Here is a 56,878-nt window from a genome sequence, read left to right on the forward strand (position 1 = left end):
CAGTATGGATTGAGTCGTGAGCAGTTGGATCAGTTCGCCCTCGATAGCCATCAAAAAGCAGCGCGGGCGATATCAGAAGGGCGTTTTGATACTCAAATCGTGCCAGTTGAGGTGACGAAAGGTAAGCAAACGCTGGCCTTTGCCCGTGATGAGCATGTCCGAGAGGGTGTTGAACTCGGTGATTTAGCACGTCTAAAACCTGCGTTCAAACGCGGCGGCGTGGTCACGGCTGGCAACGCCTCGGGTATTAATGATGGCGCGGCAACGCTGGTCTTGGCTCATGCCGAAGAGGCGCAGACTCGGGGGCTCACTGTGCGTGCGCGGCTTCGAGTCGCCACCACCGCGGGTGTGGAGCCATCGCTGATGGGGTTAGGGCCGATTCCTGCGGTCAAGCGCTGCCTAACGCAGGCAGGGCTAACGATCAACGATATCGATGTGATTGAATCCAATGAAGCGTTCGCGGCCCAAGCGATGGCAGTGGCCGCGACGCTCGGCTTTCCGCTCGAAAAGCTCAATCCCAATGGTGGAGCGGTGGCGCTTGGCCACCCCGTGGGGGCGACGGGCGCCATCTTAATCTTGAAGGCGCTGCATGAGTTGGAGCGTATTCAGGGGCGCTTTGGATTGATTACGCTCTGCATTGGCGGTGGGCAAGGCATCGCGCTGTTGATCGAGCGCTAAGCCGCCCCGGTATCCAATAACAATCAAAGGTAGGTCTTATGTCGACGATAACGCCAAAACTGCTTCCTTCGACGTCCTCTGCCACCAACCCTCCCATGCTGATCAAGGATCTGCTGGAGTCCGGTGTGCGCATGGCGGGCAACAATCAGATTGTGTATCGTGATCAAACCCGTCACGACTACCGTCGGTTTCAAGAGCGTGTTCATCAGTTGGCCCACCTTTTAACCTCACAAGGCGTTCAGGCCGGTGACGTGGTGGCCGTGCTCGATTGGGACAGCCACCGCTATCTAGAGTGTTTTTTCGCCATTCCCATGATCGGTGCGGTGCTACACACAGTGAATGTCCGCTTAGCGCCTGAGCAGATCCTATACACCATGGAACACGCGGAAGATGTCTTTGTGCTGGTGCATGAAGACTTTGTGCCCCTGTTGGAACCGCTGGCCCATCAGTTGCCCAATATTCGCGGTTATCTACTCTGCCAGGAAACCACCCAGGAAGTGACCACTCCGCTCCCCCTGGTGGGAGAGTTTGAAACGCTGCTGGCTGAGCAACCCAGCCACTATGAGTTTCCCACGTTCGATGAAAATGGCGTGGCCACCCTGTTCTACACCACCGGTACCACGGGCAATCCGAAAGGGGTGTTTTTCACCCACCGTCAGCTTGTGTTGCACACGCTAGGTGAAGCCAGCACGTTCCAAGCGCCCGGCTTCGAGCTGCTGAACCGAGATAAGGTGTATATGCCGATTACGCCGATGTTTCACGTGCATGCCTGGGGCGTCCCTTACACCGCCACGCTGTTAGGGGCGACACAGGTGTATCCGGGCAAATACGAGCCCGAGATGCTGGTGAAGCTGCTGGTCAGTGAAAAGGTCGATTTTTCGCACTGTGTACCGACGCTGCTCAACATGGTGGTCAGTGCCGAGGCGATTGCGTCGAAGAAGGTCGATCTAACTGGCTGGAAGGTTCTGGTAGGCGGCAGCGCACTGACTCAGGCATTGGCAAGTCGTGCCTGGGCGTTGGGGATCGATACCCGTAGCGCCTACGGGATGTCGGAAACCTGCCCGCTGCTCACGGCCGATATATTACCGAAAGAAGTCACTGAGGCTGACTTCGAGCATCAGCTTCCGTGGCGCTGCAAAGCGGGGCTTCCGGTGCCGTTTGTCAGGCTGCAGGTGGTCGATCTCGACGGCCAACCGCTCCCCCACGATGGTAAAAGCGTGGGCGAAGTGCGTGTTCAAGCGCCTTGGCTCACCCAGGCTTACTATAAAGAAGAGCAGCGCAGTGAAGAGCTGTGGCAGGATGGCTGGCTGCATACCGGGGATGTGGGATCGCTGGACGAGCACGGCTTCCTATCGATTAGCGACCGCATTAAAGACGTCATCAAAACGGGCGGCGAATGGCTGTCATCGTTGGAGTTGGAAAGCTATATCAGCCAGTGCCCCGGGGTTGCTGAAGTAGCAGTGATTGGCGTGGCAGATGATAAATGGGGGGAGCGACCGGCTGCGCTGGTGGTGCCCAGTGATATCGAGCAACCGCCTACCGTTGAAGCGATTCAGGGCTTTATGGAGCAGTTTGTTGCGCAAGGAAAGCTGAACCGTTGGGGCGTTCCCTCGCTGATCCGTATCGTCGATGAAATCCCCAAAACCAGCGTCGGCAAGCTAGATAAAAAGCGCATCCGCACGGAGATATAAACGCCAACGTTTCACCCTGTCGCCTGCGCCTTACGGTAGGCGGCAGGGGAGTTTCCCGTCCACTGCTTGAAGGCGCGGCTGAAGCAGGCTAAGTCCTCGAAGCCCAGCGTTTCTGCGATGGAAGCGAGCGTCCGATGGCTTCGGGTGAGCGCTTGAATCGCATAGTCACGGCGGTACTCATCTTTCACGGCTTGGAAGTGCGTCCCCTCCAGTCGTAAATGCCTCGATAGTGTTCGAACGGAGACATGCAGTGCCTCGGCGACCTCTTGCACGGTACACGCATCCGGCAGGTGACGGCTGAGATGCTCTCTCACCCGGTGAGTCGCTAAACGATCTTCAAACGAGACATAGAACCAATCCGCGGGGGCGCGCTGTAAAAAAGCCCCCAGGTGCCGCTTCGTTTGCCGGATAGGCTGCTCCAATAGCGACTTATCGAAGTAAACGGCCGTTTGTGGCTGATCGAATTTTACTTTGCCAGGGTAGAAGTAGAGGTAGTCGGCACTGTGTGTGGGTTGCGGATAGCTGCACTCCATCAACACGGGCGGTATCTTGCGAGCGATCAACCATGAAGCGATGCCATGAAAAAGCTTGAGCATTAATTCGTGCACGAAAATACGGCTGCCCGGCAGCGGCGCATGCTCCTCGAGCGCCATCCTCGCTAGGTCGTTGTCGATGGTAAAGGTGTAGCCAAAGTCATCCAGCATGATGCGAAAAAACTGGGTGTAGCGATGGAGGGCTACCTGGAGCGTTGGCGCGTCCAACATACTCAAGCAAAGCAGCTTGAGCGTTCCGCAGCGTAACGGGCGGGAGAAAAAGCGCGGCGTTTCATCGTCTAACTCGACGGCCAGCCGACGATATAACTCCGCGAACTGCTCGACGGTAACACGCCCGTGAGGGGCGCTGAGTAAAAAGGGGGAAATGCCCGCCTGTACTAGATAATGCGTGGGGGGCTGCCCCGCAAATGTAAGGCCACGAAAGAGTTCGTTGACGAAATGCATGGAGACCGTAACTGTCACGGTGATTTCACCTTGCCCGCATCTTTAAACACCGCTTTATAGTCGTGATCCTTCCGTGACGTTAGCACGTTGTCTCGCTTGGCTCTACAAGGGTGCATCGTAATTCGGAAGCATGCGTTACACTGTGCGCCTCACGATGAAGGAGGACACTGCGTGACCCTGTTACGACTCGAACAGCTGCAACTCGCTTACGGCACCCAAGTACTGCTCGATCGCGCCGACCTGACGGTTGAAAGAGGCGAGCGGCTGGCGCTGGTCGGACGCAACGGCACCGGTAAATCCACGCTACTCAAGCTCGTAGCGGGCGATATTCAGCCAGATGATGGCACCATTTGGCGCGCCCCCGGTTTGAAAATCGGCGTGCTGGCTCAGGAGCTTCCCGAATCCTCGGGGATGACCATCTTCGATATGGTGGCCCAAGGCCTGCCCGAAGCAGGTGAGCTGCTGTCGGAATATCAACACCTGATCAACGATCCTGACCCGGACATGAATCGCATGGCGACGCTTCAGACGCGGCTCGAGGCCATTGACGGCTGGTCGTTTCATCAGCGTATCGATGTCGTGCTCACACGACTGGGTTTGCCACCCGAAGCGGAGATGAGCGCACTTTCCGGCGGCTGGCGTCGTCGGGTGGCGCTGGCCCGTGCGCTGGTTTCCGAGCCGGACCTACTGCTGCTGGATGAGCCGACCAACCATTTGGACCTCGATACCATCGCGTGGCTGGAAGAGCAGCTGCTCGCTTTCAACGGCGCTGTGCTGCTGATCACCCACGACCGTGCGTTTCTGTCGAAACTCGCCACGAATATTTTAGAACTGGATCGCGGGAAGCTCGGGCGTTATCCCGGTGTCTACAGCGAGTATCAAGAGCGCAAACAGCACGAGCTGGAGGTCGAATCGCGCGAAAATGCATTGTTCGATAAAAAGCTCGCTCAGGAAGAGGCCTGGATTCGCCAGGGGATCAAAGCGCGCCGTACCCGTAACGAAGGGCGCGTCCGCGCGCTAGAAGCCATGCGCAATGAGCGCAGCCAACGCCGCGAGCGTCAAGGCACCGCCAATCTCACGGTGGATAGTGGCGAACGCACCGGTAAGCGGGTGGTCGAGCTCAAAGGCGTTACTCAGCGCTTTGGTGATGAGGTGATCCTGCGCAACGTGAACCTGGAAGTGATGCGTGGCGACCGCATCGGCTTCTTGGGGCGTAACGGTGCCGGTAAAACCACGCTGTTGAAAATATTGCTTGGCGAGCTGGCCCCTACCGAAGGCAGCGTACAGTTGGGCACTAATCTCAAAGTGGCCTATTTTGATCAGCTACGGGCCGGCCTCGAGTTGGAAAAAACGGTGTATGACAACGTAGCCCAGGGGAGTGATCGCGTTAGCGTGGGCGGTAAAGACCGCCATGTCATGAGCTACCTGCAAGATTTTCTGTTCACCCCAGACCGCGTTCGTCAGCCAGTGAAAGCGCTTTCCGGTGGTGAGTCCAATCGCCTGCTCTTAGCCAAGTTGTTCACGCAGCCTGCTAACGTGTTGGTGCTGGATGAGCCCACCAACGACCTGGACATGGAAACCCTGGAGCTACTCGAAGAGCTACTGCTCGATTTTGATGGCACGCTGCTTCTGGTTTCCCACGACCGAACCTTCATGGATAACGTGGTGACCAGCATGCTGGCCTTCGAAGGTGAAGGGCGTGTGCGCGAATACGTGGGGGGCTACACCGACTGGATTCGTCAAGGAGGGCAGCTGCCGCCCGCTCCCTGGGAGGGGGCAGCGCGTCAACAAACGGAGCCTACTCGCGCAGCGGAAGAAAAAACGCCACCGGCAATGGCGGCGGAGCCTGCGAAAAAAACCGTCAAGCTCTCTTACAAGCTTCAACGTGAATTGGATGCGCTGCCTGCTGATATCGAACGGCTAGAGAGTGACGTGGAAGCACTTGAGAAAGAGATTGGCGACCCCGCTTTTTATCAGCAGGAAGCCACGGCGGTCACTGCCAAGCTACAGTCACTCGAGAAGGCCCAGCAAGCGTTGGATAGTGCCATGGAGCGCTGGATGGAGTTAGAAGCCATGGCGAACGGAGAATAGAACGCGTAGTGAAATGCCAAAGGCCCCGTGAGGGGCCTTTGAGATTGACAAGTCACTCGTCGCTTTTTTCACCTTTTTTACCCACACGCACGGCGAGCACATCGCACTGTGCGCCGTGAAGAACACCGGTCGACGTAGAGCCCAGTAACAGCGCGAAACCGTGGCGACCATGGGAGCCGACCACGATCAAGTCGACGTTATGCTCATCGGCGAAACGGTGGATCTCGGTGTCAGGCATACCCACGACTACGTGTTGATCGGCGGCGTCGACGTGGGGAGCAGCAATGTCAGCCAAGCGTTTTTTGGCATGATCATCGAGCTGGTCTTGTATGCTGGTGAGGTCCATGGGTATGTCGCCGCCGTAGGCGAATCCCAAGGGTTCCAGAGTGTGCATGATCGAAATTTTCGCGCCGTTGTTGCGCTCGGCAATCGCCACCGCACGCTCAAGGATTTTGTGAGAGTCTTTGGTTAAGTCGACGGCGACCAGGATATGGCGATAGCTCATGGCGTATCTCCTTGGTGATGTGCCACACAGAAAGGCTCTGTTCGATACCTTTACTTTAGGTCTGAAAATGAATCTTAACAACGACCTAGGTCATGGTTTTTAAATATTGCGAGTTGAGTTTGACGAAAAGAGGGTAAGCGTTGCAATGGAATGGTTGATCATCGTTTTTATTCTGATGTTTGTGATTGCGCCAGTCATGTGGTTAAAACCAAGCCCGCGCCAAAAGCGCCAGATGGCGCTGCGCTCCTGCGCAGCGCGTCAGGGGGTGACGGTCAAAATGGCCAAACCGCCGCTCCATCACTTTAGAGGCACCATGCCGGCTTATCGCTGGCACTACGCGCAGTCCGCGCCTGGGCCAGATTTTTTATTGGTGAGAAACTCCAATGCCAGTGAGGCATTAGAGCCCTTTCATGCAGGCTGGCGCTGGCGCATTGCGCCGCTGCGTCCCTTGCCCGATGTGGCCAGCACACACTTACGAACTCTGTTAGAGCGTCTGCCTCAGGATGCGTTGGTATTGGAATCTAACGCCCATTCGCTGACGTTATGGTGGTGGGAATCACAAACCGCCGAGCGGTTTACGCGCTATTTGGCGGATATCGAACCTCTCAAGAAGGCGTTAAGCGGCCTTTCAGACCACCCACCCGCCAAACCGCTAGCGCCAGATGGCGTGGAACAAGGAAACGTCTAATGACTAGGCTGTGGGGCTATCTTGGTCCCTTGCCTGAATCGCCAGACCGTTGGATTCGATCAGCGCAAGCCACTTATCCAACTGGTCCAGGTCCTGTTCGCTCAAGCCCGCTAGCATCTCCTGACGCGCAGCCAGTACCACACTATCGATCTGCTCCAGGAGCGGCATGGCGGCTGGGGTAAGATAGAGCCGTTTGCTGCGTCGATCGTTATCGCAGGCGCGACGCTCGACCAGACCTTGCGCCTCCAACTGTCCTAAAGTACGCACCAGCGACGGCGCCTCGACACCGATCGCGCGCGCCAAATCACACTGAGGATTGCCTTCCCCCAGTTTCCAAAGATGGTACAGCGTCACCCACCGGGTTTGGGTCAGCCCTAATGGTGCCAGCCTGCGATCGAGGATCGAGCGCCACAGATGGGGCAAACGAGCAATACGAAAACCAATTGTTGATGCCATAGGTAACTAACTGCCGAAAAGTGTAAGTGAACGAATTGTCATAAGCTGCGCCGCTGAATGCAAGGCGTTCTGTCACTCGGGCTGATTAGCGTCATTTTGGGTGGAGCCATTGCCCGGAATGAAACGACGTAAATTCAGAGCGCTCAAACCGCTCGCACGGACCGTGCCATCGGCCACGGTAGCGGCGTTAACATCTTCCGAGACAGTAAACCGAATCAATCCTAGCCGCTGGCCACCGTCGGTCATGATATCGACACGCCACTCGCCAGAGGGGTCTTGAGGGAAATTCTGTTTATGGCTCCAGGCGCGGTATCCCTGTTCGCGGCCGCCGTTGATCGCCAGTGCAACGGTATCCAGCGCTTTTCCATTATGATGCCACGCATGGTAAATCGTTTCGCTCAGCCCTCGCGGGGCGCGAATGGCCGTATAGACGTACAGGCCGCTGCTGCGAATGGCCTCGGGCGTCAGGGTCAGCGACCCTTGCGGGGCGCGCTGCTGCGTATCGAAAGCGGGGGAGAGCGCCGTGCTGGTCATCCACAGGCTGGCGGGCGGTACCCAAACGCGGCCAAGCCATGCCCCGTAGGCCAGTACCACGGTAAGCGCAAAAAATCCCAACCAGCGCGCGGGAGAGCGTTTTTTGAGTAGATGCCAGAAGCTGGGCAGCGCCACGAGTACCGTCAAGACTAAGGCAAGTAGCATGCTCTGGCCGGTGGTCAGGTGAACCATGATGGGGAGTATCACCAGCAGAACAAGAAAGACGCACTGAGCATGAAACATGAAATAGAGGCTGCGCCAGCGGCCAGCGAGTTTGTAGTAGAGCGGGTCAATGATCGACCACACGGCCATGCCTATGACCAAGAGCGCGAAGAGCGCTTGTCCACTGTTCCACACCGTAGTGACTAGAATAAAGGGCAGGGTGAAAAACAGCGTCTCTTGGTGGATCATTTGCGCAATAAAGGCCGTTACGCCTCTCGGCAGCGTCGGGTGACCACGATGGGAGAGCCAGCGGCCAATCACACTTTCAGATAGCAGTAGTAGCCAAGCGAACAGCAGGCCGAGTGCCAAAGCTGCGCCTAGCCACTGCTGCCGATCCACCAAAAAAAAGCTGCCGAGCCCGGCCGCAAACGCCATCGGTGGCCAAAGCCAGCTCCAGGGCTTCAAGCGCTCGACGATTCGTTCGATGCATCCTTGCAGTGCTTCTAGTCGCGCGGGTGTGAGGAGTGTCCCCATAGCGTCAAAAACTCATCAATGAAACGTATATGATCGTTGGGATCGTGATTAAAGTCGATGTGACGACGAAGTGTGGAAGAAAAAAGCGCAAGAAATGTGCTCATGGCCATGTGAACTGGGGGTAAGCCAATTAGCCAAAAGTCAGGGCTTGACGTACTGATGTAACTCAACCAAGCTAAAGCAATCAAACGACCGTATGAAATGCGTGGCGGGCTCGTTATCGACGTGCCAGCCCGAACTTGTGGAGAGAGCGCGAATGATCTATCAAGGCAATGCCATCACGGTGGAGCGTCGTGACACCCAGGGTGGTAATGACATCGCAATGCTCACTTTCGATTTGAAAGATGAGTCCGTCAACAAGCTATCTAGCGCCGTCGTGGCCGAGCTAGGCGACGCTGTCAAAGCGATTCAGGCCGAAAGTGGTTTGGAAGGGTTGATGATTCGCAGCGCCAAAGACGCCTTTATCGTCGGCGCCGACATCACAGAATTCCACAGCCTGTTCCACAAGGGCGAAGAGTACTTGGTGGAGATGAACCTCAAGGTTCACGACATCTTCAACGCCATTGAAGACCTGCCTTTCCCTACGGTGACGGCAATCAACGGGTTGGCGCTGGGCGGCGGCTGCGAAGTCCTGCTAACCACCGACTTCCGCGTGATGAGTGAGAAAGCCAAAATTGGCTTGCCGGAAACCAAGCTGGGTATTCTGCCGGGGTGGGGCGGTTGCGTGCGTCTGCCGCGCCTGATCGGTGCCGATAATGCCGTCGAGTGGATTGCTGGTGGTACCGAAAACCGTGCCGATGCTGCCTTGAAAGTAGGCGCCGTGGATGCCGCTGTTGCCCACGAGCAGTTGGAAGAGGCGGCACTGGATATCCTCGACCGCGCCAATGCAGGCGAATTGGATTATCACGCTCGTCGCGAAGAGAAAAAATCACCGCTCAAACTCAACGCCATCGAACAAATGATGGCGTTCGAAACCGCTAAAGGATACGTCGCTGGCAAAGCGGGCCCGCACTATCCCGCCCCGGTTGAAGCGATCAAAGTGATCCAAAAAGGCGCCGGTGAGACCCGCGCCCGCGCTCAAGCCATCGAAGCCAAGTCGTTCGCCAAATTGGCGCTAAGCAGCGTTGCCTTCAACTTGGTGGGCCTGTTCCTGAACGACCAAGTGGTCAAGAAGAAAGGCAGCAAGTACGAGAAGCAGGCGCAGCCGGTCAAGCAAACCGCCGTGTTGGGTGCTGGCATCATGGGCGGGGGGATCGCCTACCAGAGTGCCAGCAAGGGCACACCGATCCTGATGAAAGACATCAAGGACGATGCCATCGAGCTTGGCCTCAAAGAAGCCCGCAAACTGTTCGCTAAACAGGTAGAGCGTAAGAAGCTCACCACCGAGCAGATGGCCGAAAAACTCTCCAATATCCGTCCAACCCTCTCTTACGGCGATTTCGGTAATGTCGATTTGGTCGTAGAAGCGGTGGTCGAGAACCCCAACGTCAAAGACGCCGTGTTGACCGAAGTAGAGGACAAGGTAAGTGAGAACACGATTCTGACTTCCAACACGTCGACCATTTCGATTAACCGTCTGGCCAAGAATCTGAAGCGCCCGGAAAATTTCTGTGGCATGCACTTCTTCAACCCCGTGCACCGCATGCCGCTGGTGGAAGTCATTCGTGGTGAGAAAACCTCGGACGCCGCCGTTGCCGCAACCGTGGCTTATGCTCGGGCCATGGGTAAAACCCCCATCGTGGTGAATGACTGCCCTGGGTTCCTGGTCAACCGTGTGCTTTTCCCTTACTTCGGTGGCTTTAGCTTCCTGGTCGAGCAGGGTGCCGACTTCCAGCGCGTCGATAAAGTCATGGAGAAGTTTGGCTGGCCAATGGGCCCGGCGTACCTGCTGGACGTCGTCGGCATGGATACCGCCGTGCACGCCAATGATGTGATGGCTGAGGGCTTCCCAGATCGTATGGCACGTGAGGGTAAAACGGCTATTCAGGTCATGTACGATAACAAGCGCTTGGGCCAGAAGAACGACAAAGGCTTCTACGCCTACGAAGAAGATAAGAAGGGTAAGCCGAAGAAAGTGAGCGACGAGCAGGCTTACGCACTAGTAAAAGAAGTGGTGAAAGAGCAAAAAGAGTTTTCGGATGAGGACATCATTGCTCGCATGATGGTGCCGCTGTGCCTTGAGACCGTGCGTTGCTTGGAAGATGGCATCGTCGATACGCCCGCAGAAGCCGACATGGCGCTGATTTACGGCATTGGCTTCCCTCCCTTCCGTGGCGGTGCGCTGCGCTACATCGACGCGCTGGGCGTGGCTGAGTTCGTCGCGATGGCGGATCGTTTGGCAGAAGAACTAGGGCCGCTGTACGCGCCTACCGAGAAGCTCCGCGCCATGGCCAAGAGCAACGAGCAGTTCTATGCGGGCGCCACGGCAAGCGCTCAGGCCTAAGTCACCACCCACAGGAGAAATAAGATGAGTTTGAATCCGAGAGATATCGTGGTGGTGGACGGTGTTCGTACCGCCATGGCGAAAGCGAAAAACGGCGCCTTCCGCAACGTGCGTGCCGAAAACCTCTCCGCTGCCGTGATGCAGGCGCTGTTTACCCGAAACCCTAATCTGGATCCGTCGGAAGTAGACGACGTGATCTGGGGCTGCGTCAATCAGACACTAGAGCAGTCCATGAACATCGCTCGCAACGCGGCGATCATGACCGGTATTCCTCGTACGGTGCCTGCCCAAACGGTGAACCGCCTCTGCGGCTCTTCGATGACCGCACTGCATATTGCTGCTGCAAACATTAAGGCGGGCATGGGTGATTTTTACGTGATCGGCGGTGTTGAGCACATGGAGCACGTACCGATGGCTCACGGCGTCGACGTGAATCCGGCGGCGAGTAAATACGCGGCCAAAGCCGCCATGATGATGGGGCTCACGGCGGAACTGCTGGGTAAAATGCACGGTATTTCCCGCGAAGATCAGGACAAGTTCGGTGTCCGTTCGCATCAACGTGCACAAGCGGCGATGGAGAAGGGCTACTTCGACAATGAGATCATCGGCGTCGAAGGTCACGACCAGCGTGGCTTCAAAGTGCTTGTGAAAAACGATGAGGTGATTCGCGCCGATGCCAGCCTGGAATCCATGGCGAACCTGAAGCCGGTCTTCGATCCGCGTAACGGTACCGTGACGGCGGGCACTTCGTCAGCGCTTTCAGTGGGCGCTTCCGCCATGGCCGTGATGAGCTACGAGCGTGCCCAGGCGCTGGGGCTGGAGCCGATTGCCAAAGTACTCTCAACCGGTGTCGCAGGCTGCGATGCATCTATTATGGGGTATGGTCCGGTACCTGCATCTAAAAAAGCCTTGAAAGCGGCTGGCTTGTCTGCAGCGGATATTCAAACCGTCGAGCTGAACGAGGCATTTGCCGCCCAGGGGCTGCCGGTGTTGAAAGACCTAGGCTTCCTGGATGTCATGGACGAAAAAGTGAACCTGCACGGCGGTGCCATCGCCTTGGGTCACCCGTTAGGCTGCTCCGGGTCGCGCATTTGCACGACACTGCTGAACGTCATGCAGCAGCGCGATACCACCCTGGGCCTAGCCACCATGTGTATTGGCATGGGACAAGGGGTTGCCACGGTGTTCGAGCGTTTGAAGTAATATGCGCTCTTCCCCGTAATGAAAACGGCACCCTGAGCGGTGCCGTTTTTCGTTTCAAGATGTTAAAACAATCCGTTATCCAACCCAGCAGCAAGGGTCATGCCCAGCTCTTCGGCTTGGCTGATAAACGCCTCTTGCCACTCGCCGCGAAAAATCAGAGGGTCCTGCACCCAACGCCAGCGTAGTCCCGTAACGATACTTTCCACTGCCCGACGAGTACCCGTTCCATCATGGCCCGCGCGGATGTAGAGCGCGCAGGGCAGGCCCTGCTTCTCTTCCAGTACGCCGTAGTAGCTGCGGTCGAAAAAGTCCTTTAGCGCGCCGCTCATGGTGCCTAGGTTTTCGGTAGTGCCCAATACGATACCGTCACAATCGATGATGTCCGTCGGTCCTGCGTCGAAAGGCGTTTTGACGATGCACGTCACTGACTCGATATCCTCATGTTCTGCACCTCGCTGTACGGCCTCGCTCAAGGCGCGGGTATTGATGGAGGGGGAGTGGGCCACGATTAATAGACGTTTCATTCGGCGTTCTTCAGGCAATTGGCGGTAAGTTCAAGAGGTGCCACACTGTAAGCACTCCATGGCACAGCCTAGTCGCCTTTGGGTAAACCAATCAAACGCTCTCACACGGCATCTTGGATAGGGTATCAAGCGTTGAACGATCAACCAGGGAATTGCGTCATGCGCCAGCAGACCAAAGCGATAGGGATCACCACTTTTTGCACATTGGCACTCTTATTGGCAGGGTGTGCCGGCCCATCACGCCCGCCTGCCGATAACGAGCGCTCGGCGGCTCCTGCCGTCAATCAAGTAGCGACAGTGCCTAGCGCGCAGATAGCGCAGCCATCTTCCGTGGTGCGCGCCGATGATTGGGCGCCGCCACTGCAGGTGAGTCCAGAAGAAGAGGCCGCTTATTACGTCAGCCGCTTGGCGGATCGCCGGTTCGTCAGCCAGTATGGAGGCCCCGATAACTCAAGGCCTTGGTACATCGCCGCCGAGCGACTAGGCGACATCGGCCTGCCGGCAGTGCCGCTGTTGTTCTCGAGATTACACACCGATGACGCTTATGAGTTGATGCTGGTGCTATACGCGCTTCAGCTCGCCACACAGGATCCGCTTGTGACGTTTCAAACGGACGGTGACTACATTCAATTGCCCTCCGTATTAGACCCTGACGCAAATGCGGAAAATCGGCGAATTGCGCAGCAGTGGTGGGAGCGCCATTCGTCGCGATTAGAGTTTCGCTAAATCATTCGCTACATTATGGCTTGCTATTACATCCGTAGAATAGGAGAGCATGATGGCTTTTGCACTATCCTCAATGAGCGTCACTAGCTCGGCGTTTGCGAATCACCAAGCGATTCCTGCCAAGCACACGGGCGAGGCTGAAGACGTTTCCCCAGCGCTTGCGTGGGAGGGGGCGCCGGAAGGTACTAAGGGGTTTGCGGTGATTTGTCATGACCCAGATGCGCCACTGGTGAAAGAGGGCAGTTATGGTTTCGTTCACTGGGTGCTGTACAACCTGCCTGGTGAGACCACTTCGCTGGAAGAAAGTACTGCGCTGGGCACGTCCGGTATCACCGATTTCGGTAAATTGGGATATGGCGGGCCTATGCCGCCGGAAGGACATGGCAGCCACCTTTACTACTTCTGGGTACTGGCGCTGGACAAGCAGACGTCACTGCCCGAAGGGCTGACGTTGCCTGAGCTACTCCAGGCCGTGGAACCCCATCTGCTGGGAATGAATCGCTTGGTAGGTACTTACCAGCGAGGCTAAACCGGCATTAGGCTGGAGCATTGCGCTCAAGCCGTGTAGGCTCCGTCGCTTGCTACTGTTTGCGTGACTGTCTGCTGCGATGGAGTCTTTAATGAGTGACCTGCCTAACTGCCCTACCTGTGCCTCTGAGTTTACCTACGATGATGGCCTTCAGTATGTTTGCCCCGAGTGTGGTCACGAGTGGTCGAAAGCGCCAAGCGCCAGCGAAGCGGACTTGGATGATGGCATTCGTGATGCAAACGGCAACCTGCTCGTCGATGGTGACTCGGTGACCGTGATCAAAGATCTCAAGGTCAAAGGCAGCTCCTCGGTCGTCAAAGTAGGCACCAAAGTCAAAAACATTCGATTGGTGGACGGCGATCACGACATCGACTGTAAAGTCGACGGTATTGGTCCTATGAAATTGAAGTCCATGTTCGTCAAGAAAGTCACCTCTTAATCCCGCCTTCAGACAGCCTGCCGCTTGCGAGCAGGCTTTTTTATGTCCATGTCATAGTTTTCCTAAATGATAATGATTGGCTTTTTTGATGTTATCAGCCGCGAACGTGCTAAGAAGTCGCGCTATTTGATAAGGATTTTGCAGAAGGGCTTCACATCAAATTTATACAGGACTAAAATGGTACCCAATTAGCGGGTAGGCCAACGGTTCGGCCCAACGCGATGGCAAACGGAGTGACTATGCTCAAGCTTTCTCGGCTGACAGATTATGCCGCTGTGGTGATGGCACAAATTGCCCGTCATCCCCAGGCGTCGCATGCGGCGGCTGACTTAGCAGACGCGGTACAGCTACCCCATCCCACCGTGAGTAAAACCCTTAAAATGCTGGTGAAAGCAGGACTCTTGGAGTCGCAGCGTGGGGTTCAAGGTGGTTATCGCCTAGCGCGGCCAGCGTCGCACATCACGGCGGCTGACATTATCAGTGCCATTGAAGGCCCCGTCGCGATGACCGAGTGCAGCCAAGCCGAAGGTGAGTGCGACTTGGTGGCCACCTGCGGTGTGGCCGACAACTGGCAGCGAGTATCGCTGGCCATTCGCACGTTACTCGAAAGTGTGACGTTGGCGCACTTGGCCGACACGACACCTATCAAACTGCCCGTACAGTTACCGATCCAAAGCATTAGCCTATCGGCGGCATCCGCATAAGCCGCTAGGTCTATCACCCTATTGACGGCGAGCTGACCTCGCCACCCAACTGCCCGGAGGGTATCACCATGGCAAGCGAAGAAATGGAACAGTTGGTTCGTCGCGAGTACAAAGATGGTTTTGTAACCGATATCGAAAGCGACACACTGCCACCTGGCCTTGATGAAAACACCATTGCCTTCATTTCCAAGAAGAAAGGCGAGCCCGAGTGGATGTTGGAGTGGCGTCTGGATGCGTATCGTCAGTGGTTGAAGATGGAAGAGCCATCCTGGGCGCACCTCGACTATCCGCCCATCGATTATCAAGAGATCTCCTATTTCAGCGCGCCCAAGCGCCCAGAAGATCGTCCCCAAAGCCTCGACGAGGTAGACCCTAAACTGCTGGAAACCTACGAGAAACTGGGTATTCCGCTGCACGAGCGTGCCGCCCTGGCAGGGGTTGCCGTCGATGCGGTCTTCGACTCCGTCTCGGTTGCGACGACCTTCAAAAAAGAGCTGGCGGAAGCGGGCGTGATTTTCTGCTCCATTTCCGAAGCGATTCGTGACTACCCGGATTTGATCAAGCAGTACCTGGGTACGGTAGTGCCCGTGGCTGATAACTATTTTGCTGCGCTAAACTCCGCCGTGTTCACTGATGGCTCGTTCGTGTTCGTGCCAAAAGGCGTGAAGTGCCCGATGGAGCTGTCTACCTACTTCCGTATTAACGCGGCCAATACGGGCCAGTTCGAGCGCACGCTGATCATCTGCGAGGATCGTGCCGAGGTCTCCTACCTGGAAGGCTGCACCGCACCCATGCGCGATGAAAACCAGTTGCACGCTGCCGTGGTCGAACTGGTTGCATTGGACGATGCCTACATCAAGTACTCCACCGTACAGAACTGGTATCCCGGTGACGAAGAGGGTAAGGGCGGCATCTATAACTTCGTGACCAAGCGCGGAGACTGCCGTGGTGAGCGTTCCCGCATCAGCTGGACACAGGTCGAAACCGGCTCGGCGATCACCTGGAAGTATCCTTCTTGCGTACTGCGTGGCAAAGACAGCATCGGCGAGTTCTACTCCGTTGCCGTTACCAATGGCCGCCAGCAGGCGGATACCGGCACCAAGATGATTCACATTGGTGAGGGTACTCGCTCCTACATCGTCGCCAAAGGCATTTCGGCGGGTAAGAGCGACCAGTCCTACCGTGGTCTCGTCAAGATCGGGCCGCGTGCCAAGGGTGCGCGTAACTTTACCCAGTGCGATTCACTGCTGATCGGCGACAAGTGCGGGGCACACACCTTTCCGTATCAAGAAATCGGTAACAGCACGGCGACCATCGAGCACGAAGCAACGACCTCCAAGATCGGTGAAGATCAGCTCTTCTACTGCCAGAGCCGTGGTATCTCCGAAGAGGACGCGGTCAGCATGATCGTTAACGGTTTCTGTAAAGACGTTTTCCAGGAACTGCCGATGGAATTCGCAGTTGAGGCGGAAGCACTGCTAAATGTCACTCTGGAAGGCGCGGTGGGCTGACCGCACCGGCACCCAACTCATTTTAAGGGCGTCGCGCTCGCGACCCGCAAGCATTTAAAAGGCGATCACTATGTTGCAAGTTAATGATTTACACGTCACCGTCGAAGGTAAAGAGATTCTGAAAGGCTTGACGCTCACCATCAATGCCGGTGAAGTTCACGCCATCATGGGCCCTAACGGCGCGGGTAAATCCACGTTGTCAGCAGTTATTGCTGGTAAAGATGGCTACGAGGTGACCCAAGGCAGCATTACGTTCGAAGGTCAGGACGTACTGGAGATGGAAATCGAAGAGCGCGCCCAAGCGGGTCTGCTGCTGGGTTTCCAATACCCGGTCGAAATTCCGGGCGTGAAGAACATCTACCTGCTGAAGTCCGCGCTGAACGCTCAGCGGGCTGCGCGCGGTGAAGGTGAAATGCCTGCCCCCGAATTCATGAAGCTGGTGAAAGAGAAGCTTGGCTTCATGAAAATGGACGCCAGCTTTCTGCAGCGTGCGGTGAACGAAGGCTTTTCCGGCGGTGAGAAAAAGCGCAATGAAATCCTGCAGATGCTGGTGCTTCAGCCAAAGCTGGCCATGCTCGACGAAATCGACTCTGGCCTCGACATCGACGCCATGAAAGTCGTCGCTGACGGCGTGAACAGCCTGCGTGCCGAAGAGCGTGCCATTCTATTGGTCACCCACTATCAGCGCCTGCTGGACTACATCGTACCGGACAAAGTCCACGTTCTGGTCGACGGCCGCATCGTGAAAACCGGCGATGCCGAGCTTGCCAAAGAGCTAGAGGCCAACGGTTACGAAGGCATTGAGGAGTCCGTGGCATGAGCGATACCCAAACCTTTCTGGACACGCTAGCGGCGCGCAGTCAGCAGCGCGCTGGAGAGCCTACCTGGATCGCTGCTCGCCGTCAGGCGGGCGCGGCTCGCTTCGAAGCAATGGGCTTCCCGACCCGCCGCGATGAAGAGTGGAAATACACCGATGTTCGCGCCATCGCCCAGGGCAACTTTGCCTTGGCAGAGAACGCCGAGTTCTCTCAGGCCCAGGCGGCTGCCCTCACGCTGCCCCTGGATGCTTACCGGCTGACGTTCGTGGACGGTGTGTTTTCGGCAGCGCTATCGGACCTCGATGCGCTTCGCGACAGCGTTCAGGTCATGCCGCTCTCCAAAGCGCTGACGGATAACCATGAAGCCGTTGGAGGGCCGTTGGGTCGTTTGACCGGTGTCGACTTCTCGAGCTTTGCTGCGCTGAACACGGCCTTTATGGAAGAGGGCGCTGTAGTGCGTATCGCCCCCGGCACCGTAGTCGAAAAGCCCATTTTGCTACAGTTCCTTTCCCGCGCGGGCACGCCGGTGATGAGCCATCCACGCATTCTGGTGGAAGCCGCTGGGCGTAGCGAAGCGACACTGATCGAGCACTACGTAGGCGAGGCGGATGCCACCAACTTCACCAACGTGGTGGCTGAGTTGATGCTGGATCGTGGGGCGATTTTGAACCACTACAAGCTGCAGGAGGCGCCGCTCGGCGATCTGCATGTGGCGAGCATCCACGTAGAGCAGAATCGTGACAGCCGCTACACCTCGCACAACTTGAATCTGGGTGGCGCGCTGGTGCGTAACGACCTGATCAGCGATTTGAATGGGCAGGGCGCTGAGACGAACTTCTACGGCCTGTTCTTTGGCCAGGGGCGTCAGCACGTGGACAACCACACCAAGGTCAACCACAACGCCCCGCTGACGTTCTCGAACGAAAACTACAAAGGCATTCTGGATGACCGCGCTCACGGCGTCTTCAACGGTAAGGTCTACGTGAAGCGCGACAGCCAGAAGATCGAAGGTTTCCAGAGCAACCAGAACCTGCTGCTATCGGATCGCGCGCAAATCGACGCAAAACCCGAGCTCGAAATCTATGCCGACGACGTGAAGTGCTCCCACGGTACCACTACCGGTCAGTTGGACGAGGACGCGATCTACGCACTGCGTACCCGCGGTATCGACGAAGCCACCGCCCGTGGCCTTCTGACACTGGCGTTTGCTGGGGAAGTGCTGGAGCAAGTGGCACTGGATGCCGTCGCTGAGCGCGTCGAGTTGGCGGTGGCGGGTAAATTGCCGGAGCGTTTCAACCTGGCCGGACTGGTCGAAGCGGCGGCTGCGCTCAACGATTAATCAAGGAGTCATCGATGCCCCATAGCGTGATTGAGAAGCCCATGGCGGGCAGCACTGCGGCGTATGACGTTGAGGCACTGCGTGGCGACTTTCCGATTTTAAATCGTGAAGTGCACGGTAAACCACTCGTCTATTTGGATAACGCGGCGACCAGCCAAACGCCACAACAGGTGATCGAGGTGTTTAGCGACTACTATTCGCGCTATAACGCCAACATTCACCGAGGGCTGCACACGCTGGCCGATGAAGCGACAGCCGCTTTTGAAACCACACGTCATCGTGTCAAAGCGTTTCTCAATGCTGAAGATGCTCGCCAAATCATTTTCACGCGGGGTACTACCGAGGCCATCAATCTCGTCGCGCAGAGCTGGGGGCGCAGCTCACTCGGCGCGGGTGACGAGGTATTGATCTCGATGCTGGAGCACCACTCTAACATCGTGCCTTGGCAGCTGTTGGCAGCCGAGCGAGGGGTCACCATCAAGGTGATTCCGGTCGATGCTCGCGGTTCGCTCGATATGCAGGCGTACCGTGAGCTGTTGAACGAGCGCACCAAGCTAGTGGCCGTGAATCATGTCTCCAATGCACTGGGCACGATCAACCCGGTGAAAGAGATGGCGGCATTGGCGCATCAGCACGGCGCATTGATCCTGGTCGATGGCGCCCAGGCCACGCCGCATCAGCAGGTCGATGTTCAGGAGATAGACGCCGATTTCTACGCTTTCTCAGGTCATAAAGTATACGGCCCCACGGGCGTAGGCGTGCTTTACGGCAAGCAGGCGCTACTAGAGGCCATGCCGCCTTGGCAGGGTGGTGGTGAGATGATTAGCACCGTCTCTTTCGATGTTGGCACTACCTTTGCCGATATTCCTCATAAATTCGAAGCGGGCACGCCCGCCATTGCCGAGGTCGTGGCACTAGGGCGCGCCTTGGAGTGGATGGAAGGCGTCGGTGTCGACGCGATTAGTGCTTGGGAAACGGTATTGCTGGACCATGCGACTCAGGCCGTCAACCAGATCGACGGCCTGCGTATCCTGGGAACCGCGCCCCATAAAGCGGGTGTTCTCTCCTTTGTGGTCGAGGGTGCGCATGCCCAGGACATTGGCCTGCTTATCGACCAGTTAGGCGTCGCGATTCGCACTGGACACCACTGTGCTCAGCCGCTGCTTCACCATTTTGGTGTCGAGGCAACCTGTCGTGCCTCGTTTGCGGCGTATAATACGCTCGACGAAGTGGATATCTTCGTGGCAGCGCTCAACCGCGTGATTGGGATGGTACGTTAAGGACTGCTATGGATATCGAGCAAGTGGCCAGCCTCGAACGAGGCCAACAACTACCGCTGCAACGAGATGTCGACGCTATCGCCATTCCGTTTGGCAAAACGGAGACGCTGGCGGAAGATAGTGTCGTCAGCGTCATGCAAGCCAAAGGCAGCTCGGTCAGTGTCGGGTTCGAAGGGCGTTTATACTTGATCGAAGGACGTCATTTGGACGCGCTGGGGCTAGAGCCGCTCCCACGGCCGACGCTCCCTGAGAGCGCTAGCGATGAAGAGATCGAGCAGTTCGTGTGGGATCAGTTGCGCACCTGTTTCGATCCCGAAATACCGGTCAACATCGTTGATCTAGGGTTGGTATATGGCTGCCGAATCGAGCGCTTGATCAGCGGCGAGCGTATGGTGACTATCCGTATGACGTTGACCGCGCCAGGGTGTGGAATGGGGGACGTGATTGCCGCCGATGCGCGCAACAAAATCCTGGGAGCGCCGCAAATCAACAAGGTGCATACCGAGATCGTCTTCAGCCCGCCCTGGAGTCGTGACATGATGAGCGACGAAGCCAAGCTAGAGCTCGGCATGTTCTAACCCCTGTTGGGGAGCTGGATGCACAGCCTGTTATTACGTTGGATGAAGCGTTTGCTAATGTCGCTAGGAGCCTTGTTGCTGCTGGCGACATTGCTGTTTATAGCCGGTAATTTGTGGGTGCTCGCGAGCACCACACGCTATATCGACGGCCACTGGGCGCAGTGTCGTCCGACCGATGTGGCGATTGTGTTTGGCACCTCTCACTGGACGCGCAGTGGTCTGCGCAACCCTCACTTTCATGCCCGCATGCGAACCTCAGCGCGCCTTGTGGCTGACCAACGTGTGAAGCATCTGCTGATCTCCGGGGACAATCGCACCCAGGCGTATAACGAGCCGCGCGCAATGTGGCGAGACCTGTATCGCCGAGGGGTGTCCGCGGAGCAGCTGACGATGGATTTCGCTGGCTTTAGCACCTACGACACGATGGTGCGTGCGCGAGATGTGTTTCAGTTGGATGAGGCGCTATTGGTCACTCAGAGCTGGCATTTGCCTCGGGCCATCTTTATTGGTCGAGCGCTAGGCATGGACGTGACGGGCTGCATCGCAGAGGAGCAACCCGCAGCAGACGAGTGGCGGCTGAGGATGCGCGAGTGGGTCGCACGCATTGCCACGTTGGGAGACCTATACCTCTGGGGGAGGGAGCCTTACTTTCTTGGTCCCGCTGAGCCGATCGATCTACAGCCGGAGAGTAGTAGTGCGACTGAAAGCAGCAAACCGGCACTCGAAACGACCGTTAATAGCGATGCTGCTCTACTGTTATTGCAGACGCAGGAGGATGAAAGGGGGATAGAGCCGAGTGCCGAGGAGTACTTAACCCCTAATGCCCGATACTAGCGCCGGGCTTTGCGTTTTTGCAGGCTATACAGCTCCCGGATAAGCTTTCGGCAACCCTGCATGCACTCGTCCACGACCGGCTCGATGGGATCGGGCAGAGGGTGAGTGAATAGCGTTGAAAGGGCCTGCATGAGTACACGCTCTTGTTCCAACAGCTCATTGATCAATACTTGGCTATCGTTGCCCACGAAACTCTTCAAACGGCTCCACAGCCACAGAAAATCGTCCCGCTCGACATCCGCATCCCGTGGCAGCATTTTCAGGTGAGCACGGGCAAGCTCCTGCAACGTGCGCATTTGTTGGAGTCGCTCAGTATAGTGCGGCTTCAGTGCATCGCGCAGCGAGGGGCGCAGGCGTTCGATATTGTCCTGGAAATAATCAATGCTATCGGCCAGCGCTTCCAGCACGCTGTCCATCGCCACTTGGCGATTGTCGAGAAACATGAGCGTCTACCTCCTTCGGTGACGCAGATTGTGGGGGTGGCAGCGTTGATTTGCCACCCCTAATGGGGATTATTTTTGCAATTGACCGTTAGCCTTTAGGCTTGGGTGGTGCTTTGCGAGCAGGCACTGCATTCTTTTCGATATGCTCGATGATCATGCCGGCAATATCCTTGCCGGTGGCGCTCTCGATGCCCTGTAGTCCGGGAGACGAGTTGACTTCCATGATCACCGGGCCGTGGTTCGAGCGAAGCAAATCCACGCCCGCGACGCGCAGTCCCATCGCCTTGGCTGCACGAATTGCGGTGGAACGCTCTTCGGGGGTAATGCGAATCACGCTAGCGGTGCCGCCGCGGTGTAGGTTAGAGCGGAATTCGCCCTCTGCCGCTTGTCGCTTCATCGAAGCGACGACCTTATCACCAATGACGAAACAGCGAATATCGGCGCCGCGTGCTTCCTTGATGTACTCCTGCACCATGATATTGGCTTTCATGCCCATGAAGGCTTGAATTACGGACTCTGCGGCTTGGTTGGTTTCTGCCAATACCACACCAATGCCTTGAGTGCCTTCCAGTAGCTTGATGACCAGGGGGGCACCCTTCACCATGGTGATCAGGTCGGGAATGTCGTCAGGGGAGTGAGCAAAACCAGTAATGGGTAGGCCCAAGCCTTTACGGGAGAGCAGCTGCAGCGAACGCAGCTTGTCACGGGAGCGAGTAATCGCGACCGAGTCGTTGAGGACGTAAGTGCCCATCATTTCGAACTGACGTAGCACCGCACAGCCGTAAAAAGTCACCGACGCGCCAATACGAGGGATGACCGCATCGAACGGCTCGATTTCCGCGCCTTTATAGTGAATAGAAGGGTGGTGCGAGGCGATGCTCATATAGCAGCGCAGGGTATCCACAACCCGGGCAGTGTGGCCGCGCTGTTCGGCGGCTTCCACCAGTCGGCGGGTAGAGTAGAGGTTGCGATTACGCGAAAGCAGGGCAATATGCATGCAAGGCTCCGGGTTGAAAAAGTTGCCGTTTAAAAGTGTTCAAGGCTCGCCGTGCAAAAAAGCGGCACCGGGGGCGACGAGCAGGCGACGCATGGCACGCCTGCCCAGCAACATCGCGTGGCGCATATTGCTACGGTCGGTCAGGGTGAGTTCAACCGGAAAGTTCAGTTCGCCCAGTTGCATAGGGGTTCTAATCACATAGCGCCACTCGCTATGGCCGTTTGAGCTGGTGACGCGTCGACGGTCGTGTAGGTGTAAACGGTAGCGGTGTGCTGGGGTTTCTGGTCCGCCGCTATGGGTCAAAAAACTCACCCATAGCTGCCCGTCGGCATCTTCGTGGGTTTCGATCTCTTCAGCGTGCAGTGCCGACGTGCGCGCACCGGTATCGGCTTTGCAGCAGAGGTGAAGCCCTAACTCAGGTAACGTCACCATTTCGCGGCGGCCGATGACCGCTTTGGCCTGATAGGGTAATTCCTTCACAGTGCACTCCTGACGATATAAGAAAAACAAGACATAGTGATGACGTTTGTTGTTAGCCGTTATGCGAAGACTGCATGGCCGATAAACGCGCCTGGATAGCGGAACCCGCAGGCGCGTCACGTAGGGTAAGCATAACGGGTAAGCGTAGACGAGGAATCAACGCAATGTCGCGTACCACGGAGGCAAAGTGGCTGCGCTCGTCTTCCGCCAAGCGCTGTAGGAACCGGGGAAGGCGTTCGGCGTCTTCTAGCCATGGCCAGCCGCGTCCGGCTATGGCGGCCATCAAATCTGGGCCGCAGGCTGCCGGGTCGTTTAGCAGGTGGCTGTACCATTCGCCTGCTAGAGCTGCACGGGAGCTGCCAACGGACCGCACGCAGGCGCACAGCGTTTCTAAATCTCCCTCGCTGGCTGCCACCTCGCCACGCGCGCACAGAGCTTCGACGAGCGCATCCGGCAAGGGTTGGTGCTCCAAGCAGTAGCAGAGGGAGTGGATCACACTTGTCGGCAGGCCGGGAATGCGGCCGGCGAGCGCCTCTGCGGTCTCGTTATCCAAGCGAACGACGTAATCGGCAATGCCTTGTAGCCCCAAAGCTTGCCAGTCGATCGTCTGTTGGCCGCTCAAATACGCTTCCACAGCCTCTAGGTGCTGGCTGGCAGATAGGCCATGGGCATGGGTAGCCCGGGCATTGAGCATGGCCTGAAAAGTAATGTCCGGCGTAAACGCCAGTGGATTATCTTTCATCAGATGATCGACGTCTGCCGTGTCGGCGGCGCCCAGGTCGGTGGCGGCGGCATTGCGCCCAAGCGTTTCCAACAGACGGTTGATGAAACCGTCACGCTGGGCAGGCGAGAGCATGCCTTGCTCGTCCAGTGGCAGTGCCAAGAACCAAATGGCAGGCTCTTCCATGGCTCCCAAACGGAAGACGATGGCGAGCCGTGCCTGACCCTGCCAAGGCTCGGGCCATGCGTGCTCGGCGTTCTCGAAAGCGCGCAATACGTCTCGTGGACACGCCGTGACCCGGCGCCCCATATGGTAAAGCGATACCTCCGCACCGCTGCGCGTAAAAAACTCATCAAGGGTGTGAATTGGCTGCATGACATCCTTCCGCTTTTCAAGCCTGCACTCTACCTTGCTGGTTTGCCACTGTCAGCCGCAACCGCTGATTAATCCGCGCTTTATTATCTAGGTGGTTAAAAATTGAACAACGTTGTGTAAGCCGCGTGAGAGTAGCGGTGGCGACACCTTTCCATAGTTTATCCACAGCCTCTTGCAGGTTTTCTGTGAATCTGTGAATAACGACTTCGATAGAGGCGTACGAGTGGCAACTTACCCACAGAGTTGGGATAATGGATGTCAACATTGTTCAACCCCAAGGTGTTTATGAGCGTCCATCAACAGCTTCAAACCGCGCTTCTCGAGCTTGAAGCCGCCATGAAGGCCGCGAATTTATGGCGCACCCCTACGCCCGAGGCGTCGGCGTTTGCCAGCCAGCAGCCTTTCTGTATCGATACCATGTCGTTGCCTCAATGGGTGCGTTATGTGTTCATTGCGCGACTGAACGCGTTAATCGATGCCAAAGCCGCCATGCCTGCCAAGTGCGACGTTGCCCCGGCGGTGGCGGCTTACATGATGCAGGAGAAGCTCAGGGCCAGTGACCAAGTGCTCGTCGTCAAAGCAGTGGAGCGTGTCGACCAAATCGTCACCGAGAATTAAGAGCGTGTCTCATCAACGAAAATGCCCAAGGCGCTCGCCCTGGGCATTTTTTTGTGGAGACTGCGTCGCTTCAGAAACGATAGCTCAATCCTGCCATGACGACCATGGGGTCAATGGCAACGGTGCCTGCAGCGGCACCATTGACGGTGGCATCGGTATCGATGTCCAAGTACCAGGCGGCAGCATTCAATGCCCAATGTTCGTCGATCAGCAGGTCGACACCAACTTGGGCGGCAGCGCCCCAGGAGTCGTCGAGATCGAGTTCGCCAATCGCTAGCTGCTCATCGGAGAAGCGTGTGTAATTGATGCCTGCGCCAACGTAGGGTTGTACGCGAGCGTCGCTTCCGCCCAACGGATAGTACTGCAAGGTTAAGGTCGGCGGCAGGTGCTTGGTAGAGGCGAGGTTCTCGCCGTTGAGTTGGATGTCGTGCTCAAAGGGGAGTGCGGCCAGCAGCTCGACGCCCAGCTTATCGTGGAAGCGGTAGCCCAAGGTGAACGCGAAGTCGGTTTTATCCTGAACATCCACTGCGAAGGCACCGCCTGCCAGCGAGCCGTTGTCGCTCTTGGGGGCTACTTTAGCGACCCCTACACGGGTGAAAAAGTCGCCGGCACCGTAGGCAATGGCTTGGCTGCTGATGGCCAAGGTGGCAGCGGCAAACCCAGTGGCGAGTAAGGTGGGAAGTGATAAAAGGCGCATGGCGTCGCTCCTGACCGTTCATTTTAGGGAAGTGAGTTGCTTAGCAATCATGCGGACAGTGTATCGAGTCAGGGCGAAGGCGTTCTTGACCTGGAGCAATCGCGGTGCTCTTGTGGCTCGAAACTTTCGACACAAAGTACCGCGCACAAAAAAGCTCAGCGGGTTGCCCCGCTGAGCTTATTGCATCCTATCTTGGGTTACACTTCTTGACGGTCGATATGCTTGTACTCACCGGCGTCTGCCGTCACGCTGCTGACGACCAGAATGGCGATGAACGAGGCGATGAAGCCTGGAATGATTTCATACACGCCGGGACCACCCATGAAGGAGCCGTTCCAGCCCAGTGCAATCCATACCATGACGGTGACTGCGCCGACGATCATACCGGCTACCGCGCCCGCACCGTTAGTACGTGGCCACATCAGTGACAAGATGATCAGCGGGCCAAAGGCTGCACCAAAGCCCGCCCAGGCGTTACTGACCAGACCCAGCACTTGGGAGTTTTCGTCAGAGGCAATAAAGGCTGCCACAATACCGACCAGCACGACGCAGACCCGCCCCACTGCCACACACTGCTGCTCAGTGGCATTTTTGTGCAGGAAGAGACGATAGAAATCCTCGGTCAGCGAGGAAGAGGAGACGAGCAGCTGACTAGAGATGGTGCTCATGATGGCCGCCAGCAGCGCCGCATACAGGAAGCCGGTGATCAACGGATGGAACAGCAGGTTGGCTAGAATAATGAAGATGGTTTCTGGGTCTTGTACGTCCAGCCCATTACGAACGGCAAACGCACGACCTGCCAAGCCCAGAGAAACGGCTCCAATGAGCGATACCAGCATCCATCCCATGCCAATGTTGCGCGCAATGGGCACATCCTTTTGTGAGCGGATGGCCATGAAGCGCACGATGATATGCGGCTGACCAAAATAGCCAAGGCCCCAAGTAACCGCTGACAGCCAGCCGATAAAGGTCAAGCCGGTCGTCCAAGAGAGCAGGGTGGGGTCAACGCTATTCAGCGTTTCGGAGGCCTGGGAGAAACCGCCGCCGCCTTCGCCGAACAGTACTACGGCTGGCATGATGATCAGCGCCAACATCATGATGCAGCCCTGCACGAAGTCGGTCATGCTCACCGCCAAAAAGCCGCCCACGACGGTATAGATCAATACCACGCCCAGGGTGATGACCACGCCCATGGCGTAATTGCTCATGTCACCGAAGTTATAAACCCCCGTGAATGCGCTTTCGAACAGCTTGCCGCCAGCGACGAGGCCCGACGCCGTGTAAACGGCGAAGAAAATCACGATGACGATGGCCGATACCGTGCGCAGTGACAGCGCCCGGGTCGGGAAGCGATTGGCCAAAAAGGCCGGGATGGTGATGGCGTTACCGTAGTGAATGGTCTGCTCACGCAGGCGCGGCGCCACCAGCAGCCAGTTAAAGAACGCCCCGACCAGCAGGCCGATCCCGATCCAGGCGGAACCGAGGCCCGATACGAACATGGCGCCGGGCAACCCCAACAGCAGCCAGCCGCTCATGTCCGAAGCGCCCGCGGAAAGTGCGGCGACCTGTGGGCTAAGAGTTCGCCCCCCCAACATATAGTCTTCAGAAGAAGACGTGGATTTGCGCATTGCGTACACGCCAATGGCGATCATCAGCGCAAAGTAACCAAATAAGCTAATCCAGACACCTGTAGCCATGAAACTTCTCCAATTTGTGAGGACGACGCTACGATAAGTACAAAAGCGACTGCGGGTGCTGACCCTTTTGTACACGGCGAGCGTCGACAGGGGCTGCGTTGGCCAGGCCATGGCGGCCATCAGCAGCCTTGTTGTTGTTAATCCTGAGTCGCTCTTCTACTGCCAAGCGTCGCGCATTCGCTCGTCGAAGCATGAGAGAGTTGATGGGTACGTGCGTATCTCGTGTTCCCCGTGCCCGGCGGGAGGCCCGTGAAGGCCCCCCGCGTCAAGGCAGTTGCTCTATTATTGTCAACCATGAGACGGTTCCTTTTCAGGAGTTCAGGTTAGTTGTATGGACGAGCCGTTACTCATCCCCTAGCGCCAGAAGTGACGCGTTGCCACCTAGGGCGGCGGTGTTGTTAGTAATCGTTTTTTCGGTCACGAAGCGCTGCAAATAGTGCGGTCCGCCCGCTTTCGGGCCAGTGCCGGATAGCCCCTGTCCACCGAACGGTTGAACGCCCACGACAGCCCCGATGATATTACGGTTGATATACACATTGCCTACTCGAATTTTCTGCGCTATTTCAGCGGCAAAGGATTCATTACGGCTATGTACCCCAAACGTCAGGCCATATCCACGGCCGTTGATGTCGTTGATGACCTTGTCCAACTCGCGTGCTTTGTAGCGCACGATATGTAGGATGGGGCCAAACTGCTCGCGGGTAAGGGCATCGATGCTATCGATGGTAAAAGCCACTGGCGGCACGAACGTACCGTGCTGGGTGTGTTCAGCGGCCATAGGCGTTTCGGCGACTAAGCGGTTTTCGCCTTTGAGCTTTTCGATGTGCGCCATTAAGCCTTTACGCGCGTCTTCATCGATGACGGGGCCGACATCGGTGCCCAGGTCGCGGGGGTCGCCGATCCGCAGTTCGCTCATCGCACCCTTAAGAATTTCGATGACGCGATCAGCGACGTCTTCCTGAAGGTAGAGCACTCGCAGGGCCGAGCAGCGCTGACCGGCACTCTGGAACGCCGATTGAATCACATCCACGACGACCTGCTCCGGCAGGGCCGTCGAGTCGACGATCATCGCGTTCATACCGCCGGTTTCGGCGATCAGCGTGGGTAGCGGCGCATTTTCGCGGGCGGCCAATGCGCGGTTGATGATTTGCGCCGTGTCGGTGCCGCCGGTGAAGACCACGCCGGTAATGCGCGGGTCAGACGTCAATACGCTGCCCACGGTCGGGCCGTCGCCCGGCAATAGCTGCACCACGTCGCGGGGCATACCGGCTTCGTACAACAGCTCGATGACGCGGTGGGCAACGATCGAGGTTTGCTCGGCGGGTTTTGCCAGCACCGTGTTGCCTGCAACGGCGGCGGCAACGATTTGTCCGCAGAAGATCGCCACCGGGAAGTTCCAGGGGCTGATGGCTGCAAACACGCCTTTACCACCCATGGTCAACCGGTTGGACTCACCGGTCGGGCCAGGCAGTTCGATCGGCTCGCCAAACGACGCCTCGGCACGCATGGCATAGTAGCGGCAGAAATCGACCGCTTCCTTGATTTCATCGACGCCATCGGTGAGCAGCTTGCCGCCCTCGCGGGAGCAGAGCGTCATCAGCTCCGCCATGTGCTCTTCCATCAGATCGCCCAGCCGACGCACAATCGCCGCGCGCTCGGCGACGGGCGTCGCGTCCCAGCGTGGAAAGGCTTCCCAGGCGGCATCGAGGGCTTTCGCCGCTTGCTCTTTACTGGTCCACTGCACGCTACCGACGGTTTGGCGACGATCGAATGGCGACGTTACGCGATGCGTGTTGGCGCTGTCATCGGCCACATCGAAGGCTAGCAGCGGCTTGGTGGGGTACTGCTTGTCCATGAACCCGCCCATCTTCTCCATCAGCGGGTAGTAGTGGCTACGGATATTGAGATTGACCCCGCGTGAGTTGCGACGTTTGGGTCCATAGATGTCTTTCGGCAGCGGAATACGCTTGTTATAGAACGTTTTCTGTTGACGCAGGGTGTCAATGGGGTGCTGGCACAGCGACTCTACCGGCACGTCGGGATCGACGATCTGGTGAACGAACGATGAGTTGGCGCCGTTTTCCAGCAGGCGACGAACCAAGTAAGGCAGCAGGTCTTTATGAGCCCCGACCGGCGCGTAGATACGACAGTAGGTGCCTTTGGGCGCACGCTCCAGGGCCGCATCATAAAGCGCTTCGCCCATACCGTGCAGACGCTGGAATTCGAACGGGCGCTTGTCGTGGTTCGCGAGTTCCAAAATGGTGGTGACGGTGTGGGCGTTATGCGTCGCGAACTGCGGGAAGATGCGGCCACGGGTGTCGTCAGAGAGCAAGAACTGCGCACAGGCCAAATACGCTACGTCGGTACACGCCTTGCGGGTGTAAACCGGGTAACCATCGATACCCAACTGCTGCGACTCTTTGATCTCGCTGTCCCAGTACGCCCCTTTGACCAAACGCAGCGGAATTTCATCGCCCTGTTCGTCGGCCAAGCGGTTGATGTAGTGCAGCACCGGTAGCGCGCGCTTCGAGTACGCCTGTACCACTAGGCCAAAGTGACCCCAGCCTTTGACGGCGTCGCTTTGATAAATCGCACGGAACACTTCCAGTGAGAGTTCCAGCCGATCGACTTCTTCGGCATCAATGGTAACGGCCACGTCTAGCGCGCGTGCTTTGGTGACCAGCTGGATGACGGTATCCACCAACTCGGCCAGCACTTGCTCTCGGCGGCCGAATTCATAGCGCGGGTGAAGAGCGGAAAGCTTGATGGAGACCGAGGGGGCAGGCGTCTTGTCGCCCAGGGACTTACACGCTTTACCGACTTGCTCGATGGCACGGGCGTAATCGTCGAAATAGCGCTTGGCGTCGGCGCGGGTGCGGGCAGCTTCGCCCAGCATGTCGTAAGAGTAGGTGTAACCTTTATTGAACAGCGGCTTAGAGCGCTTTAGCGCTTCATTAATGTCGCGGCCCAATACGAATTGTTTACCCATGATTTTCATAGCTTCGGTCATTGCCCGACGAATGACCGGCTCACCCATGCGGTTCACCATGCGATTGATGAAATGGGCGGGCTGGCCCTCTTTAGGATGATCCAGCTTCAATACCCGGCCGGTCATCAGCAGGCCCCAAGTCGAGGCGTTGACCATCCACGACTCGCTCTTGCCGACGTGGGACTGCCAATCGGCTGGCCCCAATTTATCTTCGATGAGTGCATCGGCGGTAGCTTTGTCCGGAATGCGCAACATCGCCTCGGCGAGACACATCAGCATGAGCCCTTCGTGGGTATCCAGGCTGTACTGTTGCAACAGCTCGTCGATGGTATCGACAGCGGTGTCCATGTTGCGAACGTCGCGTACCAGCGCTGCCGTGTTGGCTTCAATGCGCGCGAAATCGTCCTGATCGGCGTTGAGTAGCTTGATCAGCTCGCCCACGTAAGCATCTTCGTCGACGATGTAGTGTTCGCTGACACGCTGCATGAGCGTATCGAGGTCGGTTTGCCAGGTGGCAGAGTCACGCATTTTCTTAGCATTGAGCATTGGAGCCCCCGTAAGACAGGTCTGAAACGAGCAACTTTAACGATAGCTGGGTTGGCTACCGTTAAAAAAGTGATGGCAGGGCTGGTGCCCAGTCTGACGATCGAATTTAGAGCTAGCCGCCGTTAGGTGTATGTCGTTTTCATGGCAAAACGTGTCAATTTCTCGGCAAGCAGTACCTGTTTACGACTTTAGTAGAGTTGGCAGGCACTGGCGAGGGCTCAGTTCAACGGCGTCGTGTTCGTTTAACCGAATGCCTATCGGCGCGAAGAGAATATGCCCGGACTTACCGATGGACCGGAGGGTGGAAGAGCCGTTGAGTGGTTCGTTGAGCTGTGGACGGTATCGAGCGCCGGATTCGCGAAGCCTTGCCGTAACTGGCGTGGTGAAGCGCCATAGCTGCGCCGAAACGCGTGGGAGAGGGCGCTTTGATTGGCAAACCCCGTTTGGATGGCAATATCGGTCAACGGCAGGCGGCTCTGCATAATGAGCTGGCGCGCCGCGTGTAGCCGTTGCCTGCGAACATACTGCCAAGGCGATAGACCCGTTTGGGCGCGAAAACGCTCGGAGAAATGCGCTTCGCTCAGGCAGGCAAGCTTGGCTAGATCTGCCACGCGCAGCTCGTCAGCCAAATGACGACGGATAAAACGATCGATTTGATCGAGGTTGATCCGGCGCTGGTTCGTTGCGCCCGACGCACCCAATCGCGCTTTTAGCGAGCCCAGCAGCGTGGCGGCTAGACGGTCTTGTTGAAACGAGGTCGCCGAGTTGTCAAATCCTCGGGCCAGCTCGCTCTCCACAAAGGTTAGATAGTGGCGCAGTGGGCTATCCAGCGCGAAAAAACGCGGCGCATCGAAAAGCGCCACCAGCTCGCGATGTTCGCCGGTAAGGGCGGGCGCGTCCTCGGGCAGGTCCAAAATCAGTTGGCGATTGTGGCCATTGCCCGAATAGTAGTGTTCATGGTTGGCAGGTACTATGCAGCCGGAAAACGCATTCACACGCCCACCCAAGCCCTCGATCTCAAACTCCGACGAGCCACACAGTGTAATGACGATCTGATGAAAGTCGTGGGAGTGATGCTTCGTCGCCGTTTCCAGAGGTATTTGTCGGATGGTGCTCGGCATACGGTTCTCCTCGTCGCTACAGCGTGGTTAGCGCTGACGAAGCGCTGTATGTGCCGCCAAATGGTCGCGCAGTGCTTTCAGCTCTGCATAACCCTCTTGGTTGAGCAGCGGTTTGCCTTGAGCAATCTGCCAGCGCCTGCCATGGGTATCCATCAAATGGGACGCGCGGCGACGAATATTGTCGAGATACTCATCGTGGCGAATGGGGTAACCGATCAATGCATTCCACTCGGTCTCACTCACGCTGCTTTCCAACGCCTTGTCAAAGAGGGTAATCAGGTCTTTTGGCTCAGTGCGGTAGCGGGGGGTTCCGGCGTTCATCAGCACCAACAGCACGGCGCCTATGACCAGTACACACACGCCCAACACTAGTAAATAAAGTGCCATCTCACGCTCCCGGCCGCATCAGAATGGACGTCACTCGTGGCGCCCGCATCAGAGTCATTGCCCAGTATACGCCTGCGCCCGCCGAGACGAAAATTTTAACCTTTTGCGAACTTTTTCCCTGAGCAGTGTCTGAGTGTGTACAGGCAACATAGCGATGGCAGTCGCTAATCGTGTTGTTCTGGCTATTGTTTTCGATCCCTTGCTTCCGCTGCTTATCCCAAGCAGCGGTTTTTTTTGTAGGTACGTTGGGCTGACTCTAACGCTTTGGTGTTGTCGCACTCAATGACGACGAATCGTGAGTAAGGCCATGAGAACGTCGCGACGTGTGACGATCCCTACCAAGCGATGCTGCTCGACGACGGGGTAAATCTTCGGTTTGGCGCCGAGCATCTCTTGCGCGAGGTCGGTCACGCTTTTGTTGGGGGTGGTGGTCAGCACGTCTTGACGCATCAGCTCTCTCACCAGAGGGGCTTCGTGGTCATGGTAAATGCTGTCGAGTACGCGGCCCAAGACATCTTGTTCGGAGATGAAGCCGATCAAACGGTCCGACATATCGACGACCGGTGCCCCCGGCAGGCGATGTAACGCAAGCCCTTGGGCAAGCGTCGTGATGGATGTCTCTCCTGAGACGCGGTAGCAGTCACGAGACATGATGTCTCTAACGGTATCCGGAATTTTTTTGTTCATGAGAGCACTCCTCATCGTGATCGACAGGCCGCGGCCGATTCTCTTACTGTAGGTGATTTAACTCACTCTGCGCTGCCCCCATACTGTCTCTATTCAACGCTTTGCTTTTTCAAATCAGCCTCGAATGCTGTGAGGAGTCGTGATGGACGCTCGTGAATACCTGAATCGCAAAGGCGTGGGCTTGGACCGAGATCCTGACAAGCCCAATACGCTGGAAGAGAAAGCCTGGGAGCGTGCCCGAGGTTCGGGTCAGCAGCGCCCCAAATCAGGCACTCCGCATGATTGGGAGGATTGGGAGCGTTTCCATGACGATCTTGCCGAAGGTGCCGACACCCTAGAGCAAAAGATAGACAAAGAGGCACATCGTAAGGCGCTCGCTCGTGAGAAAGCGGCCTCTGAGCAGGCCAATGCTGCCGTCGAGCACTTTACGCCTCCGCCAATGGTCGAAAAGGCCACCGCCAGCTCGCAGCCAGCCCCTGCTGTCCATAGCCGAGCAACGCCTGACGAGCCGGCAGCGCTCGAGTGGGCCTATAGAGCACTGGCCGTACTGCTACCACCCTTGGCCCTCGGGCTGACCGACGGAGGTGCGCGGCGCGTGATCATTAGTGTGCTACTGACGTTGGCGGGTTGGATACCAGGCGTCATCTACGCGTTGGTCTGGTTGAGTAAACGATAAATCCGCTTTGCGCTCTTGGTGCATTGGCAGGAGAGGTGAATGACGTATAATTGTCGTCAACTATCTTCTTCTTTGGGGTTTACTGATGGGCTACCTAGTAGGCGTTACGGCGTTGTGGGCGTTTTCGTTCTCGTTGATTGGGGTCTACCTCGCTGGTCAGGTAGATAGCTACTTTGCCGTGCTGGTGCGCGTGACGTTGGCCATGCTGGTATTTCTGCCTTTTTTACGACCAAGCCTGCTGCGCGGTAAGCAGCGGCTGGCGTTGATGGCACTGGGCGCGATTCAGCTCGGTGTGATGTATGCCTTCTTTTATCACTCGTTTTTACTGCTCTCCGTGCCAGAAGTGCTCTTGTTCACTATTTTTACGCCGGTTTACATCGCGCTGCTGGACGATTTGATGTTCAAGCGCTTTACACCCATCTATCTCGTCACCGCCGTGCTCGCGGTGATCGGGGCTGGGGTCATTCGCTACGATGGCGTTGATAGCGGTTTCTGGTTAGGTTTTTTGGTCGTGCAGGGCGCGAACCTATGTTTTGCCATTGGCCAAGTCGGCTACCGTCGTCTTGCAGCCGATCTTCCGCCGACATTGGCGTGGCACAACGTGTTTGGCTGGTTCTTCATTGGCGCCATGCTGGTGGCGTTGCCTGCGTTTTTGCTGTTCGGCAACGGTGCGGCGCTACCCTCGACGTCACTTCAGTGGGGCGTTCTGGCGTGGCTGGGCCTCGTCGCGTCGGGGGTGGGATATTTCGCTTGGAACCAGGGTGCCACTAAGGTGGATGCGGGTACGCTGGCCATCATGAACAACGCGCTTGTGCCTGCAGGTCTGGTCGTCAATCTCGTCATCTGGAACCGCGATGCCGATCTTGGCAAGTTACTGCTGGGGGCTGCCATCATGGGCGCTTCGCTATGGCTGAACCACTGGTGGCTGCAGCGCCGCCAGTGGGCGGCGAGCTAAGCTAAATCGCTGATTTTTCCCGGCGCCGTGCAAGCCGCCATCGCGCCGGGTAATTTGCTCGTGACTGTCTTCCTCTCCATAATGTGGGCTGATGCTAGCGAGAGTTGCCCATGTCCACCACCCCATCGCAAGGCTCCCCCTCTGGTAGCCCTCGTCATCCAGCGACGCCGTTCAAGACGATTGGATTGATTGGCCGTCTCGGCAGCGACAAAGTCGTTGACTCCCTTCAACGCTTGGTCCGCTACTTGACCGAGCATGACTATAAAGTACTCATCGAAGACCGTACCGCTACGGCGCTGTCCCATCACGGCGTACCTGAAGCGAGCCGTCGAATGCTGGGGGAATTATGTGACCTGGTGATCGTCGTGGGTGGGGATGGTAGCCTTCTCGGTGCCGCACGAACCCTATGCCGCAGCGGGACGCTGATCCTGGGGGTCAATCGTGGGCGGTTGGGTTTTCTCACCGACATCTCACCGGATGAGCTCGAAAACCGGGTCGGCGAGGTATTGGCAGGCGCATTCGAAGTCGAAGAGCGTTTTTTGCTGGATGCAGTGCTCTACCGCAACGGAGTAGCGGTAGGCAACGGTGACGCCTTGAACGAGGTCGTCGTACACCCTGGCAAAGCGGTGCGCATGATCGAGTTCGAGCTGTTCATCGATGGACAGTTCGTTTATAGCCAGCGTAGCGATGGGCTAATTGTCGCCACGCCGACCGGCTCAACTGCTTATGCACTGTCAGGCGGCGGGCCTATCATGCACCCAAAATTGGATGTGGTGACGCTGGTGCCCATGTTTCCACATACCCTCTCCAGTCGTCCCATCGTGATCGATGCGGCCAGCGAAATACGTATTCACATCGGCGAAACCAACCAGACCTACCCGCATATTAGCTGCGATGGCCAAACACGTGCGGTGGCCAAACCTGACGATGTGCTGGTCATTACCCGTAAGCCAGAGCGCGTTCAGTTAGTGCACCCTATTGGGCACAATTTTTACGATGTGCTGCGCAGTAAACTCGGCTGGAGCCATCGGCTAGGGGATTGATATGGAGGGCTATGATTTAATCGGCGATGTCCATGGCTGCGGCGCAACGCTAGCAGCGCTGCTCGAGAGGTTGGGGTATCACCAGCGTAGCGGTGTCTACCGCCATCCTCGGCGCAAAGTGATCTTTTTAGGCGATCTCATCGATCGCGGACCGCGCATCCGGCTCGCCGTCACGATTGCACGACGCATGGTAGAGGCGGGCGAGGCGCACATCGTGATGGGCAATCACGAGTACAACGCGTTGGCCTATACCCACCCAGCGCCTGCCGGGAGCGGCAAGCGTTGGCTTCGCGAGCATACGCCACGCCACAACCGCATCATTCAAGATACGCTGAATCAGTACCGTGATCACACCAACGAGTGGGAGGATACGCTGGCGTGGTTCAAAACCATTCCGCTCTTTTTAGAATTGGATGGAATCCGTGTCGTGCACGCCTGCTGGGACGACGCGCTGATCCATGAGCTCAAGCAGCGCGCGCCTACAGCGCGTATGGATAGCCAGTTTTTGGTGGAGTCCACTGACCCGTCCTCTCAGGCATATCGCATCCTTGATCGACTCACCCGCGGTCCCCATATACGGTTACCGAAAGGGGTGGCGATCCATTCAGGCGATGGCTTTACCCGGCAAACTTTTCGAGCGCATTTTTGGTCAGCCAATCCACAGCAGTGGGGCGATGTGGTGTTTCAGCCTGATAACCTTCCCGGTGATTTAGAGACGCAGCCACTCAGCGAAAGCGAACGACAGCGGCTTAGTTATTACGGCCCCGATCAGCCGCCGCTCTTCATCGGTCATTACTGGTGTGAGGGTATTCCTGCACTGCCTGCTTCCAATATCGCTTGTTTGGATTATAGCGCCGTCAAGTTTGGCCGGTTAGTGGCGTATCGTTGGAGCGGTGAAACGCAGTTGAATGCTGACCATTTCGTTTGGATTCAAGTGCCTAGAGAGGAGCGGGCGCTGCCCAAGCCTTGGGAAATCGATTTTGATTGAGTATCAAGCAGAATGGTTACATAAGGTTACATAATTTTTGCAAAACGGCTGAACTAACCCTCTTGCCGGATATCAGAGTAAGTGTTCCCTTGAATGATCCCTTGCTTTTATCCGGCGGCCCCCTCCGCCGGATTTTTTTGCTTCTCCGTTGGCAACGGGCCGCAAGCTGCACGACCACTTGGATACTAGGGAGATGCCATGCATCCCGTCATGCTCTTACCCCCGGGCGCAGATACACAAGCACTGCGCAAAGCGTTGTGGCACTACCGCATTGGTCATCGCATCACCGACGAAGCGGAGGGCCAGCTATTGTGGGTCGCCGACCCTCGCCAGCATGACGAGCTGCGGGCCGTGGTCGAGCGATGGGAGCGCGGCGAACCGCTCATTCGGGAGCAGGAGCGTCCCCGTCGACCCCGCAGTACCCAACATTGGGCGGTTGTTCTGCGCCAAGTACCCATCACGGCACTCATGATCGGCGTTAGCCTGCTGATATTCGCCTTGAGTGGCGTGCTGGGCGATCTACTGGTGGTGGCCCTGACCATCGTGCCAGTGGGTATTTCCGGTGGCCAGTTGGTGTACGGTTCGTTAGCGGATACCGTGCTGGGAGGGCAGGTATGGCGTCTGCTCTCCCCCGCATTCCTGCATTTTGGTTGGATGCACCTGATATTCAACCTGATGTGGGTGTGGTACTTCGGACGGCAAATCGAGCTGCTGCAAGGCAGTAAAACGATGCTGCTCCTGCTTCTCGTCGCCGGTATCGGCGCCAACTTGGCGCAATACGTGACCGGAACGGTGCTGTTTGGCGGTATGTCCGGCGTGGTCTATGCGCTATTGGGCCATGTGTGGCTCATGTCCCGCCGTGCCCCGAACAGTGGCTTTTTCGTGCCGCAAATGCTGGTGGTTTTCATGCTGGGTTGGATGGTGTTCACCATGACCGATATCGCCAGTACCGTCGGCTTTGGCAACGTGGCCAACGAAGCCCACCTGGGCGGTCTGCTCGTGGGGCTCGCCTCAGGCTGGTATTATTCTACTCAACGACGCAAAGCTTGATGCCACCAATTTGAACGCAGCCAAGACGTGAGGTGCTGACCGTGAGCGATATGACCTTCGATAAAATGATCAACCAAATGACGCCAGCGATTTATGAAAGCCTGAAACAGGCAGTCTCGCTACGTAAATGGCCCGATGGGCGCCGCCTGACGGCCGAGCAAACCGAGCTGTGTCTGGAAGCCGTCATGCGTTACGAAGTCGAAAACAACGTCCCGGAAGAGAGCCGCGTAGGGTACTTGGAACGGCGCACCTGCGGTGCAGGTGCGACGGGTGCCGGTGTGAGTCCCGAAATGGCGGGCCTGGGCCGGGATGCCACGCGTGACTGATCTGTTGATTCCAGATATTTCTCCGGTTAAAGGATGTCTGCAGAAAATGGCGGCGGCGCTGCCTAGCCGCCAAGACGAACCGGTGGTTTACCACCTGCGCGCAGGTGAGCATCGGGTGGCGTTGAACGAGCGTATTGGTACGCCGCTGCGCCTCTCTTGGAGCGGTGCCATTGCCTGCACTCACTGTGGGCGAGCAACTAAGAAAAGTTTTGCCCAAGGCTTCTGCTACCCTTGTTTCAAGCGACTGGCGCAGTGCGATACCTGCATCATGAAGCCAGAGACCTGCCACTATTACCAAGGCACCTGCCGTGAGCCGGAGTGGGGCGAGGCGCACTGTTTTCAGCCTCATATCGTCTATCTTGCCAACTCGTCTGGACTGAAGGTGGGAATTACCCGCAAAACGCAAATGCCCACCCGCTGGTTGGATCAAGGCGCTATTCAGGCGCTGCCGATTCTCGAAGTGAATACCCGCCAGCAGTCCGGGTTTGTCGAAATGCTGTTCAAAGAGCAGGTGGCCGACCGCACCAACTGGCGTGCGATGCTCAAAGGTGAGGTCGAACCACTCGATCTCCGCGCCGAACGCGACCGCTTGCTGGGCACCCTGGGTGATGGGTTGGACCAGCTACGCCGTGTACACGGCGAGGACGCCATCCGTACCTTAGATGAAGCGCCTTTGCAGTTTGCGTATCCCGTTGCGACGTTTCCGCGCAAAGTCGTATCGCATAACTTTGATAAACGGTCCCTGGTCGAAGGCATACTCCAGGGCATCAAAGGGCAGTACCTCATGCTTGATACGGGAGTGATTAATCTACGTAAATTCACGGGTTACGAAATTTCGGTCGGCTGAAAATTAGGCATTTTGCCTAGCCAGAGTGGCATCGGTTGACTAGGGTTAGTAAGTCACTACAGACACTGCCCTCGTTACGCAAGGAAGCCCCGATGCCATGGCTAAAACTGCTGCATATTGCCGCGCTGGTTATTTGGTGCGGCTCACTTCTCTATCTGCCCGCGCTGTTATTACAAGCGCTTCAGCTGCGTAAAGATGCTGGGTTTGCCCAAGGCACGCCGCCTATGCCGCGGTTTTTTTATAATTCCATTGCCACGCCTGCTGCGCTCGCTGCCATCGCCTCTGGCACGCTGTTGTTTCTTTTACACGGCTTGCTGGGCGGCTGGTTGATTCTCAAGCTGGGCGCCGTGGTGGTGATGGTGGTCGCCCATGGTTGCTTTGGCTGGCTCATCTTGCGTTTGGAAATGGGCATTTTCAAGGGCGTCAAGATGGCCAGTCTTTGCGCGCTGTTGCTGGCGGTGTTGGGTATCTTTGGCGTCCTTGGGTTTGTGCTCTCAAAACCGCTGGAATGGAGCTAACTCAATGGCAACCCCAGAGATGATGGCTGGCTTCGAGCGGCTACGATTCTACTTCCACGCCTACCGCGTGTTCATACACCAGTTGGCCGCCCAGCCATCCCGCCAGTGCAATCAGGCTTGCCGTGACCAGCGATATCGCCAAGCCCCAGGGCAGCACCGCGCTGGGTTCGTTGAAGCGCAGCAGCCAGTTCAGGGATGCCAAAGAGAGCATCACCACGGCCACGATGGCATGACTCCAACCGGTAATCAGTCGGCGGATGCGAGCGACGGTGACCAAGTCGATGATGCCCGCGACCGAGGCAACCCAGCCGCCAAACGCGCCAACGCCCGCCAGCCAAAGCCCGCCGCGCAGCCAGAACGTATCCTGGGTGTACCAGTAGGCCAAGTCGCAGGCAACCAACGCCATCAGCGCCGCCACTGGGAAGTGAATCATCACTGGATGAAGCGGATGGCCCGCCAGCGATGCGCGGCTTTTGATCGAGCGTTGGGGCGTCTGTGTCATGATCACTTCCTGTGGTTAGACAAATCAAAACAGTTTGATAGATCAACTGCATGTCAGGGAAAACGCTCATGAGGGAACGCAATAGCGCCACGTCCACCAGCATGTCGTATCGCGCCGCGCCGCGAACCCGTCAAGCGGCCTGTTGGCTCGGGCTTGGCTTGCTGTTCGGCGTTGCGGGTTGCAGCGGCGACAGCTCTATCTTAGACCCTGCAGGGCCTGCCGCAAGAGACGTTCGGTTAATTTGGTGGGTGATGCTGGTGTTTGCCACCGTTGTATTGGTCGGGGTCACCGTGGTTTGGCTATATGCTTTCAAACCGCATAACGTCGAGCGCACACCCGCCCAAGAGCGCCGTATCGCGCGGCGTTGGATCATTGGGGGTGGCCTCGTCTTGCCCATTGCCAGCATTACGGCGCTGCTGACGTTTGGCGTGCCCGCTGGGCAGCGCATGCTGCCGCTGCCGCTCGATGAACCGCCTGAAGTGATCGAAGTCATTGGCCATCAGTGGTGGTGGGAGGTGCGCTATCCCGGTGCCGAAGGGGGCGAGGTAATCACTGCTAACCAGCTCGTCATGCCCGCCGGAGAGCCTGTGGATTTTCATGTAAGCGGCGCGGATGTGATACATGCATTTTGGGTGCCGCGCCTGGGCGGCAAAATCGACATGCTGCCGGGAAGAGTGAATAAAATTCGCCTGGAAGCCGATGAGCCCGCCGTGTTTGGTGCCCAGTGTGCCGAGCTCTGTGGAGTGGGCCATGCGCATATGCATTTATACGTCGAAGCCGTACCCCGTGACGACTTCGAGGCTTGGCTGGCGGCTCGGCAGGAAGCCACGCTAAGCGAAGTGGCAACGCAAGATTCAACTCATGACGATGCTAGAGACGCCTTTATGACCCACTGCGCGAGTTGCCATCGCGTGGCGGGCGTTAGTGAAGGCGGTGTCGGGCCAAACCTCTCGGATGTGGGAAGCCGAACAACGCTCGGCGCGGGCGCAATGGCTATGGAAGAGGGCGCGGTGAGCCAGTGGCTGCAACGCCACCAAGCGTTGAAGCCAGGTAACAAAATGCCTACCCATAACGACATCGACACGGACACCTTGGATGCCCTGGGTGCTTGGCTGGAGACCTTGACCCCATGAAAAGCGTGAATCAAGAAGCAATAGAGCAGGAACCGCAGCAGTTACACGAAGACCTGCACGATATTTGGGGCAACCCAAAGGGTTTGAAGTCGCTCACCATCGTGAACCATACGACGCTTGGCCTGCGTTTTATGATTACAGGAATGGTATTTTTCCTGATTGGCGGCATTCTCGCCATGCTAGTGCGCACCCAGCTGGCGATGCCTGACCAAAACTTCATGTCACCGGAGATCTACAACCAGGTGACCACCATGCATGGCACGGTGATGATGTTCCTGTTTGCGATCCCCATGCTGGAGGGGCTGGCGATTTATCTGATTCCGAAAATGATCGGTGCCCGGGATCTCGTATGCCCACGCCTTACTTCGCTGGGTTACTTCTGCTATCTGTTTGGCGGGATCATTCTGACGTCGAGTTTGATCATCGAGATGGCACCGTCCAGCGGCTGGTTCATGTACACGCCGCTGAGCAGTAAGGAGTTTGCACCGGATCTGGGGTCTGACTTCTGGCTGCTAGGCATTACCTTCGTGGAGATCTCGGCGCTCTCGGCGGGGGTGGAACTGGTCGTCTCTATCTTACGCACCCGCACCCAGGGCATGGCACTGCATAAGATGCCGCTGTTTGCGTGGTACATCCTCGCCATGGCGCTAATGATCGTGGTGGGCTTCCCACCGCTGATCTTGGGCAGCGTGTTGTTAGAACTCGAGCGCGCGGTCGGCATGCCGTTCTTCCAAATTGCGGGCGGCGGCGATCCAGTGTTATGGCAGCATCTTTTCTGGCTGTTTGGCCACCCAGAGGTGTACATCATCTTTCTGCCTGCTGCCGGGATCATTTCGACGCTGATTCCCGTGTTTGCCGGGCGGCCCATCGTGGGGTACGGCTGGGTAGTGGCGGCAATTACCATCATGGGCTTTATCAGTTTTGGGCTGTGGGTTCACCACATGTTCACCATCGGCATACCTCAACTGGCCCAGGCGTTTTTCTCGGCGGCCAGCATGCTAGTGGCCGTGCCCACGGCGATTCAAGTCTTTGTCTGGTTGGCTACGCTCTGGCTCGGCAAACCCAAAATGAAGCTGCCCATGCTATGGGTGATGGGCTTTTTGGTCATCTTCGTGTGTGGTGGGCTTACCGGTGTCATGCTGGCGCTGGTGCCGTTCAATTGGCAGGTGCACGACACTCACTTCGTGGTGGCCCATATGCACTACGTGCTGGTAGGCGGCATGTTCTTCCCGCTGATTGCTGGGCTGTACTACTGGTTGCCGCTCTTCTCCGGGCGAATGCCTTCCGAGAACCTGGGGCGTTGGGGCTTCTGGCTGACCTTCCTAGGCTTTAATGGCACGTTTTTGATCATGCACTGGACCGGGCTGCTCGGTATGCCCCGACGGATTTACACCTATGAAGCGGGGACTGGGTGGGAAATTTTCAATTTGCTCTCGTCGGTGAGTAGTTTCGTGCTTTCAGCGGGGATTGCCATGGTGCTTCTGGATATCGCGCTACACTTCCGGTTTGGTAAGCCCGCTCAGCATAATCCCTGGAATGCCGACACGCTGGAGTGGGCGAATACCATGCCGCCCAGCGCTTATAATTTCGTCAGTCTACCCCGCGTGGAAACCCGACACCCGCTGTGGGAGGACCCCAACCTACCGCATACCATGGCCGAAGGTAAGCACTCGCTGGCGGTTGCTTCACACGGCAGGCGGGAGATGTGGGGCACCGATCCGATTTCCGGCAGCGTGCGGGAAATCATTCATCTGCCTGGCAACTCCTGGTGGCCGCTGTTTGCCGCGTCGGCCCTGGCGGTGGTATGCCTTAGTCTTCTCACCCGTGTGTACCTACTGGCAGGTGTATTCGTGATCATTGCCGGTATCTTTTTGCTGCGCTGGTCTTGGGAGAACGGTGCCCACCCCAAGGCGGCACCGGATGCAGGCGTCAAACCCGGCGACCCACCGCTTCACTCGCGCACCATGGATGGCCCCGGCCTCTGGGCGATGGGGATTTTCCTGATTGCCAATGGCTCGTTCTTTCTCTCTTATCTGTTTGGTTGGTTTTATCTCTGGACCGTTTCGCCCGAGTGGCGCATGCCTGAGACGCCGCCGCTCTCACTTTTATTGATGGGGGTGGCTGGCGTGGCGGTTTTAGTCGGCAGCGCAGTGATGGAAAAACTCGTGCGTGGGCTGCGCCAGCAGCGTGATGCTGGTCTAGGCGCAGGCTTCTATCTAGCCGCTGCGTTAGGCGGACTTCAGGTGGGACTAACGGGCTGGGCGCTTTGGCAAGCTGAGCTTGCTCCTACGCAAACCTCCCATGACGCAGTGATGCTGGTCGGCCTTGTCTATGCGCTGTTCCACGGCGGTTTAGCCGTCATCTTGACCGTGCTACAAGGGCTGCGAGTGGGCTATGGCTATGTAGGCGCTCATGCGCCTTTTGAGCCTGGCGTCGTAACACTGTTGTGGCGCTATAACGTGGTCACCTTTGGTCTATTAATAGCGGCGCTAGCGGTGCTGCCCCGCGTGTTAGGAGGGTAGGGCGATGGAACGACTCAACTTTACTCATCCTATCCATTTGGCGGTGGGGCTAACGCTTTGGAGCGTTTGGTTCGTGGCCGTGTATAGCGGCCTTTCCGTGGCGTGCGCGGTCACCCCCCCTCCGCCCGAGGCGGGAGCGCTAACGCTCCTCAACGTAGGTTTGGGCGGTTTTACCCTAATCTGTGCCGCCGGGCTTGTGCTCTTGGGCTGGGGGAGCTGTCGCACGGCCAAACAGCACCAGGGGCGACAGCGCTTCCACGCGGTGGTATCCGGTTGGCTCTACCTGTTCTCGGCCTTTGGGGTGGCGTTTGCGGGGCTGCCGATCATAGGTGTGCCGCCTTGCCTGTAACCGAGGCCGAACACGTTGCTACCAAGCAAGAGGCGCCGCTCTATACGCTTCACGGTATGTGGTGCACCAGCTGTGCGCTGGCGGTGGAGGGCGCATTAGCTCGCCTTCCAGGCGTCGTGCAGGCCAGCGTTCATTATCCGACCGCAACGGTATGGGTAAACGGCACTCCCGCTTCAACGCAGTTGGCGGCGTTAGCTCCCGTGGTGACGCGGCTAGGCTATCGGCTAAGCGAGTTGGAGCCTGTGCACGATGCTCAACAGCGCCTTGCCAAAGAGAGCCGCTATTTATCGTTGCGACTTATCGTGGGCGCGGTATTGGGCATGTGGACCATGCTAGCGTCGCTATTGATTTATGCGGGCGCGCTGCCTAATGCCGCCATAGAGCTGGTCGTCGCGTGGGTGGCCGGTGCCTTCTCGCTGCCAGTAGTGCTCTATTCCGGTCTGCCGTTTTATCGAGCGGGGTGGCGCACGCTATTGGCCCAGCGCCCCGGCATGGATGTATTGGTAAGCCTGGGGGTGCTTGGTGCCATGGTGGTCTCGGTAGGGCTGCTCCTACGCGGCTCTTCCGAGGTCTATTTCGATACCGCAGTGATGCTCATCGTGCTACTTCTGGTGGGCCGGCTGGTCGAAACCCTGTGCAGGCAGCGGGGGCTCAAAGCCTTTGATGCACTAAGGCTGCCGGAGGCTGATGTCGTAGTTTGCCAAGGCGGGCAGCGCGACACGCAGCCCGTTGGGGAAGTCGCTATAGGAGCCGTGATTGAAGTGCCCCCTGGTGAGCAGGTGCCCTTGGATGGCCTGCTGGACACGCCCGGCTGGCTGGATACCGCCACGCTAACCGGGGAAAGCGTGCCCCGTTATCTGCATGCCGGGCAGCGCGTCTATGCGGGCTGCCGCTATGCGGCGAGGCTAAACGCTGCGCCTTTGAAGGTGATTGTGACTGCTACCGTCGGCCAGCGGCGGATGGATAAACTGTGCGAGCAAATGCGCCGCGCCCAGGCAAAAAAGGGCGAATTGCACAAGCTGGCCGACCGCTTTGCCTCATGGCTAAGCCCCGTGGCGCTGCTGCTGGCGGTGCTGACACTTCCGCTCGGGCTGCTGATGGGCCTTGGTTTGGAAGACGCAGCCGTGCGTGCGCTGTCTGTTTTAGTAGTGGCGTGCCCCTGCGCGGTGGGGCTGGCGGTGCCGCTGGCAAGCCTCGCCGGTACCAGCCAGGCGTTACAACAGGGCATTGCGCTTCGCGACCCTTCTGCTTTTGAAACGCTGGCCAACGTACGCGGCATTGCCTTCGATAAAACAGGCACGCTCACCCGTGGGCAGCATCAGGTAGTGAATGCCGCGCTGCGCCAAAGCGAAGACCTCACCCAGTTTCGGGCGATGCTAAGCAGCGCCGTCAGTCAAAGCGAGCACCCTTTAGCCAGCGGTTTGCGGGATTGGGCCAGCACGGTTGAAACAGCGGCGCCGTCCAACGTGCTTCATAACGTACAGCATATTGAGGAGCATCCCGGCAAAGGTCAGCAAGTCACGTTTCAAAACGCAGAGCAGTGGTGGTTAGGTAGCGCCGTATGGATAGAGCAGCAGCTTGGCGCGCCCTTGCCAGATAGCGCTCATCAACCTGACAACGCCTTTGCATCGCAGGTAGTCGTGGCGGATAGCCATGGTTGGCTCGCCACGCTCTACTGTGCCGACCAGCCGGTGAGCGATGCGACAGCGAGCCTTGCCGAATTAAAGCGCTCAGGGTACATCGTGGCGCTGATCAGCGGCGACCGCCAGGGCCCGGTGGGCTGGCTTGGCCAGCAGGTAGGGTTAGCAAACAATGCGTGCTACGCCCAGCGCTCGCCGGAAGCCAAAGCGGCACTGCTCAAAGCGCTGCCATCGCCCACGCTCTATGTGGGCGACGGGGTGAACGATACCTTGAGCCTTGCCGAAGCCGGGGTAGGCGTCGTCCCCATGCAAGCCAGCGACGCCGCCCGTGAAGGTGCCGCCGCGCAGCTGCTTCGGCCAGGAGTGAGTGGTGTAGTGTGTTTACTCTCGTTGGCTAAGCGCACACGCCGAGTCATGATGCAGAACCTAGTATTTTCGGCACTCTATAACACGCTGGCGCTGGGGCTGGTGATCATCATGGCGGTTCCGCCCTTAGCCGCCGTGCTGGCGATGGCGGCAAGCTCGTTCAGCGTGACGTTAAATGCAGCGCGACTTGCATGGTCAGAGCCTAGCAAGACTAGCGATATCCCAGCGCCTGACCCAAACGCTCCGCATTCGACGTCACCCACTGCGGGTCAATCGCTCCCCACTGTTTAATGGTGTAGTGGCCAATGTTGTGGCGTTCGCCGTCGCTTTTTTCGAACACGCACTCGATATCCAGTTCCCCTAGCGATGTAATGGTGTCCTGTGCGGTGCGTCTGGGCATGCCGGTGGCTTCCATCAGGGCGGGCACGCTGGCCACGCCTTGCTCGATCAAATGAGCCACGTAAAGGCGGCGGTAAAAACTGGATTTCGTTTTGCTAAGCGACATGGAAATAACGTCTTCTTAGTGATGGGTATTCCAGCAGTCTAATCAAATAAATCCCCCTGCGCCCGGGGCGGACGAAAATCACGGGTATTCAACCCCTGATCGGTGCGGGCCTGCATGTTCCACTGGCGGCTAGCACGCTGAAACCGCTGGGCAATCAAATCGGCGAAGACCCCTTCGCCGCGAAAGCGCTTCCCAAAGGCCGCCTCGTAGGTTTTACCGCCCCGACACTGGCGCATCAAACTCATTACCTTAGCGGCGCGCTCGGGGTAGTGGGCCTCTAGCCACGCCTCGAATAGAGGCGCGACCTCGTGGGGTAGCCTCAGCAGCATCCAAGTGGCGGTGCGCGCTCCTGCACGGCTCGCGGCTTCCAGAATGCGTTCGATCTCATGGTCGGTCAGGCCAGGAATGATGGGGGATACCAGCGTGCCCACCGGAATTCCCGCTGTATTCAGCTCACGAATCACTTTCAGACGCGCCTGGGGCGATGCCGCACGGGGTTCCAGCGTGCGCTTGAGGTCAGCGTCCAGGCTGGTCAAACTCACGAACACCCGCACCAAGCGATGCTCCGCCATTTCTGCCAGTAGATCGATATCCCGCAAAATCAGCGTGCTTTTCGTCACTAGCGTGACCGGGTGTCGGCACGCCAGTAGAAACTCCAGCAGGCGGCGGGTGGTTTGGTAAGTGGCTTCCAGCGGCTGGTAGCAGTCGGTATTGCCAGAAAGGTTAATGGGACGGCAAACGTAGTGAGGGTGGCAAAGCTCCTCTTTTAAATGCTCCACCAACCCGCTGCGGGCGATCAGCTTGGTCTCGAAATCCAGCCCCGGCGATAAATCCCAATAAGCGTGGGAAGGGCGGGCGTAGCAGTACACGCAGCCATGCTCACAGCCACGGTAAGGGTTGAGCGAGCGGTCGAAGGGCAGGTCGGGCGACTGGTTCCAAGAGAGCGCGCTTTTGCTGGGCTCTTCACGCACTTCCGTTGCCAGCGAGTTGGCGGCCTCTTCCTGCCACCAGCCGTCATCCTCCGCCACGCTGTGGGTAGGGGCAAAACGGTTATGCGGGTCGTAGGTAGCACCGCGCCCTTTGTGCACGGTAGTGCGAGAGAGGTCCAATGATGTCATCTGCCACCTCGTACGTAGCATTGAAATATATGTTCATGCATACAGTATATGAGGTTTTCTCAGCACCGCAACCAAGCGGGCAGTACAGCCACGACAGCGCTAATGGTATTTTGGGAAAAGAGGGACGACTTACTTGGATGATTGCAGGAGGGAAAGCATGTACGCGACGAAGAATCAGCGTGTGGCGCTGATCATTATCGACATGCAGCAGGGCATGGCGACTGAAAAGGCGGGAGAGCGCAATAACCCGCAAACCGAAGCCAACATTCAGCGACTGCTAGCCACTTGGCGGCAAAGCCAGCAGCCAGTGGTTCATGTGCGTCATCTCTCTCGCTCACCCGAATCGCCGTTTTGGCCTGGTCAGAGCGGCGTGCTGTTCCAGCCTGCGTTTGAGCCACTCGCCACCGAGCATATCGTCGATAAAAACGTGCCCGATGCGTTCACTCACTCTGGGTTAGAGCGCTGGTTACACGCCCGCAACGTCCATCAGCTGGTCGTCGTCGGCGTCAGTACCAGTAACTCCGTCGAGGCCACGGTGCGTTCGGCGGGAAATTTGGGCTTCAATGCCTACGTGGTGAGCGATGCCACCTTCACGTTTGCACAGCAAGATTACACAGGTAGCTTTCGCACAGCCGACGAGGTGCATGCGATGTCGCTGGCGAATTTGGACGGGGAGTATGCGCAGATTGTGAGTATGGAAGAGGCGCTGGCCTTTTTGTAGATCGTTCTACCACTCTCCGCTCTCGATCAGCTGCGTTGCCTCAACCGTTGGGTTGTAGATATAGCACCACGCATCGCCATACTGTGTTGCCAGCACCGTCCGGTCGTACACGCCTTCTGCGGGGGCCAGGGGCAGGTAATCTTCCAATTCATCGAGCCGCGCTAATCGCTCGGCGTCGATGGCGTACACTTCAACGATCACACCGGCAGACGGCGTGAGCTTGGCGCCTGGGTAGGGCCCAAGATCGTAGAGCGTAATCTCGTTTAGGCAGTCTTGACCCAGCATGTCCGCGCCGTTTAACCAATGATGATTGCGGTGGCCGCGCTTTAACGTGCCGTACACAGCGACTCGAGGGCAGCGCTGGATGGCTTGGTGAAGATGCTGCATGGGGTCACCTTTTCGCACTATTCAATAAGCTAAGACGACACGCCGATTTTCGACCGCTAAGAGCCATTCAACAAACGTTGGCCTAAAAGCGCCCTGGTCGTTTGCCAAGGCGCTGTGCTTACTTACCTTTTAACCTAACGCTTCTTCCGCACCGGTTTTTTATCACTGCTCGCGGGCTCGGCGCTATCGGCTTTGCGTGCGCTGCTGGGGAAGTGGGCACGCACCAGCTCAAGCAGCCCCTGCGTAGAAGCGTCGAAGTCGGCGGCGTTGGCGTCGATGCGCTCGCTGATTTCACCGGCGATGCGCTTACCGAGTTGCACGCCCCACTGGTCGAACGAGTTAATGTTCCAAATCACGCCCTGTACGAACACCTTGTGTTCGTAGAGCGCAATCAGCGCGCCCAGGTTTTTCGGCGTTAGCTCGTCGAGCAGCAGGGTGCTGGAGGGGCGGTTACCGGGGCAGCTGTAGGGGTCGAGCTGGCTCAGCTCTTTGCTGTCGCCTTGACTGCCTTCCATGAAGGCGTTGGCTTGGGCCAGCATGTTGGTGAGCAGCGCGAAGTGGTGGTCCTCCACGCCCGGCTCTGGCTTGAGCGAAGCGATGAAGTCGATGGGTACGTAGCGGGTGCCCTGGTGCAGCAGCTGGAAGAAGGCGTGCTGGCCGTTGGAGCCTGTTTGGCCCCATACAATCGGGCCGGTTTTGTAGTTCACCGGGTGGCCGAAAATATCCACCGACTTACCGTTGGACTCCATGTCCAGCTGCTGCAGGAAAGAAGGCAACTGGTTCAGCGCTTGGTCGTAGGGCACGATGGCCTGGGTTTCGGCACCGATGAAGTTGATGTACCAAATGCCGATCAGCGCCATCAATACCGGCATGTTCTGGGCGAACGGCGCCTCGATGAAGTGGCGATCCATCTCGTGGGCGCCTTCCAGCAGCTCGATGAAGCCTTCGAAGCCAATCGAGAGCGCAATCGGTAAGCCGATGGACGACCACATGGAGTAGCGGCCGCCCACCCAGGCCCAAAACTCGAACACGTTCTCTTCGCGAATGCCGAACTCCATGGCCGCTTTACGGTTGGTGGAGGCGGCAATGAAGTGCGCGCCCACGTCGGCGTTTTCCCCCGCGTTTTCCAGGAACCACCGCCGCGCGGTCTTGGCGTTGAGCAGGGTTTCCTGGGTGGAGAAGGTTTTGGTCGAGACGATGAACAGTGTGGTGGCGGGGTTGAGTCGTGAGAGCACTTTTTGAATATGGGTGCCGTCCACGTTGGAAACGAAGTGGAAGTGCAGCTCTGGGTGGCGATACTTCAACAGCGCACGCACCGCCATATTGGGGCCAAGGTCCGAGCCACCAATGCCGATATTGACCACGTCTTTGATGCGCTGGCCGTTATAGCCTTTCCACTCGCCGCTGCGCACCGCTTCGGAGAACAGTTTGATCTGCTCACGGGTTCTGGTGATTTCTGGCATCACGTCTTCGCCGTCCACATACACCGGCTCATCGCCCAAATGGCGTAGGGCGGTGTGGAGTACCGGACGGTTCTCGGTCACGTTGATAATGTCGCCAGAGAACATCTGGGCGCGGCGCTGCACCAGGGCGGAGTGGTCGGCCAGCTCGATCAGTTTGGCCAGCACCTCGTCCGATACCTGATGCTTGGAGTAATCCAAAAAGAGGCCGCCGACGCGCAGGCTCATTTTTTCAAAGCGCTGCGGATCATTCGTAAAGTAGTCACGAATACGGTCATTGGCGGTTTTATCGCGCAGGCGCTCTAGGGCCTGCCAAGTAACGCTGCGAGTGAGTTGAAACATAAAGGGCGGTCCTGTTGTTTTTACATCGTTATCGCTAACGGGGTGTGTCCGACCCCTGGCGTCGCTGTTATTTATGTAAAAATACTACATGTTGCACGCGTGAGAACAACAGTTAGCGATAAATGGTAAGAAAAATGGTTAATAAAACAGCGGGGTGGCGGTCGTCTTGAACGGCTGACTGAAAAAACAAAAGGGCGAGATTGCCTCGCCCTTAGTGTGCCGCTTTTAGCTGGCAACGGCTACTTGGGCAGCGCCACGTTTGATAAACGCGTAGCCCAGGCCGGTGATCAATGAGCCCACCACAATGGCGCCCAGGTAAAGCAGAGCGGGAGTAATGGCGTTAGGAATCAGCAGCACGAAGATACCGCCATGGGGGGCCATCAGCTTGGCACCCACCAGCATGGAGAGCGCACCCGTGACCGCGCCCCCGGCGATACAGGCGGGAATCACGCGCAGCGGGTCTTTCGCAGCGAAGGGAATCGCGCCTTCACTGATAAAGCATAGGCCCAGCACGAACGAGGCTTTACCCGCTTCCCGCTCGGGGGCGGAGAACTTGTTGCGCGCCACGAAGCTGGCAATGCCCATACCAATGGCGGGCACCATACCTGCCGCCATGATCGCGGCCATCGGGCCGTAGGTTTCAGAGGCCAACAGGCCGACGCCAAAGGTGTAGGCCGCTTTGTTGACCGGGCCACCCAGGTCGAAGCACATCATGGCGCCGAGCAGAATGCCCAGCAGCACGGCATTCGTCGAGCCCATGGACTCCAAGAAGCTGGTGAGCGCGCTCAGCACGGCAGCCACCGGCTCGCCAATCACGTAGATCATCGTCAGGCCGGTGACCAAGCTGGCAATCAGCGGGATGATCAGAATCGGTTTGAGCGACTCGACGCTGGAGGGCAGCTTCACGTAGCGCGTGACGGCGAGTGCCACATAGCCCGCCAGGAAACCGGCCAGAATACCGCCGATAAATCCGGAGCCAATCTCGGCGGCCAACATGCCGCCAATCATGCCGGGGGCAATGCCGGGGCGGTCGGCAATCGAATAGGCGATGTAGCCCGCTAGAACGGGAATCATTAGCGCGAAGGCCGTGCCGCCACCAATCTGCATTAGCGCGGCGGCCAGGGTGCCTTCCTCCTGGAAGGCCTCGATACCGAACACGAACGAGAGGGCGATGAGCAGGCCGCCTGCGACCACCATGGGCAGCATGAACGACACGCCAGTCAGCAGGTGCTTATAAATGCCTTTTTCTTTGATGCTTTTTTTGGCCGTGGCGCTGCCAGCAGTGCTGGTGCCGTCTTCCACGGCAGCGTCAGTGAGGGCGGCCTCCAGGGTCGGGCGCGGCTTTTTGAGCGCGTTGCCGGTCGACGTTCGGTAAATTCGCTTACCCGCAAAGCGCGAGGGGTCGACTTCGATATCGCAGGCCAGCACGACGACATCGGCGGCGGCGATGTCGTCGTCGGTGAGTTGGTTCTGCGCGCCCACCGAGCCTTGGGTTTCGACGCGGATCTGGTGGCCCATGGCCTTGCCCGCTTCGGCGAGCGCTTCGGCGGCCATAAAGGTGTGCGCAACGCCGGTGGGGCAGGCGGTGACGGCAACGATGTTTTTACCCCCCGCACTGCTAGTCGGGGCAGCCGCTGTGGCTGCCGGGGCACTGTAGATCGGCGCTTCCCGCTTAGCTTGGCTTAAAAAGGCGCTGGGGTCGGGCAGGGCGCTGGCAATAGGAGCCTGGAATAGCCGCTTGCCTTCGAACCGCTCCGGGGCGGGCACGTGGTCGGCAGCTACGACGATCAAATCGGCGTTGGCGATCTGTTCAGCGCTGGCGGCTTGCAGCGGCGCAATTTCGCCGTGCATCTCCACATGAACGTTCCAGCCTAGCCGCGTGGCGGCTTGCTCTAGGCGCTTAGCGGCCAGGAAAGTGGTCGCCATGCCGCTGGGGCAGGCGGTAATCAGAATGAGGTTCATCGCGTGGCTCCCTCGGTGTGGGTGTCGTCAAGACGCCGTACCCGGGTCTGTTGTTGGAGTGAGTCGAAATCATCGGCGTGGGGGGTGCCCACCCCGACGTGGCGTACCGCTTCGGCAGAAAGCGCCGTCGCAAAACGAAGCGTATCGACGGGTGTGTGCTGGCTCAGCAGCCCATGCAGCATGCCCGCCACAAAGGTGTCACCCGCGCAAACGGTGTTTGTGGCGGTGACAGTGGGCGGCGTGGATTGCCAAGTGCCGTGCTGGCTCACCCATAGAATGCCTTCGGCACCTGCTGAAATCAGCGCGTGTTCGATACCGCTGGCGTGCAGCCGTTCGGCGGCAGCTTGGCGCTGCTGGTCGGTATCGAGCGTGCTACCGGCCCAGTCGGCCAGCTCGGTTTCGTTGGGCTTTACTGCGGCAGGCTGCGCGGCAATCGCCGTGAGCAGCGCCGGACCGCTGGTATCTACCCACAGCGGCACTGCGAAACCTTTCAAGAAGGCAAGCAGCTCGCCGAACGCGGGTTGATCGATACCGGGAGGCAGGCTGCCCGCCACCACCACGGCCTCGGGCGGCGCACTACCATCGAACAAGCCGCCGAGCGCAGCGCGTAAAGCCTCCAGGTGGGCAGCTTCGATGGGCATGCCGGGGCCGTTGATATCGGTCACGCGGCCGCTCTGCTCGGCAAGTTTGGCGTTAATGCGCGTGCTGCCCGGCACCCGCACGAAGGCGTCGATGACGCCGTAACGGGGAAAGGCGAGGCTGAACGGAGCATCGTTCTCTTCGCCCAAAAAACCGCTCACGATCACCTCGTGACCTAAACTTGCCAACACCCGCGCGACGTTCACGCCTTTACCGGCCGCTTCTAGCTGCGCGCTGGTGGGGCGGTTGACGTGTCCCAGCGTCAGCGCCTCCAGATTGAAAGCGAGATCCAGCGCGGGGTTGAGCGTAATACAGACGACTCGTGCCATTAGCGGGCCTCCAGGGCGTCGCGTACCTCGTCGCTGGTCGCCTTGCCGAGCGCGAGCTGCGCCGTGGCCTGGGCATCTGGCAAGTCGAATTCACGCAGGCGAGCTTTGACCAACGGGATTTGACGCGCGCTGACCGAGAGTTCATCGACACCCAGGCCCACCAGCACTGGCACGGCCATGGTGTCGGAGGCTAGCTCACCACACACGCCGACCCATTTACCGTGTGCATGGGCGGCCTCTACGGTCATTTGTATCAAGCGCAGTACCGCCGGATGCAGGCCATCAGCTTGAGCGGAGAGCTCTGGATGGCCGCGGTCAATGGCCAGTGTGTACTGGGTCAAATCGTTGGTGCCGACCGAGAAGAAGTCCACTTCGGCGGCCAGCGTCGGGGCTAACAAGGCACTCGATGGGACCTCGATCATCACGCCAAGCTGCACGTCGGTGGCGCGCTGCTGGGGGGCGATCTCGGTGAGCAGGCGGTCATAGATCGCTTTCGCGGCGCGGAATTCGGCCACGTCTTTGACCATCGGCAGCATGATGCGCAGCGGTTTGCCGACGGCGGCCATCAGCAGCGCGCGAATCTGGGTTTCCAGCACGTCCGGCTGGGTCAGCGCGAGGCGAATACCTCGCAGGCCGAGGAAGGGGTTGTCTTCCTGGGGCACTGGCCAATAAGGCAGCGGCTTGTCGCCGCCCACGTCCAGGGTGCGGGCGACGAGCGGGCGGCCGTCGAGGGCATCGGTCGCTTCGCGGTATTCGGCGATTTGCGTGGCGAGATCCGGCGCGCTGGAGTAGGCCATGAACAGGAACTCGGTGCGCAGCAGGCCGACCCCTTCCGCACCGCGCTCGACCGCATCGGCGGCGTGGGCGGTGTTGCCGAGGTTGGCAGCCACTTCCACCTTGTGGCCGTCGCGGGTTTGCGCTTGCTCGAAGCGCAGCTCCCAGGCGTCCGCTTCACGCTGCTGCTGGTCGAGCAGCTGCTGTTCGGCGCGGCGCAGGCGCTCCTCGGAAGGTTGCGACGTCACGCGGCCGCGCTCGCCATCCAGAATCATCATGCCGCCGTTATGCAGCGCCATCACCGCTTCACCGGCACCGACCACAGCAGGAATGCCCAGCGCACGGGCCAAAATAGCGCTGTGGGCGGTTGCACCGCCGCGCACGGTCAGCAGGCCGCGCACACGGGAGGTATCCAGGCGGGCCACGTCAGAGGGGCCGATATCGTCCATGACCAAGATATAGGGGTGGTCGGGTGGCTCGGGCAGGCTGACGTCGCAAAGCACGCCGAGCACGCGGCGGCCGACATCGCGAAGGTCGGCGGCGCGTTCGGCCAGCAGTCGGTCGGCCAGCATCTCTTGAGCGTGGGCGGCGGTGTCGATGGCTTCCCACCAGCCCGCTTCCGCCGAGCGGCCTTCACGAATGGCGTCGATGGCCGCCTGGTGAAGTTCGGGGTCGTCGAGCATCTCTTCATGCATGGAGAGAATGTCCGCGACTTCGCCGCCGGGCGCTTTATGTACCAGCGCCTGAAGCTGGGTGGCGCCTTCTTTCAGGGCCGCTTCCAAGCGGGCGATCTCGTCGTCGGGCTGATTGGCGTGCTCAGGATAGTCGAACTGCATCGGGCGAATGACGAACACCGGGGCAATCGCCAAACCGGGCGAGGCGGCAACGCCGGAATGGGCCGTATCGGCAGCGAGTGGTTCGACGGCGGGCTTACTGGTGCTAGCGGCTGGGGCCGCGTCGCGACCGCCATCGAAGGGCGTGACTTTCTCACCCAAGCCACTCTCGACGGCGGCGGCAATGGCGTCTAACGCGGCATTTGCCTGTTCGCCCTCGGCGGAGAAAATCAGCCACTGGCCGCGGCGCGCACCCAAACCAATCACTTTGGTCAAGCTTGCGGCGGAGACGGTAGTGGCGCTGCCCTCTTCCAGGCGCACGTTGATGGGCATGGGCTGGGCACGAGCGATCTGTACCAGCTGTTTGGCCGGGCGAGCGTGCAGGCCGTGGGGGTTCAGAACGCGCACCCGGCGGGTTTGGGTGCTGGCGGTTTCACCGGCCAGTGCCGCCAGTAGCTGAGCACTGTTTTTGCCTAAGAAGCTGTCGCTTTCGCCGTTTTCCAGTACCGCCATCAACTGTTCGAGCAGCGGCAGGTGAGCGTCACCGCTGGCAGCGAGGCAGAACAGCGCATGCACCGGATGACCGCGGTGCTCGAGCGTGCTATCGGCGGGGGTGGCAACGCCTAGCGCGGGTTGGTTTACGCCTTGGGCGCTGCTCGAGAGCCACAGGCCTTTGCCCAGCCACTGGGGCTGGGCGCTCGCCATGGTACCGATAAAGCCATTATCCACGCAGCCGCTTTGACGCAGCCGCGCAGCCGCCGCCAGGGCCAGCTCCTGCGGGTCACGGGCGGGGAAGTTGATACATAGCGTATCGGCATCCAGGCGGGGGGCTAGTGACGGCTTAGAGAGCAGGCGTGCAACATCGGCGGCGGAGCTGGCGCGAGCCAACTCGCTTGCCACGCCGTCGCGGTCGAGGACGTGGGTTAGCTGGCGCAAAATATCCAGGTGTTCGTCGTTTTGTGCCGCTATCGTGACCAGTACGTGAACGGTGTTGCCGTCGTGCCACTGAACCCCCTCAGGGAACTGCAGCACCCGCACGCCGGTACGCTTGACGTGTTGGCGGCTTTCCGGGGTGCCGTGGGGAATCGCAATGGCATTGCCTAAGTACGTCGAGGACTGCGCTTCGCGGGCGTGGAGGCCATCGCGGTACTCGGCCGCCACCAGGCCAGCCTCTGCCAGAGCGTTGGCGGCGCTGTCGAGCGCAGCTTGCCAGTTGTCCGCATGGCGGTCGAGCAAGATGTCATCGGGGCCGAGTGTCAACATAGGGGTCTCCTGTAAACGCGGTCAGGCAACGGCAACGTCTGCGATTGGCGGCGAAAGTGCGCGCATAAAACGTTAGTCGTAGATCGTTGTGGTTAACTGGATGAATCGTGTCACCTGTGTATAGTGGCTATGCTGAATCGATTCACTTTTCGACACAAGGGTTGTCTTTTAAGACTTTGGTCTGAAGAGGGTAAAACGGCTGCTAAACTGCCGTCTTCATCTAGGGAGAAACCAGCATGACACTTGCCGATATTGCCCGGCTTGCCGGGGTTTCGCGCACCACGGCAAGCTATGTAATCAACGGCCAGGCCGAACAGCGGCGTATTAGCCCGGCCACCATCGATAAAGTGATGGCCGTGGTGCGTCAGCACCGCTATCACATCGATCCTCAAGCTGCCGCGCTGCGCCGTGGCGCGAGCCGTTTGATTGGTTTGATCGTGCCGGATTTAGAGAACATCAGCTATGCGCGCCTTGCCAAGCGCCTGGAGCGCGGTGCCCGCGAACGCGGCTACCAGCTGCTGGTGGTGAGTTCCGATGACTGCGCGGATAGTGAGCGCGCGCTGGCCTTGGCGCTGCGCGCCCAGCGCTGTGAGGTGCTGATTACCGC

At 58.2% G+C, this 56,878-nt stretch carries 54 protein-coding genes (2 of these 54 cut by a window edge); 31 read left to right on the forward strand and 23 right to left on the reverse strand.

Going from position 1 to position 56,878, the window contains the following annotated elements; all coding sequences use genetic code 11:
* Together bktB and GYM47_RS06605 are read left to right on the forward strand one after the other, a co-directional pair.
* Positions 1–678 carry the 3' portion of a beta-ketothiolase BktB gene (gene bktB, locus GYM47_RS06600; RefSeq protein WP_153843928.1) on the forward strand. Its footprint begins 507 nt before the window's first position, so only the last 678 of its 1,185 coding nucleotides appear in the window; the start codon falls outside the window, past its left edge; its stop codon occupies positions 676–678.
* 38 nt (positions 679–716) lie between these two features.
* Positions 717–2,369: a fatty acid--CoA ligase gene (locus GYM47_RS06605; protein ID WP_153843929.1), complete on the forward strand. Its 1,653-nt coding sequence runs from the start codon at positions 717–719 to the stop codon at positions 2,367–2,369.
* Between the two features lie 11 nt (positions 2,370–2,380).
* Here GYM47_RS06605 and GYM47_RS06610 read toward each other — a convergent pair whose 3' ends face one another.
* Positions 2,381–3,385: an AraC family transcriptional regulator gene (locus GYM47_RS06610; RefSeq protein ID WP_153843930.1), complete on the reverse strand. Its 1,005-nt coding sequence runs from the start codon at positions 3,383–3,385 to the stop codon at positions 2,381–2,383.
* Positions 3,386–3,538: 153 nt separating this feature from the next.
* On the opposite strand from GYM47_RS06610, the gene GYM47_RS06615 reads away from it, so the two are divergent.
* Positions 3,539–5,458 (forward strand): ATP-binding cassette domain-containing protein, encoded by a 1,920-nt coding sequence (locus tag GYM47_RS06615; RefSeq protein ID WP_139528429.1) that lies wholly within the window; start codon positions 3,539–3,541, stop codon positions 5,456–5,458.
* 52 nt (positions 5,459–5,510) lie between these two features.
* Here GYM47_RS06615 and GYM47_RS06620 read toward each other — a convergent pair whose 3' ends face one another.
* Positions 5,511–5,963, reverse strand: a complete 453-nt coding sequence (locus GYM47_RS06620) for a universal stress protein (protein WP_139528430.1) — start codon at positions 5,961–5,963, stop codon at positions 5,511–5,513.
* Positions 5,964–6,108: 145 nt separating this feature from the next.
* Here GYM47_RS06620 and GYM47_RS06625 point away from each other — a divergent pair, with 145 nt between their 5' ends.
* Positions 6,109–6,651, forward strand: a complete 543-nt coding sequence (locus GYM47_RS06625; RefSeq protein WP_153843931.1) for a preprotein translocase subunit YajC — start codon at positions 6,109–6,111, stop codon at positions 6,649–6,651.
* Positions 6,652–6,654: 3 nt separating this feature from the next.
* Here GYM47_RS06625 and slyA read toward each other — a convergent pair whose 3' ends face one another.
* Both slyA and GYM47_RS06635 read right to left on the reverse strand, forming a co-directional pair.
* Positions 6,655–7,107, reverse strand: coding sequence for a transcriptional regulator SlyA (gene slyA / locus GYM47_RS06630; protein WP_139528432.1), 453 nt, complete (start codon positions 7,105–7,107; stop codon positions 6,655–6,657).
* Between the two features lie 72 nt (positions 7,108–7,179).
* The gene (locus tag GYM47_RS06635) at positions 7,180–8,337 is read right to left on the reverse strand and encodes a DUF5924 family protein (protein ID WP_153843932.1); all 1,158 of its coding nucleotides are present in this window, start codon (positions 8,335–8,337) and stop codon (positions 7,180–7,182) included.
* Between the two features lie 256 nt (positions 8,338–8,593).
* Between GYM47_RS06635 and fadB the strand changes: the two genes are divergently transcribed.
* Entirely contained in the window at positions 8,594–10,780 is a 2,187-nt protein-coding gene (fadB, locus tag GYM47_RS06640; RefSeq protein WP_153843933.1) for a fatty acid oxidation complex subunit alpha FadB, read from the forward strand.
* A 24-nt stretch (positions 10,781–10,804) separates the two neighbouring features.
* Positions 10,805–11,983 (forward strand): acetyl-CoA C-acyltransferase FadA, encoded by a 1,179-nt coding sequence (fadA, locus tag GYM47_RS06645; RefSeq protein ID WP_139528435.1) that lies wholly within the window; start codon positions 10,805–10,807, stop codon positions 11,981–11,983.
* 62 nt (positions 11,984–12,045) lie between these two features.
* Here fadA and GYM47_RS06650 read toward each other — a convergent pair whose 3' ends face one another.
* Positions 12,046–12,507 (reverse strand): flavodoxin family protein, encoded by a 462-nt coding sequence (locus GYM47_RS06650; protein WP_153843934.1) that lies wholly within the window; start codon positions 12,505–12,507, stop codon positions 12,046–12,048.
* 159 nt (positions 12,508–12,666) lie between these two features.
* Here GYM47_RS06650 and GYM47_RS06655 point away from each other — a divergent pair, with 159 nt between their 5' ends.
* The 10 genes from GYM47_RS06655 to GYM47_RS06700 all read left to right on the forward strand — a co-directional run bounded on the left by GYM47_RS06655 (position 12,667) and on the right by GYM47_RS06700 (position 21,265).
* Positions 12,667–13,233: a hypothetical protein gene (locus GYM47_RS06655; RefSeq protein WP_196781583.1), complete on the forward strand. Its 567-nt coding sequence runs from the start codon at positions 12,667–12,669 to the stop codon at positions 13,231–13,233.
* A gap of 52 nt (positions 13,234–13,285) precedes the next feature.
* Positions 13,286–13,762 (forward strand): YbhB/YbcL family Raf kinase inhibitor-like protein, encoded by a 477-nt coding sequence (locus GYM47_RS06660; protein ID WP_139528437.1) that lies wholly within the window; start codon positions 13,286–13,288, stop codon positions 13,760–13,762.
* 91 nt (positions 13,763–13,853) lie between these two features.
* Complete coding sequence (locus GYM47_RS06665) at positions 13,854–14,201, forward strand: zinc ribbon domain-containing protein YjdM (RefSeq protein ID WP_139528438.1); 348 nt, start codon at positions 13,854–13,856, stop codon at positions 14,199–14,201.
* A 239-nt stretch (positions 14,202–14,440) separates the two neighbouring features.
* Complete coding sequence (locus tag GYM47_RS06670; protein WP_139528439.1) at positions 14,441–14,905, forward strand: SUF system Fe-S cluster assembly regulator; 465 nt, start codon at positions 14,441–14,443, stop codon at positions 14,903–14,905.
* Between the two features lie 68 nt (positions 14,906–14,973).
* On the forward strand, positions 14,974–16,416 hold the full coding sequence (gene sufB, locus GYM47_RS06675; RefSeq protein WP_139528440.1) for a Fe-S cluster assembly protein SufB: 1,443 nt from the start codon (positions 14,974–14,976) through the stop codon (positions 16,414–16,416).
* A 70-nt stretch (positions 16,417–16,486) separates the two neighbouring features.
* A complete protein-coding gene (gene sufC / locus GYM47_RS06680; protein WP_139528441.1) occupies positions 16,487–17,236 on the forward strand; it encodes a Fe-S cluster assembly ATPase SufC in 750 nt (249 codons plus the stop codon).
* A complete protein-coding gene (gene sufD, locus GYM47_RS06685) occupies positions 17,233–18,573 on the forward strand; it encodes a Fe-S cluster assembly protein SufD (RefSeq protein WP_153843935.1) in 1,341 nt (446 codons plus the stop codon). Before sufC ends, sufD begins: the two co-directional genes overlap by 4 nt.
* Before the next feature lie 14 nt (positions 18,574–18,587).
* The gene (locus GYM47_RS06690) at positions 18,588–19,853 is read left to right on the forward strand and encodes a cysteine desulfurase (protein WP_153843936.1); all 1,266 of its coding nucleotides are present in this window, start codon (positions 18,588–18,590) and stop codon (positions 19,851–19,853) included.
* An 8-nt stretch (positions 19,854–19,861) separates the two neighbouring features.
* A complete protein-coding gene (sufT, locus tag GYM47_RS06695; RefSeq protein ID WP_139528444.1) occupies positions 19,862–20,431 on the forward strand; it encodes a putative Fe-S cluster assembly protein SufT in 570 nt (189 codons plus the stop codon).
* Between the two features lie 18 nt (positions 20,432–20,449).
* Positions 20,450–21,265: a SanA/YdcF family protein gene (locus GYM47_RS06700; RefSeq protein WP_153843937.1), complete on the forward strand. Its 816-nt coding sequence runs from the start codon at positions 20,450–20,452 to the stop codon at positions 21,263–21,265.
* Here the strand turns inward: GYM47_RS06700 and GYM47_RS06705 are convergent.
* The 4 genes from GYM47_RS06705 to GYM47_RS06720 form a co-directional block, all read right to left on the reverse strand.
* Complete coding sequence (locus GYM47_RS06705; protein ID WP_139528446.1) at positions 21,262–21,708, reverse strand: hypothetical protein; 447 nt, start codon at positions 21,706–21,708, stop codon at positions 21,262–21,264. The genes GYM47_RS06700 and GYM47_RS06705 overlap by 4 nt on opposite strands.
* 88 nt (positions 21,709–21,796) lie before the next feature.
* Positions 21,797–22,705 carry a 30S ribosomal protein S6--L-glutamate ligase gene (rimK, locus tag GYM47_RS06710; protein ID WP_139528447.1) on the reverse strand — a complete coding sequence of 303 codons (909 nt, stop codon included), beginning with the start codon at positions 22,703–22,705 and terminating at the stop codon, positions 21,797–21,799.
* Positions 22,706–22,744: 39 nt separating this feature from the next.
* On the reverse strand, positions 22,745–23,185 hold the full coding sequence (locus tag GYM47_RS06715) for an ATP-dependent zinc protease family protein (RefSeq protein ID WP_153843938.1): 441 nt from the start codon (positions 23,183–23,185) through the stop codon (positions 22,745–22,747).
* Positions 23,186–23,237: 52 nt separating this feature from the next.
* Positions 23,238–24,281 carry a DUF3549 family protein gene (locus GYM47_RS06720; RefSeq protein ID WP_153843939.1) on the reverse strand — a complete coding sequence of 348 codons (1,044 nt, stop codon included), beginning with the start codon at positions 24,279–24,281 and terminating at the stop codon, positions 23,238–23,240.
* Between the two features lie 285 nt (positions 24,282–24,566).
* Here GYM47_RS06720 and GYM47_RS06725 point away from each other — a divergent pair, with 285 nt between their 5' ends.
* Entirely contained in the window at positions 24,567–24,899 is a 333-nt protein-coding gene (locus GYM47_RS06725) for a YqcC family protein (RefSeq protein WP_153843965.1), read from the forward strand.
* A gap of 70 nt (positions 24,900–24,969) precedes the next feature.
* On the opposite strand, the gene GYM47_RS06730 is transcribed toward GYM47_RS06725, so the two are convergent.
* The 6 genes from GYM47_RS06730 to GYM47_RS06755 form a co-directional block, all read right to left on the reverse strand.
* Complete coding sequence (locus GYM47_RS06730) at positions 24,970–25,596, reverse strand: OmpW/AlkL family protein (RefSeq protein WP_153843940.1); 627 nt, start codon at positions 25,594–25,596, stop codon at positions 24,970–24,972.
* Between the two features lie 197 nt (positions 25,597–25,793).
* On the reverse strand, positions 25,794–27,293 hold the full coding sequence (gene putP / locus GYM47_RS06735; RefSeq protein WP_153843941.1) for a sodium/proline symporter PutP: 1,500 nt from the start codon (positions 27,291–27,293) through the stop codon (positions 25,794–25,796).
* 343 nt (positions 27,294–27,636) lie between these two features.
* Positions 27,637–30,828, reverse strand: coding sequence for a bifunctional proline dehydrogenase/L-glutamate gamma-semialdehyde dehydrogenase PutA (gene putA, locus GYM47_RS06740; RefSeq protein ID WP_139528452.1), 3,192 nt, complete (start codon positions 30,826–30,828; stop codon positions 27,637–27,639).
* A 254-nt stretch (positions 30,829–31,082) separates the two neighbouring features.
* Positions 31,083–31,949, reverse strand: a complete 867-nt coding sequence (locus GYM47_RS06745) for an AraC family transcriptional regulator (RefSeq protein ID WP_153843942.1) — start codon at positions 31,947–31,949, stop codon at positions 31,083–31,085.
* 27 nt (positions 31,950–31,976) lie between these two features.
* Positions 31,977–32,336, reverse strand: a complete 360-nt coding sequence (locus tag GYM47_RS06750; protein WP_139528454.1) for a hypothetical protein — start codon at positions 32,334–32,336, stop codon at positions 31,977–31,979.
* Between the two features lie 279 nt (positions 32,337–32,615).
* The gene (locus GYM47_RS06755; RefSeq protein ID WP_153843943.1) at positions 32,616–33,023 is read right to left on the reverse strand and encodes a CBS domain-containing protein; all 408 of its coding nucleotides are present in this window, start codon (positions 33,021–33,023) and stop codon (positions 32,616–32,618) included.
* A 142-nt stretch (positions 33,024–33,165) separates the two neighbouring features.
* Between GYM47_RS06755 and GYM47_RS06760 the strand changes: the two genes are divergently transcribed.
* The 8 genes from GYM47_RS06760 to GYM47_RS06795 all read left to right on the forward strand — a co-directional run bounded on the left by GYM47_RS06760 (position 33,166) and on the right by GYM47_RS06795 (position 39,426).
* On the forward strand, positions 33,166–33,699 hold the full coding sequence (locus GYM47_RS06760; protein WP_153843944.1) for a YqaE/Pmp3 family membrane protein: 534 nt from the start codon (positions 33,166–33,168) through the stop codon (positions 33,697–33,699).
* Between the two features lie 85 nt (positions 33,700–33,784).
* On the forward strand, positions 33,785–34,654 hold the full coding sequence (locus GYM47_RS06765) for a carboxylate/amino acid/amine transporter (RefSeq protein WP_139528457.1): 870 nt from the start codon (positions 33,785–33,787) through the stop codon (positions 34,652–34,654).
* Positions 34,655–34,764: 110 nt separating this feature from the next.
* Entirely contained in the window at positions 34,765–35,697 is a 933-nt protein-coding gene (locus GYM47_RS06770) for an NAD(+) kinase (protein WP_139528458.1), read from the forward strand.
* A 1-nt stretch (position 35,698) separates the two neighbouring features.
* A complete protein-coding gene (locus tag GYM47_RS06775; RefSeq protein WP_153843945.1) occupies positions 35,699–36,685 on the forward strand; it encodes a metallophosphoesterase in 987 nt (328 codons plus the stop codon).
* Between the two features lie 198 nt (positions 36,686–36,883).
* Positions 36,884–37,735: a rhomboid family intramembrane serine protease gene (locus tag GYM47_RS06780; RefSeq protein WP_153843946.1), complete on the forward strand. Its 852-nt coding sequence runs from the start codon at positions 36,884–36,886 to the stop codon at positions 37,733–37,735.
* Positions 37,736–37,776: 41 nt separating this feature from the next.
* Positions 37,777–38,061, forward strand: coding sequence for a YeaC family protein (locus GYM47_RS06785; protein ID WP_153843947.1), 285 nt, complete (start codon positions 37,777–37,779; stop codon positions 38,059–38,061).
* A complete protein-coding gene (locus tag GYM47_RS06790; protein ID WP_422822495.1) occupies positions 38,045–38,908 on the forward strand; it encodes a DUF2797 domain-containing protein in 864 nt (287 codons plus the stop codon). The genes GYM47_RS06785 and GYM47_RS06790 overlap by 17 nt, the downstream gene beginning before the upstream one ends.
* 92 nt (positions 38,909–39,000) lie before the next feature.
* Positions 39,001–39,426 carry a CopD family protein gene (locus GYM47_RS06795; protein WP_139528462.1) on the forward strand — a complete coding sequence of 142 codons (426 nt, stop codon included), beginning with the start codon at positions 39,001–39,003 and terminating at the stop codon, positions 39,424–39,426.
* A gap of 40 nt (positions 39,427–39,466) precedes the next feature.
* On the opposite strand, the gene GYM47_RS06800 is transcribed toward GYM47_RS06795, so the two are convergent.
* Entirely contained in the window at positions 39,467–39,928 is a 462-nt protein-coding gene (locus GYM47_RS06800; RefSeq protein ID WP_139528463.1) for a DUF2231 domain-containing protein, read from the reverse strand.
* A gap of 68 nt (positions 39,929–39,996) precedes the next feature.
* Here GYM47_RS06800 and coxB point away from each other — a divergent pair, with 68 nt between their 5' ends.
* The 4 genes from coxB to GYM47_RS06820 are packed head-to-tail and all read left to right on the forward strand — an operon-like array spanning position 39,997 to position 46,229.
* The gene (coxB, locus tag GYM47_RS06805; RefSeq protein ID WP_153843948.1) at positions 39,997–41,061 is read left to right on the forward strand and encodes a cytochrome c oxidase subunit II; all 1,065 of its coding nucleotides are present in this window, start codon (positions 39,997–39,999) and stop codon (positions 41,059–41,061) included.
* Complete coding sequence (gene ctaD, locus GYM47_RS06810) at positions 41,058–43,583, forward strand: cytochrome c oxidase subunit I (protein ID WP_153843949.1); 2,526 nt, start codon at positions 41,058–41,060, stop codon at positions 43,581–43,583. Before coxB ends, ctaD begins: the two co-directional genes overlap by 4 nt.
* A 4-nt stretch (positions 43,584–43,587) precedes the next feature.
* On the forward strand, positions 43,588–43,932 hold the full coding sequence (locus GYM47_RS06815) for a hypothetical protein (RefSeq protein ID WP_139528466.1): 345 nt from the start codon (positions 43,588–43,590) through the stop codon (positions 43,930–43,932).
* The gene (locus tag GYM47_RS06820) at positions 43,923–46,229 is read left to right on the forward strand and encodes a heavy metal translocating P-type ATPase (protein WP_331250810.1); all 2,307 of its coding nucleotides are present in this window, start codon (positions 43,923–43,925) and stop codon (positions 46,227–46,229) included. The genes GYM47_RS06815 and GYM47_RS06820 overlap by 10 nt, the downstream gene beginning before the upstream one ends.
* On the opposite strand, the gene GYM47_RS06825 is transcribed toward GYM47_RS06820, so the two are convergent.
* Positions 46,150–46,443, reverse strand: a complete 294-nt coding sequence (locus GYM47_RS06825; RefSeq protein ID WP_139528467.1) for a winged helix-turn-helix domain-containing protein — start codon at positions 46,441–46,443, stop codon at positions 46,150–46,152. The two genes, GYM47_RS06820 and GYM47_RS06825, sit on opposite strands and share 80 nt — an antisense overlap.
* A gap of 38 nt (positions 46,444–46,481) precedes the next feature.
* Entirely contained in the window at positions 46,482–47,561 is a 1,080-nt protein-coding gene (locus tag GYM47_RS06830; protein WP_153843950.1) for a PA0069 family radical SAM protein, read from the reverse strand.
* Positions 47,562–47,718: 157 nt separating this feature from the next.
* On the opposite strand from GYM47_RS06830, the gene GYM47_RS06835 reads away from it, so the two are divergent.
* A complete protein-coding gene (locus GYM47_RS06835; protein WP_153843951.1) occupies positions 47,719–48,282 on the forward strand; it encodes a cysteine hydrolase family protein in 564 nt (187 codons plus the stop codon).
* 6 nt (positions 48,283–48,288) lie between these two features.
* Here GYM47_RS06835 and GYM47_RS06840 read toward each other — a convergent pair whose 3' ends face one another.
* The 5 genes from GYM47_RS06840 to ptsP all read right to left on the reverse strand — a co-directional run bounded on the left by GYM47_RS06840 (position 48,289) and on the right by ptsP (position 56,271).
* Positions 48,289–48,669 carry a gamma-glutamylcyclotransferase family protein gene (locus GYM47_RS06840; protein ID WP_153843952.1) on the reverse strand — a complete coding sequence of 127 codons (381 nt, stop codon included), beginning with the start codon at positions 48,667–48,669 and terminating at the stop codon, positions 48,289–48,291.
* A gap of 134 nt (positions 48,670–48,803) precedes the next feature.
* The gene (pgi, locus tag GYM47_RS06845) at positions 48,804–50,471 is read right to left on the reverse strand and encodes a glucose-6-phosphate isomerase (protein ID WP_153843953.1); all 1,668 of its coding nucleotides are present in this window, start codon (positions 50,469–50,471) and stop codon (positions 48,804–48,806) included.
* Between the two features lie 225 nt (positions 50,472–50,696).
* Entirely contained in the window at positions 50,697–52,433 is a 1,737-nt protein-coding gene (locus GYM47_RS06850; protein ID WP_153843954.1) for a PTS fructose-like transporter subunit IIB, read from the reverse strand.
* Positions 52,430–53,401, reverse strand: a complete 972-nt coding sequence (gene pfkB, locus GYM47_RS06855) for a 1-phosphofructokinase (RefSeq protein WP_153843955.1) — start codon at positions 53,399–53,401, stop codon at positions 52,430–52,432. The genes GYM47_RS06850 and pfkB overlap by 4 nt, the downstream gene beginning before the upstream one ends.
* Positions 53,401–56,271 carry a phosphoenolpyruvate--protein phosphotransferase gene (gene ptsP, locus GYM47_RS06860; protein ID WP_153843956.1) on the reverse strand — a complete coding sequence of 957 codons (2,871 nt, stop codon included), beginning with the start codon at positions 56,269–56,271 and terminating at the stop codon, positions 53,401–53,403. Before ptsP ends, pfkB begins: the two co-directional genes overlap by 1 nt.
* A 236-nt stretch (positions 56,272–56,507) precedes the next feature.
* Here ptsP and cra point away from each other — a divergent pair, with 236 nt between their 5' ends.
* Positions 56,508–56,878, forward strand: partial view of a catabolite repressor/activator gene (cra, locus tag GYM47_RS06865; RefSeq protein ID WP_139528475.1) — the start only. The gene runs 604 nt beyond the window's last position; the window shows 371 of its 975 coding nt (coding positions 1–371); its start codon is at positions 56,508–56,510; the stop codon falls past the right edge of the window.

It is taken from the genome of Vreelandella piezotolerans, from assembly GCF_012427705.1.
Classification (GTDB): domain Bacteria; phylum Pseudomonadota; class Gammaproteobacteria; order Pseudomonadales; family Halomonadaceae; genus Vreelandella; species Vreelandella piezotolerans.

Excerpts from the sequence above, each read along its gene's own strand:
- ctaD (WP_153843949.1), top strand. The coding sequence starts at position 41,058 with ATGAAAAGCGTGAATCAAGAAGCAATAGAGCAGGAACCGCAGCAGTTA.
- GYM47_RS06760 (WP_153843944.1), top strand. The coding sequence starts at position 33,166 with ATGGACGCTCGTGAATACCTGAATCGCAAAGGCGTGGGCTTGGACCGA.
- GYM47_RS06620 (WP_139528430.1), bottom strand. The coding sequence starts at position 5,963 with ATGAGCTATCGCCATATCCTGGTCGCCGTCGACTTAACCAAAGACTCT.
- putP (WP_153843941.1), bottom strand. The coding sequence starts at position 27,293 with ATGGCTACAGGTGTCTGGATTAGCTTATTTGGTTACTTTGCGCTGATG.
- GYM47_RS06765 (WP_139528457.1), top strand. The coding sequence starts at position 33,785 with ATGGGCTACCTAGTAGGCGTTACGGCGTTGTGGGCGTTTTCGTTCTCG.
- sufB (WP_139528440.1), top strand. The coding sequence starts at position 14,974 with ATGGCAAGCGAAGAAATGGAACAGTTGGTTCGTCGCGAGTACAAAGAT.
- GYM47_RS06750 (WP_139528454.1), bottom strand. The coding sequence starts at position 32,336 with ATGGCACTTTATTTACTAGTGTTGGGCGTGTGTGTACTGGTCATAGGC.
- GYM47_RS06625 (WP_153843931.1), top strand. The coding sequence starts at position 6,109 with ATGGAATGGTTGATCATCGTTTTTATTCTGATGTTTGTGATTGCGCCA.
- GYM47_RS06795 (WP_139528462.1), top strand. The coding sequence starts at position 39,001 with ATGCCATGGCTAAAACTGCTGCATATTGCCGCGCTGGTTATTTGGTGC.
- putA (WP_139528452.1), bottom strand. The coding sequence starts at position 30,828 with ATGCTCAATGCTAAGAAAATGCGTGACTCTGCCACCTGGCAAACCGAC.
- GYM47_RS06745 (WP_153843942.1), bottom strand. The coding sequence starts at position 31,949 with ATGCCGAGCACCATCCGACAAATACCTCTGGAAACGGCGACGAAGCAT.
- GYM47_RS06835 (WP_153843951.1), top strand. The coding sequence starts at position 47,719 with ATGTACGCGACGAAGAATCAGCGTGTGGCGCTGATCATTATCGACATG.
- GYM47_RS06790 (WP_422822495.1), top strand. The coding sequence starts at position 38,045 with ATGCCACGCGTGACTGATCTGTTGATTCCAGATATTTCTCCGGTTAAA.
- pfkB (WP_153843955.1), bottom strand. The coding sequence starts at position 53,401 with ATGGCACGAGTCGTCTGTATTACGCTCAACCCCGCGCTGGATCTCGCT.
- GYM47_RS06690 (WP_153843936.1), top strand. The coding sequence starts at position 18,588 with ATGCCCCATAGCGTGATTGAGAAGCCCATGGCGGGCAGCACTGCGGCG.
- fadA (WP_139528435.1), top strand. The coding sequence starts at position 10,805 with ATGAGTTTGAATCCGAGAGATATCGTGGTGGTGGACGGTGTTCGTACC.
- GYM47_RS06815 (WP_139528466.1), top strand. The coding sequence starts at position 43,588 with ATGGAACGACTCAACTTTACTCATCCTATCCATTTGGCGGTGGGGCTA.
- GYM47_RS06650 (WP_153843934.1), bottom strand. The coding sequence starts at position 12,507 with ATGAAACGTCTATTAATCGTGGCCCACTCCCCCTCCATCAATACCCGC.
- GYM47_RS06705 (WP_139528446.1), bottom strand. The coding sequence starts at position 21,708 with ATGTTTCTCGACAATCGCCAAGTGGCGATGGACAGCGTGCTGGAAGCG.
- sufD (WP_153843935.1), top strand. The coding sequence starts at position 17,233 with ATGAGCGATACCCAAACCTTTCTGGACACGCTAGCGGCGCGCAGTCAG.
- GYM47_RS06700 (WP_153843937.1), top strand. The coding sequence starts at position 20,450 with ATGCACAGCCTGTTATTACGTTGGATGAAGCGTTTGCTAATGTCGCTA.
- GYM47_RS06850 (WP_153843954.1), bottom strand. The coding sequence starts at position 52,433 with ATGAACCTCATTCTGATTACCGCCTGCCCCAGCGGCATGGCGACCACT.
- GYM47_RS06800 (WP_139528463.1), bottom strand. The coding sequence starts at position 39,928 with ATGACACAGACGCCCCAACGCTCGATCAAAAGCCGCGCATCGCTGGCG.
- GYM47_RS06720 (WP_153843939.1), bottom strand. The coding sequence starts at position 24,281 with ATGCAGCCAATTCACACCCTTGATGAGTTTTTTACGCGCAGCGGTGCG.
- GYM47_RS06635 (WP_153843932.1), bottom strand. The coding sequence starts at position 8,337 with ATGGGGACACTCCTCACACCCGCGCGACTAGAAGCACTGCAAGGATGC.
- pgi (WP_153843953.1), bottom strand. The coding sequence starts at position 50,471 with ATGTTTCAACTCACTCGCAGCGTTACTTGGCAGGCCCTAGAGCGCCTG.
- coxB (WP_153843948.1), top strand. The coding sequence starts at position 39,997 with ATGAGGGAACGCAATAGCGCCACGTCCACCAGCATGTCGTATCGCGCC.
- GYM47_RS06665 (WP_139528438.1), top strand. The coding sequence starts at position 13,854 with ATGAGTGACCTGCCTAACTGCCCTACCTGTGCCTCTGAGTTTACCTAC.
- GYM47_RS06725 (WP_153843965.1), top strand. The coding sequence starts at position 24,567 with ATGAGCGTCCATCAACAGCTTCAAACCGCGCTTCTCGAGCTTGAAGCC.
- sufC (WP_139528441.1), top strand. The coding sequence starts at position 16,487 with ATGTTGCAAGTTAATGATTTACACGTCACCGTCGAAGGTAAAGAGATT.
- GYM47_RS06770 (WP_139528458.1), top strand. The coding sequence starts at position 34,765 with ATGTCCACCACCCCATCGCAAGGCTCCCCCTCTGGTAGCCCTCGTCAT.
- GYM47_RS06605 (WP_153843929.1), top strand. The coding sequence starts at position 717 with ATGTCGACGATAACGCCAAAACTGCTTCCTTCGACGTCCTCTGCCACC.
- GYM47_RS06660 (WP_139528437.1), top strand. The coding sequence starts at position 13,286 with ATGGCTTTTGCACTATCCTCAATGAGCGTCACTAGCTCGGCGTTTGCG.
- slyA (WP_139528432.1), bottom strand. The coding sequence starts at position 7,107 with ATGGCATCAACAATTGGTTTTCGTATTGCTCGTTTGCCCCATCTGTGG.
- ptsP (WP_153843956.1), bottom strand. The coding sequence starts at position 56,271 with ATGTTGACACTCGGCCCCGATGACATCTTGCTCGACCGCCATGCGGAC.
- GYM47_RS06755 (WP_153843943.1), bottom strand. The coding sequence starts at position 33,023 with ATGAACAAAAAAATTCCGGATACCGTTAGAGACATCATGTCTCGTGAC.
- rimK (WP_139528447.1), bottom strand. The coding sequence starts at position 22,705 with ATGCATATTGCCCTGCTTTCGCGTAATCGCAACCTCTACTCTACCCGC.
- GYM47_RS06655 (WP_196781583.1), top strand. The coding sequence starts at position 12,667 with ATGCGCCAGCAGACCAAAGCGATAGGGATCACCACTTTTTGCACATTG.
- fadB (WP_153843933.1), top strand. The coding sequence starts at position 8,594 with ATGATCTATCAAGGCAATGCCATCACGGTGGAGCGTCGTGACACCCAG.
- GYM47_RS06840 (WP_153843952.1), bottom strand. The coding sequence starts at position 48,669 with ATGCAGCATCTTCACCAAGCCATCCAGCGCTGCCCTCGAGTCGCTGTG.
- GYM47_RS06830 (WP_153843950.1), bottom strand. The coding sequence starts at position 47,561 with ATGACATCATTGGACCTCTCTCGCACTACCGTGCACAAAGGGCGCGGT.
- sufT (WP_139528444.1), top strand. The coding sequence starts at position 19,862 with ATGGATATCGAGCAAGTGGCCAGCCTCGAACGAGGCCAACAACTACCG.
- GYM47_RS06670 (WP_139528439.1), top strand. The coding sequence starts at position 14,441 with ATGCTCAAGCTTTCTCGGCTGACAGATTATGCCGCTGTGGTGATGGCA.
- GYM47_RS06775 (WP_153843945.1), top strand. The coding sequence starts at position 35,699 with ATGGAGGGCTATGATTTAATCGGCGATGTCCATGGCTGCGGCGCAACG.
- GYM47_RS06730 (WP_153843940.1), bottom strand. The coding sequence starts at position 25,596 with ATGCGCCTTTTATCACTTCCCACCTTACTCGCCACTGGGTTTGCCGCT.
- GYM47_RS06825 (WP_139528467.1), bottom strand. The coding sequence starts at position 46,443 with ATGTCGCTTAGCAAAACGAAATCCAGTTTTTACCGCCGCCTTTACGTG.
- GYM47_RS06780 (WP_153843946.1), top strand. The coding sequence starts at position 36,884 with ATGCATCCCGTCATGCTCTTACCCCCGGGCGCAGATACACAAGCACTG.